Source organism: Vibrio sp. A2-1, assembly GCF_021728355.1.
In the GTDB taxonomy this organism is placed as follows: Bacteria; Pseudomonadota; Gammaproteobacteria; order Enterobacterales; family Vibrionaceae; genus Vibrio; species Vibrio splendidus_K.
On sequence record NZ_JAKKCO010000013.1, the window covers coordinates 1 to 57,671 of the forward strand.

The window sequence follows — 57,671 nt, forward strand, 5'->3', positions numbered from 1 at the left end:
AGTCTGGACCGTGTCTCAGTTCCAGTGTGGCTGATCATCCTCTCAGACCAGCTAGGGATCGTCGCCTTGGTGAGCCATTACCTCACCAACTAGCTAATCCCACCTAGGCATATCTTGACGCGAGAGGCCCGAAGGTCCCCCTCTTTGGCCCGTAGGCATTATGCGGTATTAGCCATCGTTTCCAATGGTTATCCCCCACATCAAGGCAATTTCCTAGGCATTACTCACCCGTCCGCCGCTCGACGCCCATTAACGCACCCGAAGGATTGTTAGTGTCGTTTCCGCTCGACTTGCATGTGTTAGGCCTGCCGCCAGCGTTCAATCTGAGCCATGATCAAACTCTTCAATTTAAGATTTTGTGACTCAACGAATACTGACTTCAAAACTATTCTTTATAAATAAAGAGTGTAATTTTAAAGCTATTACCATTCCAACAGAATGGTAATGAATTGACTGTGCCAAAATTAAGTAAACTTAACTTTGTATTGGTCACTCAGTTCATTGAAATCAATTTTGTTACCGAAGTAACTGTCATTACCTAAGTAATAACGTTTTGATATTCATCAACGAGTGCCCACACAGATTGATAGGTTTAAATTGTTAAAGAGCTTCACTTGTTGAGCGTTCCTTTCAAGTAAGGAGCCTCTCGAAGTGGACGGCCATTCTAGCGTTTTAATTCTCAGTGTCAAACACTTATTGGGAATTAATTTCTACTTTTTAAAAGTAGGAGCGATTAAACGCTTTAAGCTAGTTGCCTTACCAACATTCTGCGCTGAAGCCTTGTGGCGTCTGCCGTGTCAGTGAGGCGGCATTATAGAGATGCAGCTCTTATTGGCAAGCATTAAATGCGTTTTTTATTGAAAAAAGAGATTAAGCGAAGACATTTCAACCAAGGGCTTATTTATACCACTTTTAACCCAAGTTTCGAACAAATTACCCACAACACCCTGTGGATAACTACTCGCCATTATCAAAAAAGTAAGATAAACGAGCCCTAGGGTTTAGATATTCTCTAACTTGTTCCGGTAACTTACTTGGATGAACTGCATTGACAATTTTTATCTCTTTACTAAAGAGGTCAATGATCGGGGCTTGGGTTCTTGGCACGCTAGGATCATAGATCAGTACATTCGGGTAAAGCATGTGTTTAGCATTAACTGAAATCACTATTCCAATTGATTCATTTGAAAGCTGCACGACAGTGCCCGGTGGGTACACTCCCATAAACTTGACTAACAGACTCAAGTTATCCTGACTATATAGGTGTTTGCAGTTCTTATATAAATGAGAGAGTGCTAAGTAAGGGATCTTCTGCTGGGATTGCGCTTTACTGTGGCAAAGGTTATCAAATGCATTTGCTACCGCGACTATTTTTGCAAACTCATCTATACCATCTTCAGTTAAGCCTTCTGGATAACCCGAACCGTCATTCATTTCGTGATGCTGACCAATAACTCTCTTCGCACTGTCAGGAAAACCCTCAATAGCCGTGACTATATCTACCCCATACTTAGTATGAAGTTTGAGATAATTCGCCTCTGGCACAGTCAAAGCTGCCTGCTTCCTTAGTATCGCTACGGGTATCTTTATTTTACCTATATCGTGAAACAACGCGGCAAATGAAAGGTCTTTCAACTGTTGCGTATTGTAGCCTTTTGCTTTACCAATCATTAACGCAACAACAGAGACATTTAATGTATGGAAGTAAATGTCTTCAAAGTCAGCTTTTGCATTCATGAGATGCAAGGTTACGTTATCGTCACTCACTAGCGTTTCAACAATATCATCAACAAGAGCTTTAACCTCCCCTACCGCATCTAATGGGCGATTACGGATTTTGGTCATCACAGAACGCATTCGGGCAAGCGAACGTTCGAACTCTTTCTCGCAATGACTCACCCTACGACGGTAAGAGCTTAGAGTTTCGATACGCTCATGCTTATCTTTCCACATTCTTTCGGCTTCAAGACTTACTTGTAAATCAGTATCAAGGTCTTGTTCGCTCACATGATTAGCGGGTAAAGGTGATGTATCGCTTTGGTTCGGATTTATATAGACGTGCTTAATCCCAAGATGTCGAATTACTTGTACTTGAGCGTCATCTTTGATTTTAAAGCTGTTAAGTAGAAATGGGTGTTCATTCCATTTTACTGGGAGTCGTACATGTAGACCGGGCTGAATGCGATCTACGGTAATCTTTATGCTGCCCATTTTTATATATAATATTGATCAATAATCTCTATTTATAATTCTAATAAAACCGAGCAGCAATTTCACTATCCAATTTCACAGGTTCAACTTAAAGAATCACAGTGCACCATCCAACGTATGCCGAACTTATCTTCCACTTTGCCAAACCGAGCTCCCCAAAACGTATCCGCTAAAGGTGTCATTATTCGCCCACCTTGCTTCAGGTTTTCAAAGATTTGCTCTTGAGTCGCGGTATCCTCAGTAACAAGGGAGAGAGCGAGGTTGTTACCTTCGAGCTCTTTCGCTTTAACACCATCAGACATCATCAGTTTCATACCAAACGCTTCAAACTCAGCATGCATAATCCAATCAGGTTGAGCTCCCTCTATTACTTGTGGCGCATCACTAAAAAGTTGTTTCGATAAAACTACACCGCCAAAACATTTATGATAAAAATCCAACGCTTCGTTACAACGGCCATCAAAAAACAAGTAAGGGGTTACTGTCAGCATATATCTCTCCTCTATTATTCCTTTAAACATAGACAATAGATGAGAGAATGGTAGGTAACATCATGATTTAAGATGATTAATTTATTAAGGAATCGAATTGCGAAGGGAAACGGTGTGGTTTAGGAATGAAACAACAAGATCTGACTGATTAAAAAAGCGTTCCTGCCGTTAAAACAAAGGTAAGCTTTTCTATTCTCCAGATACAACAAAGCCCCGACCATTTCTGATCAGAGCTTTATCTAAATATGGTACCGGTAGGCCGGCTTGACTGGGCTTGCATCCAAGCCGACACGCTGGATTTTAAATTCACAAACGCCTAAAACGACGAAAGGTCGCTATAAAAGCGACCTTTCTATGCTTGGTACCGGTAGGCGGAATGATTGGACAGGCATTCCTGCCGCCGCCGAGAAGGCAACGCTCCCTATACCCCAGATACAACAAAGCCCCGACAGAAGTCGAGGCTTTGTTGTATAGAATATGGTACCGGTAGGCGGACTTGAACCGCCACGCCCGAAGGCAACGGATTTTGAATCCGTCGTGTATACCAATTTCACCATACCGGCATTATCTTGGGGCGTTGCCCTTTCGATGTTTGGCATTATACGTATGCGAACTGATGTGGCAAGTATAAAAACTTGAATTCATGTGTGTTTGCCGATAATTTCGCCACTAAGTCATAAGCTGTGCGTCATGTCTCTTTTCACGCCAGGCCTTAGACTATATTCTGACGCCTAAATTTTTGAAGAAGTAATAACACCATGACATCAACAAACACAATGCCACCAGCAGGAGTAATGCGCCGATTTGGTGCCTTGTTCTATGACGCCCTTATCGTAATCGCTATTGAGATGCTGGCGGCTGGCGTCATTGTCGCTCTGCTGCATGCGCTCATGGCACTTGGCGTTTTTAACCATAGCGGTTATGCCGATGTTAGTGACTTCTTGAGCAACCACCCGATTTGGAGCCCTGCATATACCTTTTACTTAGTCGTAGTTTGGGTGTACTTCTTTGTGTTCTTTTGGACAAAAGCAGGTCAAACGCTAGGCATGCGAGCTTGGAAACTGCGCATTCAAAACAAAGATGGCTCCGCTATTACTGTAACCCAAGCTCTGATTCGCTTAGGTACTTCAGGATTTGGATTAGCAAACTTATGTGTTCCATTCGATCCTCAGAAGCGTGGCTTTCACGACATCTGGGCGAAGACCGAAGTAGTAGTGCTACCACAAGCACGTTAGCGCGATTAAACTTGCTACAGTCAAGATCAAAAAAGGAAGGCATTATGCCTTCCTTTTTTCTATTTACAGTTTCCGCCTCAAGAGCATTATGGCGATTCCGAGGAAAACCACGCTAGGGGCTAGCGCACCAAAGGCCGGTGGTATTTGATAAACCAAACTGACCGGACCAAAGAACTCACTGGATATATAGAAGGTAAAACCTGCAATAACCCCCGAAAGAATCCTTGCTCCCATAGTCACACTTCGTAATGGGCCAAAGATAAACGACAATGCCATCAACATCATGACCGCTATCGAAATCGGCTGAGTTATCTTCCTCCATAAAGCGAGTTCATAGCGTGATGCATCTTGCTCCGAGGCTTTAAGGTAGGAAACATAATCGTACAACCCACTTAAAGACAGCTCTTCTGGTTTAACCGTTACGATCGCAAGCTTATCCGGAGCGAGTGATGTTTCCCAAGTATAAGTTGGTAAGCTTTCTTTGGTAATCTGAAGCTCATTTTCGAAAGACGTGATCTCTACATCGTTCATAGTCCAAACGTTGTTTCCAACATAATCGACTTCTTTTGAGTATATAGCTGTTTTCAGAGCCTTGTTCTCATCAAAGCGCCACATATTCATACCATATAACTTCTCATCGTCTATTTTGACAATGAAGATAAAGTCATTGGCATCACGCGCCCAAACCCCACTTTGGGTAGAGATAATATTACCACCAGCAATCGATATAGTTCTTAAGTCACGAGCCATCTTCTGTGCTTGGGGCGCTCCCCACTGACCAAGAAGAGTCACCACTATCATTAGTGGAATAGCGGTTTTGAGTACCGATAGGCCAATATCTAATTTAGAGAAACCCGCCGCCTGCATTACCACCAGTTCGGAACTCGCAGCAAGCATACCCAGTCCAATCAACGCACCAAGTAATGCAGCCATTGGAAAGAACATTTCGATATCACGAGGGACACTCAATAAAACGAAATACAGTGCTTGTAGTAGATCATAGGTACCACGACCAACTTTTCTCAGCTGCTCTACATACTTGATAATTCCAGAAAGACCAACAAACGTCACCAATACCAGTGACGTCGTTGAGATGATGGTTCTGCCTATATATAAATCGAGAATCTTAAACACGGCTTAAGCTAACCTTTTATTCTTGAATTTTTCTTTTAAACGCCTTACTGGCACGCTATCCATAAAGTTTGCACCAATTGCGACAAATAACAATAACGCATTAATTGGCCACATGCCGACTACCGCTGGGATACTCCCTTCTTCAATCGAAGATTTGGTTGCACTGATTGCTAAGAAATAGGTTAGGTAAATAAGGATTGCTGGACCAATTTTAGCGAAACGACCCTGTCGAGGGTTTACCGCAGACAGTGGCACTACAAGCATGGTCAACAATGGGATACAAAGCACCAAAGAAATTCGCCACTGCAATTCCGCTTTCGCACTGTTTTCTGGGTGACCAATCAGTTCGAATGTAGGAATAGCTTCCCAATCTCGACCTTTTTTCTTGACTTCACGCTGTCCGATTAAACCTTCGTACTCTTCAAAGTGCGTCACCATATAATCAAGACGAGTTGGCACACCTTCATGACGAGTACCGTCATACATCACAATCACTTGGCGACCATCACTGAGCTCTTTTATGTCTCCCGACTTGGAGAACATCACACTAGGCAATACCGAATCACGTGGACGCATTTGAGCAACGAACACATTTTCCAACTTATTGCCGTTAATATCATCGATAAACACGACAGAAGAACCATCCGGTGTGCCTTCAAACTTACCTTTTGGCAGCAAATCAACACTGTTTTCTGCAGCCATCTCTTCATACATTTGTTCAACTTTATCTTGCGACCAAGGAGACAACCAAAATGAGTTGAAGGCAGCAACAGATGCAGTAATTAAAGCCAAATAAAGCGCAGATTGGATAAGGAATTTATTACCAATACCCGTTGCGTTCATTACGACTATTTCACTTTCAGCGTAAAGACGGCCAAAAGTAAGCAAAATACCAATATAGATACTGAGTGGAAGCATCAATAAACCCATCGCTGGCATATTTAGACCAACAATCGACAATATGAGGCTCGCAGGAATATCACCATCAGAGGCGTCCGCTAAAACACTGATGAATTTTTGGCTGAGAAACACGAGAAAGAGAACAAAAAAGATCGCAAATTGGCTCTTGATTGTCTCGCGGATCAAATATCTAACAATAATCACGCTCAAATTACCTATACAAAACTTGTTTTTTTGATTGAATCACTATAATTTCCCGTTGAACCTTTTATTTTTTTAAATTTTTAGCTAAGTGTTAGCGTTCTTCTTTAAGGTTAGTTCCATTATAGGATCCAACAAGTAAGAACCCATTATCTAACATTTAGTTCGATTTGTCTTCAGGATGTAGGAGTACGCATGGAGTTCAGTGTAAAAAGTGGCAGCCCAGAGAAACAGCGCAGCGCATGTATCGTTGTCGGTGTATTCGAACCGCGCCGCCTTTCTCCAGTAGCCGAGCAATTAGATAAGATTAGCGATGGCTACATTAGTTCACTGCTTCGTCGCGGTGATCTAGAGGGTAAACCTGGCCAGATGCTGCTACTGCATCAAGTACCTGGTGTACTTTCAGAACGTGTTCTACTGGTAGGCTGTGGTAAAGAACGTGAGCTAGGCGAGCGTCAATACAAAGAAATTATCCAAAAAACCATCAGCACACTAAACGAAACAGGTTCTATGGAAGCAGTATGTTTCCTTACAGAACTTCACGTTAAAGGTCGCGACACTTACTGGAAAGTTCGTCAAGCGGTAGAAGCGACTAAAGATGGTCTTTACACATTCGACCAATTTAAGAGCAACAAACCAGAGACTCGTCGTCCATTGCGTAAATTGGTATTCAACGTACCAACTCGTCGCGAGCTAAGCCTTGGCGAAAAAGCGATTTCTCATGGTCTTGCTATTGCTTCAGGTGTGAAAGCATCTAAAGATCTTGGCAACATGCCACCAAACATCGCAAACCCTGCTTACCTAGCTTCTCAAGCTCGTCGTTTAGCTGACGATTATGAGACAGTAAAGACTAAGATCATCGGTGAAGAAGAGATGGAAAAGCTGGGTATGACTTCATACTTAGCTGTAGGCCGTGGCTCTAAGAACGAATCTATGATGTCTATCATGGAATACAAAGGCGCTGCTGACCCAAATGCAAAACCTATCGTTCTAGTCGGTAAAGGTCTTACTTTCGATTCAGGCGGTATCTCGCTTAAGCCTGGTGAAGGCATGGATGAGATGAAGTACGACATGTGTGGTGCTGCATCTGTATTCGGCACAATGAAAGCACTGGCGAAACTTAACTTGCCAATCAACGTTGTAGGTATCCTTGCGGGCTGTGAAAACATGCCTGGTAGCAATGCTTACCGCCCAGGTGACATTCTAACAACCATGTCAGGCCAAACCGTTGAAGTATTAAATACTGATGCAGAAGGTCGCTTGGTTCTATGTGATGCCCTAACTTACGTTGAGCGCTTTGAACCAGATTGTGTTGTCGATGTTGCTACGCTAACTGGTGCATGTGTTATCGCTCTAGGTCACCACATCAGTGGCGTTCTATCTAACCACAACCCACTGTCTCATGAACTTGTTAATGCTTCAGAGCAAGCAAGTGACCGCGCATGGCGTCTACCTATGGCAGACGAGTACCATGAGCAGCTGAACAGTCCGTTTGCTGATATGGCAAACATCGGTGGCCGCCCTGGCGGTACTATCACCGCAGGTTGTTTCCTGTCTAAATTCACTAAGAAGTACCACTGGGCTCACATCGACAGTGCAGGTACTGCGTGGAAGTCAGGTGCAGCGAAAGGCTCGACAGGTCGTCCTGTCTCAATGCTAGTCCAATTCTTATTGAACCGCAGCGGCCAAGAGACTGAAGAGCAATCTTCAAAATAATGAAAAGGGCCTACGGGCCCTTTTTTAATAAGCGCTATTTGTTAGACCCTGTTAACCAAGTAATATTGATATCCACGATTTTCAGTTCAAGTTTTGAGTGTTAAGTATGCAGACTGCCACGTTTTACATTGTGCCTTCAGACAGCCCGCAAGCCAGCGAAGATGGTTTTGCTCGCTATGTGTTGTTTCTTGCTCAGCACTTTGCTAAACAAGGCGCTAAACTTTATCTCAACTGCAATGACAAAGAACATGCCGAACGTATCGCTGAGGTTTTCTGGCAGGTCGAACCCAATGAATTTATTGCACATAACTTAGTTGGCGAAGGCCCAAAGTATTCAACCAACATCGAAATTGGCTATCAAGGCGTAAAACATAATTGGAATCGCCAACTGGTAATAAATCTGGCCGATAATAATACAACCTTTGCGAACGCCTTTGCTCAGGTGATAGACTTCGTTCCTTGCGAAGAAAAAGCTAAGCAACTCGCTCGAGAAAGGTATAAAATTTACCGTCAGGCTGGATATCAGCTACAAACTATCGAGATTCAACATCCATAGTCAAACCTCATAGTTAAAGCTATCTTTGGATTTAGATTCAAGAAGCTTCACTTATGAAGTTTGACCACGATTAACCATTCACAGTATCCGTTATAAGAGCACTATGGAAAAGACATACAACCCAACATCAATCGAACAAGCTCTGTATAAGACTTGGGAAGAGAAAGGCTACTTTAAGCCACACGGTGACACATCAAAAGAAGCTTACAGCATCATGATCCCGCCACCGAACGTCACTGGCAGCCTGCACATGGGTCACGCGTTCCAAGATACGATCATGGATACGCTTATTCGTGCTCAACGTATGAAAGGCAAAAATACTCTTTGGCAAGTGGGTACTGACCACGCTGGTATCGCCACTCAAATGGTTGTTGAGCGTAAGATCGCCGCTGAAGAAGGCAAAACAAAACACGACTACGGCCGTGAAGCTTTCATCGACAAGATCTGGGAATGGAAAGCCGAATCAGGTGGCACGATCACTCAGCAACTTCGTCGTCTTGGCGCATCTGTAGACTGGGATCGTGAACGATTCACTATGGATGACGGCCTATCGGCTGCGACTCAAGAAGTGTTTGTTCGTCTATACGAAGAAGACCTAATCTACCGTGGTAAGCGTCTAGTAAACTGGGATCCTAAACTGCACACTGCAATTTCTGATCTTGAAGTTGAAAATAAAGACAAAAAAGGTTTCATGTGGCACTTCCGCTACCCATTAGCGAACGGTGTTAAAACGGCTGATGGCAAAGACTACATCGTCGTTGCGACTACACGTCCTGAAACCATGCTTGGCGATACAGGTGTTGCGGTTAACCCAGAAGATCCACGTTACAAAGATCTTATCGGTAAAGAAATCCTGCTTCCTATCGTAAACCGTCTTATCCCTATTGTAGGCGATGAGCACGCGGATATGGATAAAGGCACAGGTTGTGTAAAAATCACTCCAGCCCATGATTTCAACGATTACGAAGTGGGCAAGCGCCATAGCCTACCAATGATCAACATCCTAACGTTCAACGGTGATATCCGAGATGCGGCTGAAATCTTCACAACTAACGGTGAAGAAAGCGATGTGTACTCAACAGAGCTTCCAGCTAAATACCAAGGTATGGAGCGCTTTGCTGCTCGTCGTGCAACGGTTGCTGAATTTGATGAACTCGGTCTTCTTGAAGAGATCAAAGATCACGATCTAACCGTTCCTTACGGTGACCGTGGTGGTGTGGTTATCGAACCAATGCTGACTGACCAATGGTACGTGCGCACCGCTCCTCTTGCTGCGCCTGCTGTTAAAGCCGTTGAAGATGGTGAGATCCAGTTCGTTCCTAAGCAATACGAAAACATGTACTTCGCTTGGATGCGTGACGTACAAGATTGGTGTATCTCTCGTCAACTTTGGTGGGGCCACCGTATCCCAGCATGGTACGACAACGATGGTAAAGTTTACGTAGGCCGCACTGAAGAAGAAGTTCGCGAAAAGAACAACCTTTCTCCAGTGATTGTTCTTAAGCAAGACAACGATGTACTTGATACATGGTTCTCATCTGCACTTTGGACGTTCGGCACACAAGGCTGGCCTGAAGATACAGATGCACTGAAAACATTCCACCCATCCGAAGTACTAGTATCTGGTTTTGATATTATCTTCTTCTGGGTTGCTCGTATGATCATGATGACTATGCACTTCGTGAAAGACGAAGATGGCAAGGCTCAAGTACCTTTCAAAACAGTTTATATGACGGGTCTTATCCGTGATGAAAACGGCGACAAGATGTCTAAGTCGAAAGGTAACGTACTTGATCCAATCGATATGATTGACGGCATTGGCCTTGAAGAGCTGGTCGAGAAGCGTTGTGGCAACATGATGCAACCTAAACTGGCTGCTAAGATCGAAAAAGCTACGCGTAAAACTTTCGAAGATGGTATCGAACCATACGGTACTGATGCGTTACGTTTCACTCTTGCTGCTATGGCTTCAACTGGCCGTGACATCAACTGGGACATGAAGCGTCTTGAAGGTTACCGTAACTTCTGTAACAAGCTATGGAACGCAAGCCGTTACGTACTGATGAACACAGAAGAGTACGATTGTGGCATGTCACTGTCTGCTGAAGACCGTGCAAACATGGAATTCTCTCTAGCTGATAAGTGGATTGAATCTCAGTTTGAAGTTGCAGCGAAAGAGTTTAACGCTCACCTAGACAACTACCGTCTAGACATGGCGGCAAACACGCTTTACGAATTCATCTGGAACCAATTCTGTGACTGGTACCTAGAGCTAACTAAACCTGTTCTTTGGAAGGGTACTGAAGCTCAACAACAAGCGACTCGTTACACGTTGATCACGGTTCTTGAGAAGACATTACGTCTTGCTCACCCAGTTCTTCCTTACATCACTGAATCTATCTGGCAGAGCGTCAAGCCGCTAGTAGACGGTGTTGAAGGCGAGACAATCATGACTCAAGCACTTCCTCAGTTTAATGAAGCTAACTTCAATGCTGAGATCGTTGACGACATCGAATGGGTTAAGACTTTCATCACTGCTATTCGTAACCTACGTGCAGAATACGACATTGCACCAAGCCAAGGCTTAGAAGTAATGATCAAAGTAGCCGATGAAAAAGACGCTGCTCGTATCGAAGCAAACAAGATTGTTCTAAACTCTCTAGCAAAACTTGATGTACTTAAAGTGCTTGCAGACGGTGAAGCAACGCCAGCGTGCGCAACGAAACTCGTCGGCAAATCCGAGCTAATGGTGCCAATGGCTGGCATTATCGACAAAGATGCTGAACTTGCTCGTCTAAACAAAGAAAGCGCAAAGACTCAAGGTGAGATTAAACGTATCGAAGGTAAGCTAGGTAACGAAGGTTTTGTTGCTAAAGCACCAGAGGCGGTTATCGCGAAAGAGCGTGAAAAGCTTGAAGGCTACCAAGAAACTCTTGTTAAGCTTGAAGAGCAAAAAGCGACAATCGCTGCTTTGTAATTCATGCTGTAGTCTTTAGAAAATAAAAAGGGCAGATGAGTATCTGCCCTTTTTGCTATCTGTAATTCTTTACGCATCGTCTGAGTAAAGTACTCAATTGTATATACCTTAACGAGGTACTAATGTGCAGCTCTTAATGACTCAATTCGTTCACCTAATTCAGGGTGAGAGCTGAGCCATGTGGGTAGTTCAGCATGTCCATCAGAACTCTTTCCAAGCAATTCAAACATCTCAATCATCGCTTGATTAGAACCATGTAGCTTCATCATGGCATCAGAAGCAAAAACATCCGCTTCACGCTCTGCTTCTTGAGATTGTCCGTTATTAGCAACAAATACTCCTAACCCCGCGAGATTGTCGATCACACCAGAACTTTCACCCGTCAATAGCGCCACTGTCATCGAGAGCAAACTCGATCGAACTAATACTCTCATGACATGCTGATGCTGAATATGCCCTAATTCATGCAATAGAATGCTGTCTAACTGCCTATCCGTTTTAGTTAAGCGAACGAGGTCATCCAAAACAATAACTGTCCCACCACTGAGCGCAAAAGCATTCGCTCCGAGTTTTGAAGAACGAAACTCGAGCTGCACTCCATCATAAATCTCTATATCTTTCAGATGGGAGTCAAAGCGCTGGCGAATGCGAGCTTGTTCCTCAATAGGAATAGTCGAGTTATCAAAAAGCTGTTCATCCAAAGATTTTAGAACTTGTCTTTCAACGAGTTGAGGCACCGAATCAGGCAAATAAGTGACTATTTTATGAGTTAACCACGGAACCCCATGAGTGAACATAGAAATAGTAAGTAACATAAGAACAATACTACTAACTAAGATAGCCGTGATGTTCTTCTCTAATTTACCTAAGAAATTATGTTTACCTCTGTCTCTCAAATAGGTGTCCAATTCATCACTTGCCTCCGTGATAAATTGCCATCCATCGGGGAATTTGAGCTTTGTTGGAGCGGATCCAACACCTCGCATAATTTCAACACGTTCAAAATATGCAGAAACAATAGAACCATCCCCATCCACACTCAGGAGTAGTTTATCAGGGTGAGAGATATCTAAAATGGCCTCGCAGCGTTCAGAACTACGAGGCGGGTGTGCAACACCAGAGATCATTTAGCCAATACCAAGATCAACATTAAACGCTTGAGCTATCTCATCAGAAATAGCCGATTTCACATCAGACGGTTGGTCGTTTGCTATTAATAAATCTAAGTCGCCTTGAACATACGAATTCTCCGACAAGTAGTTCATCGTTCTTACCATCACCCATGGTCTAGCTAACCCGAGGGTAATCACTTGAAGCAGAAAGTTAGTTAATACTAAAAGCATGTAGCTTTTTATCGTTAATGTCGAAGCAAAATTTAACGTTGAATCGGCCTCATTTTCTTTTCCTTCAAGCACTAATTCAGAGAACGTGTAATTTCTAATTTTTACTTGAATGTAAGCAGCAATCGCAATACTCATAACAATGAAAACAAAGTAGTAAGCAACCATCATTGAAGTCAAACTTCCGTTGTTAGCGATTTCGGATAACGACTCAGGGTTGCTGATCATGTTGAAGCCAACGGCACTGAATAAAGCCAAAACGGCAACAATAGAGGCAACCAGCCATGCAATCATACTGATGAAGTATACTTTGAAATAAAAGCCATCTTGGTAATCAGCTTTAAACTGACGATCGCCATAGCGATAACCATTAGAAAAATAATTGGCGATACCGGCAAGTAGCCAGGATTGTAAATAAACATAAGAAGGTATGGATATTAAAATGGCGATGCCACCAGCAATCATGTTCATTTGCATAGTAAATATTATTGCCATGATTGCCGTAAATACGCCGACACCCACAACAAGACCGCGCCCAAGAATTGCCCAGTAGGCTCCGGAAACAGTACCATGGAAAGAGAAGTGAACATTGCGAAAGCTTGTCATTGCAGAATCAAAACGAGCATTGCTGCGAGATAACAATGGTAACAATGCAAAAAAAACCAGTAATAAAACCAATGCCACCTGAGGGGCAAACTGATTACTGACTCCCCAAGCGACTACACAAATCAACGCAATGATTCGCCCTTTCAATATTTGCATAGGCTTACCATGATATTCAAAGCTATCACTACCAATAAATGTATTCCCATAAAAGTAACGTTTATTTCGAACTTTCGCCCAAGCCGAGTAAATACCCAATGTGATGACGGATAAAAGAATATTAACGATCCAAATACCAAAATATTCGTTACCCTTTCCCTTAAAATTCACCCTAGTTTCTAACTGTTTTGTTTCCATTTCTCTATTCCATTTGACGTTTTAAAAACAACCATGTACATCTACGTGCACATCAACAGTGTAAAAATATAGAAACACATCATTCTGATCAATTGATAATTAATATAAAAAGAGAGCAAACTATCAACACTAACCCTTTGATCTCTAATTTATTCCCCCTACTTACAATATTCCTGTTGACATGGTTGCGGCGCGCAATTAAATTATAGTTGTACATCGCAACCATATTGAGAGGCAACATGACTTCAGCACAACTTAGAGAATTATCACGTCAACTCGTTCGACAACTTGGAATGCTAGACAAAGATTGTGGTGATATTGCCCTACCTCCGATTCAAGCTCATACACTTATCGAACTAGAGCAGCAGCCATTAACCGTGAATCAATTAGCGGATAAGCTCAATATTGATAAATCCAACGCCAGTAGAGCAGTCAACAATCTCGCGAAGAACTCGTTAATTCAAACCTCCCCACACCCCAACGATAAGCGCAGTGTTGTTGCTTCAGTAACAGAACAAGGGATAAACACTCTTGCCCAACTTCACAGTCAGCAGAATCAGTTTTATGACTCGGTACTTGAGCGTTTAACGGAGGCGGAAACTCAACAAGTTTCGGGGGGAATCGAGCACTACCTTAAAGCACTGCAACAAAGCCACGCTTCAATCGATGTAGTAGTTCGCCCTCTACAGCAGCAGGACAACACCGTAGTGGCCAATGTGATTCGCCAAGTCTCTTATGAAAACGGGCTAACCGAAGATAAAGGTTATGGTGTGGCTGACCCCACCTTAGAAGACATGTTCAGCGTTTATAACAATGAAAGATCTCGGTATTGGGTAATTGAACTTGATGGAAAGGTTGTCGGTGGTGGTGGGTTTGCACCATTAGCAGCGATGCCAGAGGTCTGTGAACTGCAAAAGATGTACTTCTTGCCAGAAACAAGAGGCAAAGGCTTAGCGAAGAGGTTGGTTAATATGTCGATGGAGAAAGCTAAGGAACTGGGTTATCAACATATGTATCTAGAAACGACCGAATGCCTTAATGCCGCCATTAAACTTTACGAAAAATTGGGCTTTGAACACCTTGATTCAGCTTGGGGAGAAACAGGCCATGACGCTTGTGAGGTTGTCATGGCCAAAACGCTATAATGTGTTTTGAAATAGGGTTAGCGTCGGCAGTTCATCAGATGACAAGCAAGTGAGCGAATTGATTCCTTACGTAACGGGCTAATTAAATAACCGCTAACTACGCAAAAAATTACTGACGCAAGAAGCTGGATTCAAGGCGACAAAAGAGCTCTCTTCCTGGCCATCAAGTACCACTTCTAACGAGTATAAATGTTTAGGGTTAGGATTCTCAATATCAAAAATTATCGGCGCCTCAACCTGAAAAACAACACCCGTATGTTCTGCTCGCACATCTATCGGCATCACTAATGTCATACCATTAAACTTGATTGATGCCGATATTAGCCCTGGCTTTAGCGTTTGATAGATAACATCCACTTTGAACTCACAACCACCACCGTAATGCCAGATCTGCTCTGTCACAACTTGCTCAAGCTTGACGTGACGAACGAACTGCAGATATGGCGCTTGCCAGATTCCGATACGAGAATCCGATTTAGCGACAGCCGATGAAGAGACTGACTCATCCATATCCTCTTCAAGCAATAAGCTCTCCTCTTCTTCAAGGAAAAGAATCTCAAAACGGTTGCGACCAGACTGCATGTAAGGTCCAATATCTTTACGATATTCGACTTGGCTACCATCACAATCAAACACAGCCACACCATTGAGTCGAACTTCCGCAAAGTAATCAACACCTGCCATTACTAACTCAACAAACGGGCACGCCAACATCGCATCATCCACTTCGATGTCATGCATCAGGTGCCACTCTTGCTCTGCGATTTCACTTTCACTCAAGCTATCAGGAAGCTTTGAACTTAACGGAGCCGGAAAAGTAATGTCATCTTGTGGAATAGAGAGGTCCGTCAGTGGCGATATTTGCCAAAGACCATCGAGAGGTAATCGCATAGCATTCCTTGAGCTAGATCAATTTTGACCGCATTATAATGAATGAATGCATATAAAGACATTTATTTTTCTGAGGATAAAAAAATGCCAGCTCAAGGCTGGCATTCTTTAAAACTGGGAAGAAATTACTCTTCGTCTTCCTCATCTTCGTCTGGGTAGATAGCATCTTCACCTTCGTAGTAAGTGCCCCAACCGTCGTAGATAATGTCAAACTTCTCTGCAAGATTTACAAGCTTCTCAACTTGCTCATCAATCGCTTCTGCATTCAGAGTACACTGCATCGTTGCATCACAACAAAGTAGCTTGTTGCCATCTTCGTCTTCTGTCTCTTCAGCTTCAAGCACTTCAAAGCCCATTTTGAATGCTTCAACAACGGCTTTCTCAAGTACTGCGAAATCTTCAGCAAAAAGGTGATGCTCGATATCGTATAGAGCTTCAGGATCGCTACCATCTTCGATTAGTGCTTCAATGATGTCGCGAGTCTCTCCTTTTTGAAATTCAATTAATTCCGCTACTGATAGATATTCATCTTCGTGAGACATGTGTCTGCTCCAGAGTGTTGACTATGAAAAGATCAAATTTGATTGCCACGAAATATGGCATGGATCGCCTAGAAAAGCCACCTAGATCAGGTATAGAAGAGTAAGTTTATCGCTAGATAACAGAGGGGATATCAATTAAAAAGTGAAATCAAAATCACAGAAACAAATTTTCAACATATTATTAACTAACGTGTGTTTTAGCATTTCATTTTTATTGTTACTTTTCGCCTTACTTCTCTAAAACTGAGTGGTTAGTCATATCAAATGCATACTGACGATCACTTCATTGGTGCATAAGATCTCATTTTAGAATGGATAATTGCATAAATTTTGAATGAAAAATCATGTTCACCAAGCAAAATGGATTATCGAGTTACTGAAATTTGAGCATAGAACTGCAAAAAGTTTGTTCTAGCATTGAGTCTTTCAATTGGATTTTAATATCACTAATTTTTAATTAATCAGCATTAAAAACCAACAATTGAGAAATAACACAACCTTTACACAATTTTCAAAACTTGCATATTACGAACAAGCTTGTCATAAATAGACGCTGGATTAATAGTAAGGATGCAAAATGAGTAAGCTGTACGTTGGCTCTGAAGTCGGTCAATTAAGACGAGTTCTCCTAAATCGACCTGAAAGGGCACTCACCCACCTCACCCCTTCTAACTGTCATGAGTTACTCTTTGATGATGTACTTGCAGTAGAAGCCGCAGGTGAAGAACACGATGCCTTTGCGACGACACTTCGTAACCAAGACGTTGAAGTGTTATTACTGCATGACCTACTGGTTGAGACACTCGCTGTAGCTCAAGCTCGTGAGTGGCTACTGACGACTCAAATCTCAGACTTCCGTTACGGCCCTACATTCGCACGTGATTTAAGAGAATACCTTGCTCAAATGGACAACGAGCACTTAGCCACGATCCTACTGGGTGGCTTAGCCTACTCTGAACTTCCTATTAAATCTTCTTCAATGCTACCGAAGATGCACCGCCCACTTGATTTCGTTATTGAGCCACTACCCAACCATCTATTTACCCGCGATACTTCTTGTTGGGTTTATGGAGGTGTCTCTCTTAACCCAATGATGATGCCTGCTCGTCAACGAGAAACGAATCACTTGCGAGCAATTTACCGCTGGCACCCTGTATTCGCAGGCCAAGATTTCATTAAGCACTTCGGTGATGAAGATCTTCACTATGACAATGCGAATATTGAAGGTGGAGATGTTCTGGTTATCGGTAAAGGTGCCGTGCTTATCGGTATTTCAGAGCGTACTAAGCCACAAGGTGTTGAAAACCTAGCCGCTAGTTTATTCAAATCCGGTCAAGCAACCGAAGTGATTGCGATTGATTTACCAAAGCACCGCTCTTGTATGCATCTTGATACAGTAATGACGCACATGGATATCGACACATTCTCAGTCTATCCAGAGATCGTTCGTAAAGACCTAGATACTTGGCGCTTAACGCCGAAAGAAAATGGCGAAATGCGAGTAGAGAAAGCTGAAAACTACCTAACAGCGATTGAAGGCGCACTGGACCTCGATCAACTGAAGATCATCACAACCGGTGGTGATAACTACGAAGCTGAACGTGAACAGTGGAATGACGCTAACAACGTACTGACGGTGAAACCGGGTACGGTTATCGGTTATGAGCGTAATGTTTACACCAATGAGAAATACGACAAAGCAGGTATCGAAGTTCTGACGATTCCGGGCAATGAGCTAGGTCGTGGCCGAGGTGGCGCTCGCTGTATGAGTTGTCCTATCGAAAGAGACGGTATCTAAGCCACAAAACTCGATAAAGCGAACACGCTAACTTATCTAGGCCAGTACCATTGTACTGGCCTTTTTTATCAAATTAATAAAATAAATATTCACAAATATAGCATTTTTATGTTTAACTGAGTTCTTCATTGATTCTATATACGCAAGGAGCGAGAGATGGCCTTTAATCTTCGCAATCGTAACTTTCTAAAACTTCTCGACTTTACTCCTAAAGAGATTCAGTTTTTACTCGACCTATCTGCCGACCTTAAAAAAGCTAAGTATGCAGGTACAGAGCAGAAAAAGCTTAACGGTAAAAACATCGCTTTGATCTTTGAAAAAGCATCCACTCGAACTCGATGTGCCTTTGAGGTAGCTGCTTTTGATCAAGGGGCTCAAGTCTCTTATTTAGGCCCTTCTGGTTCTCAGATTGGTCAGAAAGAATCAATGAAAGATACGGCGCGTGTATTAGGTCGCATGTACGATGGCATTGAATACCGAGGGTTTGGCCAAAGCATTGTCGAAGACTTAGGCGCTTATGCCGGTGTACCGGTTTGGAATGGCTTAACCGATGAGTTCCACCCTACTCAGATCTTGGCTGATTTCCTCACTATGCTTGAGCATGGTCGCGGTAAACATCTGCATCAAATCAGTTTTGCTTACCTAGGCGATGCACGTAACAACATGGGTAATTCTCTGCTAGTAGGTGCAGCAAAAATGGGCATGGATATTCGCCTTGTCGCGCCTAAAGCGTTCTGGCCAGAAGAGCACCTTGTCGAAGAGTGCCAAGCTATTGCACAAACTACAGGTGCAAAAATCACACTAACAGAAGACGTTGCCGAAGGCGTGAAAGGCTGTGATTTCCTTTACACCGATGTTTGGGTTTCTATGGGTGAAGCGCCAGAAGCTTGGGACGAACGTGTGGCTGTAATGACACCTTACCAAGTGAATATGGATGTCATTAAGCTCACAGGTAACCCTCAAGTGAAATTCATGCATTGCCTGCCCGCTTTCCACAACAATGAAACCGTGATCGGCCAGCAAGTTGCAGACAAATATGGAATGAACGGCTTAGAAGTCACTGACGAAGTCTTTGAATCGGATTACTCAATTGTATTTGATGAAGCAGAGAATCGCATGCACACCATCAAAGCGGTAATGGTTGCAACACTGGGCCAATAACGAATATTGAAAGTAAACAAAAGCTTGATGTAATCGCTTGCGCTCACAAATTGAAAGCGTATAATTCTCGGCAATTTGTCTGAGAGTAGTGAAAATGACGCCAAGCAATGTTGTGATAAAACATAATGATATTGTGAAAACACATAATAAAATTGTGAAAACACCAAATATTGCTCGCAAGCTATCATGCTTGCCAGGCCGTCTATTCTGCTTTTCAGCATTTTTTTAAAGCCTCCCATTATGGGGGGCTTTTTTATGGCCAATACATTATTGTGGGGAAGAAGATCATGGCGAATTCGCTCTATCAAAAGCACATCATCTCAATTCCAGAGCTTTCTCGTGAAGAGCTAGAATTAATTGTTCAAACGGCAGGTCAGCTAAAGGCTGAACCAAACCCAGAACTCATCAAGAACAAAGTTGTTGCCAGCTGCTTCTTCGAACCTTCAACGCGAACTCGTCTCTCTTTTGAAACGGCTATTCAACGCATCGGTGGTGATGTGATTGGTTTCGACAGTGGTGGTAACACTTCACTGGCGAAGAAAGGCGAAACGCTAGCGGACTCGGTACAGGTTATCTCTTCATACGTTGATGCTTACGTAATGCGTCATCCTCAAGAAGGTGCTGCGCGTCTGGCTTCTGAGTTTTCTAACGGTGTACCGGTTATTAACGCAGGTGACGGCGCAAACCAACACCCAACACAAACGTTATTAGACCTCTTCTCTATCGCCGAAACTCAAGGCCGCCTCGACAACCTTAACGTTGCATTCGTTGGTGACCTTAAGTACGGCCGTACGGTTCACTCGTTGACTCAAGCACTCGCGAAGTTCGACAACATCTGTTTCTACTTCGTTGCTCCAGAAGCACTGGCGATGCCAGACTACATTTGCGAAGAACTTGATGAGGCGGGTATCAAGTATCAACTGCTGACAGACATGGAAGATGTCATCCCAGAGCTTGATGTCTTGTACATGACTCGAGTTCAAAAAGAGCGCTTCGATGAATCGGAATACGCGCACATCAAATCAGCGTACATCCTGACGGCTCCAATGCTGGAAAATGCACGTGATAACCTAAAGGTTCTTCACCCTCTTCCTCGTGTTGATGAAATTACTGTCGATGTCGATAAAACACCTTACGCTTACTACTTCCAGCAAGCAGAGAATGGTGTTTACGCACGTGAAGCACTGCTAGCCCTTGTTCTTAACGAAACGCTGTAGAGGAGAGATATCATGTCTAAAGAGACTCAATTAAAAGTTGAAGCAATCAAGAACGGAACGGTTATCGACCATATCCCAGCCAACATCGGGATCAAGGTACTCAAACTGTTCGACATGCATAACTCAAATCAGCGAGTAACGATTGGCCTAAACCTTCCATCTTCTGCTCTAGGCGGTAAAGACTTACTCAAAATAGAGAATGTTTTTATCACGGAAGAACAGGCGAGCAAGTTAGCACTTTACGCACCTCACGCGACGGTAAACCAAATCGAAGATTACGAAGTGGTTAAGAAGCTACCACTAGAACTTCCTGAGCAAATCAACGATGTGTTTGAGTGTCCAAACACCAACTGTATTACTCACAATGAGCCCGTAGAAAGCAGCTTTAAGATCTTTGAAAAGAAAGAAGATATTCGATTGAAGTGTAAGTACTGCGAAAAAGTATTCTCTCGTGAGATCGTGACAGAAAGATAACGTCATACGGCAACGCCGATCGAACGCAAAAACTATTCAATACCTCGCCTATGCGGGGTATTTTGCTCTTTACCTATCCTGAGTTTGAAGGCACACTAAAAATTGCTTTTTATCCAATAACTGACGGAATAACCAATGACTAAAGTACTTCACACAGAATCTGCTCCAGCTGCAATCGGCCCATACGTACAAGGTGTTGACCTTGGCAATATGGTTCTGACTTCTGGTCAAATCCCAGTAAACCCAGCAACTGGTGAAGTATCTGCTGATATCGCAGAGCAAGCTCGCCAATCTCTAGACAACGTTCAAGCGGTTGTTGAAGCTTCTGGCCTGACTGTAAAAGACATCGTAAAACTAACGGTATTCGTTAAAGACCTAAACGACTTCGGCACAGTAAACGAAGTTTACGGTAAGTTCTTTGATGAGCACGGTGTTGCAAACTACCCTGCACGTTCATGTGTTGAAGTAGCTCGTCTACCAAAAGATGTAGGTATCGAGATCGAAGCTATTGCGGTTCGCAAATAGGTTTTTACCTATAGAATAAACGGTTTCTAGTAAACAAGTTGGCATAACGCTGAACGTTTATCAGATACAAAAAAGGTTGCCCAATTGGCAACCTTTTTTATTGTTCATCGTTTCACTTAGATGATTACTTCTTATTAAGCTCAACCACTTCTTTGTCTAACTCTTCAAGCTTAGCAGCCATCTGCTCACGGGCTAAGTTAGCCAGTTGACGAACATTAGACTTATCGTAATCTTCAGTGCTGATTGGTGGTAGCATTTCCACAATCACATGACCATTGTTCCAACGGTTCAGCTTCACGCCACCAGTTGAGCTACACACGATAGGGATAATAGGTAAGCCAGCGCCAATTGCAGCATGGAAAGCACCCGTTTTGAATGGCAACAAACCACGACCACGAGAACGAGTCCCCTCAGGGAACATCCATACTGAAACATCACTATCTTTAAGGCTAGTAACCACTTGGTCAATCGTACCTACCGCTTTGCTGCGGTTAGCTCGGTCGATTAGAATATTACCCGTCAGCCAATACAGCTGACCAAAAAGAGGCATCCACGCTAAGCTCTTCTTACCAACAGTCACAACCTTAGGCGTTACCGCTGATGAAATCGTGAATAGATCCCAGCTATTTTGGTGGTTTGCAACGTAAACATGTTGGCCACGAGAGTAAGCATCTTCCGGGATACGAAGCTCTAACTTCATGCCAAAGATTTTCGACATGCGACCGAAATAACGACCAAAGGTAAATACGTGTTTCGGGTTGCGTGGGCTTAGTAAACAGTAACCACACCCAAATACAAACATAAGAATCGCAAATATCGCCACTGCGAAAATACGTAATATTGCTATCATTTTGTTCCTCACAACCGCCAAGTTGATTCATCTATTTGCACAAAATAGGCAACAGATTCACTGGCGGTAAATACAACTATAAAAAAGCCGAAACCAAGGTTCCGACTTTTATGTTTTCATCTGACTGATTCATGAATCCACTAACCTAAGTTAGTTCGACTCGCTAAATCGTGTAATGTTTGCGCCTAAAGCTGAAAGTTTATCTTCAATCTTATCGTAGCCACGATCGATGTGATAAATACGGTCAACAATGGTTTCACCTTGAGCAATACAGCCTGCAATAACAAGACTCGCAGATGCGCGAAGATCCGTTGCCATTACTTGAGCGCCGCTTAACTTCTCAGTTTCACCACAGATAGCCGTGTTGCCTTCGATTTCCGCTTTTGCACCCATTCGCTGTAACTCAGGAATGTGCATAAAGCGGTTTTCAAAGATAGTCTCAGTGATAACACCACTGCCCTTCGCCATCATGTTGAGCAGAGTAAACTGTGCTTGCATGTCGGTTGGGAAACCTGGGTGAGGTGCTGTTACGATTTTCACCGCTTTCAGCTCACGATCTGTCATATCAAGGCTGATCCAGTCTTCGCCCGTTTCAACCTTCGCACCCGCTTCTTCAAGCTTCGCTAATGCAGCTTCAAGAAGATGAGCGTTGGTGTTGCGACAAACCACTTTACCGCCAGAAACAGCAGCAGCAACAAGGAACGTACCCGTTTCGATACGGTCAGCAACCACAGAGTGATGACCACCACCAAGACGTTCAACGCCTTCAATAGTAATCGTATCTGTACCTGCGCCAGAAATCTTAGCACCTAGTTTGTTTAGGAAGTCAGCCGTATCAACAATCTCAGGCTCACGCGCTGAGTTATCTAATACAGTTGTACCTTCCGCTAGCGTTGCTGCACACATGATAGTAATGGTGGCACCCACACTTACTTTATCCATCACGATGTGCGCGCCTTTCAAACGGCCGTCAACACTTGCTTTTACATAACCATCTTCCAACTTAATGGTCGCACCTAGTTGCTCTAGGCCATGGATATGTAAATCAACAGGTCGAGCGCCAATTGCACAACCACCAGGAAGTGACACTTGGCCTTCACCAAAACGAGCGACTAGAGGACCTAAAGCCCAAATAGAAGCACGCATTGTTTTTACTAAATCGTAAGGCGCACAAAATTCATTAATTTCGCTGCCATCAACATGAACACTACCGTTACGTGATACTTTTGCGCCTAAACGCTTAAGCAATTCCATCGTAGTATCGATGTCACGTAGATGAGGAACATTACTCACTTCAACCGGCTCTTCAGCAAGGATTGATGCGAATAAAATAGGTAGCGCTGCATTTTTTGCGCCTGAGATCGTCACTTCACCGCTTAACGGCTTATCCGATCCAATAACTCGAAACTTTTCCATCATAAACCTTAAAGTGACATCAGTTTCTTATCACGTTCCCACTCTTCTGGCGTGAAAGCCTTAATAGAAAGAGCATGGATGTCATTGCGTTGAATGTATTCCATTAGTGGGCCGTAGATTAGTTGCTGCTTCTTAACTCGATTCATGCCGTCAAAACATGCATCAACCGCAACAACTTCGTAATGACTGCCTTCACCCTTCACGAAAATCTCCTGAAGGTTCAGTGCCGCTGCTAATAATTCTTGTACTTTTGTGCTGTCCACAAATAGCTCCTGCCTAATTTTTTATGTGTTCTGCCATCATTGGCTGGATATTGCTCAATTGGAACAACGTTCGTAATTGTTCTGGCACGAAACTGAGCATTATATGACAGTTTTGATTTTTTGCATGCTCTAATAAGTGAATTAGCATCACCATTCCTGCTGAATCGACTCGATTTATATGGCTAAGGTCAATTTCAACGCTCGATTCCGTCGTTTGCCACTTTTCCAATATACGCCAGATTGCAGGGACACTGTCTCGGTCTATGTCACCGAGCAGCTGATACTCTTTAGAGCTTAGTGCTTGCCATTGAGAGTGGCTCATTATTTATTACTCTCAAAACGAATCGGTTGTGCTGCAAGTTTCTCTAATTCATCGGCAACTTGTAAAATGCCTTCTTGACGAATTTTAGTATTCCACTCTGATTGCTTGCTCGATAACAGGCTAATACCTTCAGCAACCATATCAAACGCCTTCCACTCGCCTGACTTCTTGTCTTTGCGTAGCTTAAATTCAAGCTTAATGTTTGGTCGCGGCGTATCTATGATACTAACCTTAATACTGGTAATACGGCTATCTGCTTTGATTTTTGGTTCTGGACCAAATTCAATCGTCTGATCCGAGTACTGAGTCAGTACTTGAGCGTAAGAAGAAACGAGGTATTTACGGAACGCATCGATAAATACACGTACGTCTTTTCTGTCCGCCCCTTTTAGGTTAGGTCCTAACAACTTAAGTGCCGCATATTGCGCGTTCACATAAGGCATCAATTCATCTTCCACAATGACCTTCAATAACTCAGGATCTTGCTGGATATTCTCTTGCTCGCTCTTTAAACGATCAAATGCCACTTCAGCAACTTGCGTCATCATCTGATAAGGCTGAGTGCGATCAATCGATTCTGCAGCAAAAACTTGAGCAGAAATAAGTGAAGCCATTGCTACCATAAACATTGATTTCAAGTAACCGATAACTTTGAAGTGACTAATAGTTTTCAACATCATCTTATTCCTTAACTTCGCTGTCATCAGAGCCACCAACGCTATACAGCACTTGGCCAATCAAATCTTCTAGTACTAATGCTGACTTGGTGTCTTCAATAGAATCACCATCAACCAACATCTCTTCATCATCAAAAATGAAGCCAGGAACCAGACTGATGTACTGCTCACCGATTAAGCCAGAAGTTAAGATTTGAGCACTAGAGGTATCTGGAAATTGTGAGTACTTCGCATCAATAGATAATTCAACGACAGGAAGGTAACTCTCGGTATCAAGCTCAATACTTTTAACTCGACCGACAACGACGCCACCCACCTTCACTGGAGAACGAACTTTTAAGCTACCAATGTTGTCAAAGGTCGCTTTTAGATTGTAAGTATGGTTCGAACCTAAGCCTTTTACGTCAGCGACTTGAAAGATCATGATTAAGATTGCGCAAATTCCGACAATAACAAAGGTGCCGACCCATAATTCTAATTTTCGAGTTTGTTGCATGATTAATTCCCAAACATCAATGCGGTAAGAACAAAATCTAGCCCTAATACCGCTAGAGAAGAGTGCACTACAGTGCGTGTGGTTGCCTGACTAATACCTTCTGAGGTCGGTACCGCATCATAACCATTAAAAAGTGCGATCCAAGTTACTGTGATAGCAAAGACCATACATTTGATAGTGCTGTTACCAATATCTCGGCCTAGCTCAACGGAAGACTGCATCGCAGACCAGAAACTACCGTGGTCAATGCCCTTCCAATCGACACCAACCAATTGAGCACCCCAAATCCCGACCGCCATAAAGATCATCGCGAGCAGTGGCATTGAAATAAGCCCGGCCCAAAGGCGTGGCGCAATAATGCGTTTAAGAGGATCGACGGCCATCATCTCAAGGCTAGAGATCTGTTCGGTTGCTTTCATTAAGCCGATCTCAGCCGTTAATGCTGAACCTGCGCGGCCTGCAAACAATAACGCAGTCACCACTGGGCCCAACTCACGTAACAGTGAAAGCGCGACCATTTGACCAAGGTTACCTTCAGCACCGTAGTCGATTAACACGACATAGCCTTGCAGGCTGAGCACCATGCCAATAAACAAACCCGAAACTAAAATGATAGCTAATGACTGAACACCAACGCTATAAAGTTGTTTAACGAATAAAGGGAAATTCTTTAGTCTCGGGATGCCAAACAAAGCCCCGAATAACATCAGGCTTGCTCGACCAAATGACTCACAGATCGCAAGTGTTCGCTTACCGACACCCGCAATAGCTTTAACAATCATATTAAAACAAATCCTCTTTTAAGCTCTTCGCAGGAAATCTAAACGGCACAGGGCCATCCGCGTCACCTTGCAAGAATTGCTGCACTCTCGGATCGCTGTTGTTGTACAACTCATCAGGTGCACCAGCAGCAATGATTTTTCCATCAGCCATCAGATAAACCCAATCGGCAATACTCATCACCTCAGGCACATCATGAGAAACGACAATAGAGGTTAAGCCCAAAGCTTGATTGAGATTACGGATCAGCTCAACCAAGACGCCCATGGTGATCGGGTCTTGGCCAACAAACGGCTCATCGTACATGATAAGTTCAGGATCCAATGCGATCGCACGAGCCAACGCAGCACGTCTCGCCATCCCACCAGACAATTCACTCGGCATCAATTGCGCAGCACCTCGTAACCCTACAGCTTCAAGCTTAAGTAACACGATGGTACGAATGAATTTTTCGTTAAGTTCAGTGTGCTCTCGCAGCGGAAACGCCACATTATCAAAGACATTAAGATCAGTAAAAAGTGCACCTGATTGGAAAAGCATGCTCATTTTCTTGCGGGCTTGATATAGCTTACGACGTGATAATGCAGGGATATTGTCGCCATCAAACCAAATGTCGCCCTCATCTGGCGGTAATTGTCCGCCAATCAAACGCAGCAAGGTCGTTTTACCGATCCCTGACGGGCCCATGATTGCGGTTATTTTTCCTTGAGGCACCTCTAAACTGATGTCATCAAAGATAACGCGCTCACCGCGTGAGAAGCTGAGGTTCTTAACTTTCACAAGCTCAGTGTTCAACATGTTTTTGTTGTTTCCTTGCTTTAAAATACGCCAATTATGGCTGCAATAATAATGAGTCTACTTTAGAATTAAAAGCACTGTTCAATTAATTCATATTAAACAGGAATCTATGCAGGGATTTGAAAGCCTTAGAAAATTATCTATTGAGCTCTCTTTCTTGCCTGCTAACTGGTAATTAATTTGCCGAGTGACTTCCCTTTTATCTAGCAACAGGTCAAAATTAGCGGTTAATTCTCCGTTTTTTATTAATTTTTTAGGAATCATCATGCTTGAAGCGATTGCGTTTCTTATTATCGGTCTAGGTTTTTTGGTGTGGAGTGCAGATAAGCTGGTTTACGGCGCCGCTGCTCTTGCTCGCAACTTTGGTATCTCACCATTAGTTATCGGTATGACGATTCTAGCAATGGGGTCTTCGGCTCCTGAAATGATGGTTTCAGCAACAGCTGCTCTTGATGGAAAAACAGATACGGCTGTAGGTAACGTTCTCGGTTCAAACATCGCCAACATCGCACTGATTTTGGGTATTACAGCGCTTATCAAACCGCTATCAATTAGCTCTGGTGTGATTCGCCGTGAACTACCATTGATGATTGGTGTCACTCTACTAGCGGGGGCTTTGTTGTGGGACAACCATTTAGGGTTCTACGAAGGCGTATTGTTGTTTGTTCTTTTTGCCGCATTCTTATTCGCAATGCTGCAAATCAGCCGCAGTGAGAAAAAGAACGGCGATGCCTTCCTTGAAGAACAAGAATCTGAAGTTCCTGAAGGCGTGAGCAACCCTAAAGCCGCAATGTGGGTGGTAGTTGGTCTGATAATTCTGCCTCTAGCTGCCAACATGTTGGTTGATAACGCCGTTGTTATCGCGAAATTCTTTGGCATGAGCGACCTTGTGATTGGTTTAACCATTATTGCCGTTGGTACAAGTCTGCCTGAGCTAGCAGCATCACTTGCTGGCGTAATGAAGGGTGAGGATGATATGGCCGTGGGTAATATCATTGGCTCGAACGTATTCAACATCCTTGCTGTTATGGGTATCCCTGGCATCCTCAACCCTTCAGTCTTGAGCGAGTTTGCGATGGGTCGTGATTTCTGGGTAATGCTAGGCGTATCGCTACTGCTTGTCGTCATGGCGCTAGGTAAATCACGTAGTGTGAATCGTATTGAAGGCGGTGTGTTAATTGTGACATTCGTGGCCTACCAAGCTTACCTACTTATGAACATGTCAGCTTAATTATTGATTTAACTTCCCGTACTTGGAGTATTTAATGTCTCAGTCATTCGATTATCGCAGTGTTGCAAAGCAAGTTTTGGAAACCGAAGTTGCAGGTCTTACTCAATTGGACCAATATTTTAATGATGACTTTTGCAAAGCTTGCGACCTTATCCTGAACAACAAAGGAAAAGTGGTTGTGATGGGCATGGGGAAATCTGGCCACATCGGCAAAAAAATCGCAGCAACACTAGCAAGTACTGGGACATCCGCCTTCTTCGTACACCCAGGGGAAGCTGCGCACGGTGACTTAGGAATGATCGGGGCTGGCGATGTTGTTATAGCAATATCCAACTCTGGCGAATCAGGTGAAATCCTCAGCTTATTCCCGGTATTGAAGCGTTTGAACATCAAGATTATCAGCATGACAGGTAAGCCAGCGTCAAACATGGCGACTTTGTCTGATATTCATTTACAAATATCAGTACCAGAAGAAGCGTGTCCACTTGGTCTTGCGCCAACAACCAGTACAACGGCTACCTTGGTGATGGGGGATGCATTAGCCGTCGCACTTTTACAAGCCAGAGGCTTTACTGCGCAAGATTTTGCTTTGTCCCACCCTGGCGGCGCTTTGGGTCGACAACTATTATTAAAGCTTGAAGATATCATGCATACGGGCGATGCACTCCCAGTGGTAGCACCGGAAGCGTTGGTACGAGACGCTCTTTTGGAGATATCTCAAAAAGGCTTGGGGATGACGGCAGTCGTGAGTGAAGACGGTCTAATGGCCGGTATTTTTACTGATGGTGATTTGCGCCGTATCCTAGACAAGCGCATCGATATCCATGACACGCAGATCGGCGACGTGATGACGCTAAATCCGACGGTAGCAGAACCAAACATGCTCGCGGTTGAGGGTTTGAACTTGATGCAAGCTAAGAGCATCAATGGCCTAATGCTGTGCCATGAAGGCAAACTAGTCGGAGCGTTAAACATGCATGACTTACTGAAAGCAGGAGTAATGTAATGACACAGACAGTCGAAACTCTATACGGCACGGTAGATTCAAAAGTGTTTGCCGTAGCAAAAGAGATCAAATTGCTTATTTGCGATGTCGATGGCGTATTCTCAGATGGTCGCATCTACATGGGCAACAACGGTGAAGAACTGAAAACCTTCCACACTCGTGATGGCTATGGCATTAAGTCACTGATGAGCGCCGGTATCGAAATTGCAATCATCACTGGCCGTAAATCTCAAATTGTAGAGAATCGAATGACCGCTCTCGGTATTAAGCTTATTTACCAAGGTCAGGATGATAAAGTTAAGGCCTATCAAGATATTTGCGATAAACTTTCAGTGAACCCTGAAAATACGGGCTACATCGGAGACGATCTGATCGACTGGCCTGTGATGGAAAAAGTTGGCTTGAAGGTATGTGTAGCAGATGGTCATCCACTACTTGCAAAGCGTGCAAATTACGTGACAACCATTAACGGTGGTCACGGCGCGGTACGTGAAGTTTGCGACCTTATTTTACAAGCAAGAAATGAACTCGACGTGCATAAAGGTTTAAGCATATGAGTTTTACTCGTATTATCTATTTAATACTCATATTTATTGCCTCTTGGTCGACCTATTACTTGTACGACAAAGAGCAAACATCAACGATACAAGTGGCTCCAAATTTGGAGCTGCCCGCGTTTAGTGGCAAAAGTCTAAACAACATTAGCTATGACGAAAGCGGTATTCGTAGCTATCAGGTTGAATCGACGTATTTAGAGCACTACTCAGTGGTTGGCGATACGCACTTTCAAAACCCGGTTCTTTCGGTATTCCGAGAAGGGCACACGATTGAATGGCAAGTCACCGCTGATCGCGCGATTATGGATGAGAATCAAGTTGTCACGTTTTATGACAACGTCGTGGCAAAGAACCTGTTGCCAGAAGCTAGCTTCGATACTATGACCACAGATAAAATGGTTGTTGAGCTGCCTAGCCGAGATTTTTATTCAGAGACTCCGGTCCATATGATCGGTACATTGTTTGAAACTGAGGGACAAGCAATGAAAGGTAACTTCGGTACCAACAATGCAACCCTCTTTAATTCTGTTCAAGGTAGATATGAAACTCTTACACCTTAGTTTATTCGCTTTGACCCTTGCGGCGCCTAATGTCTATGCCCTTTCTTCGGATAGCGAGCAACCTGTCTACATTGACTCAGACAGCCAGCAATTGGATATGAAAAGTAACCAAGTGACTTTCCTTGGTGATGTAAACCTTAAGCAAGGCAGCATCAATATCAATGCCGATAAGGTTATTGTTACCCGCAACGCCGTAAACGGTGAGATTGAAGAAATTCAAGGCTTCGGTAAGCCAGCGACCTTCTCTCAACTGACTGACGACGGGAAGACACTCTACGGTGAAGCTGACGACTTACATTACCAGCTTGTTGCCGACAAATTGATCATGACTAAGAATGCAATGCTATCTCAAGATGGCAGCATCATTCGTGGCTCTAAGATCACCTACCAGATCGGCTCTCAAAAATTAGTCGCTGACAGTGGTGAAAACAAACGAGTGTCAACGGTTTTACAACCAACGGAAGTGAATAAGTAACGATGGCTGTTCTTAAAGCAAAAAACCTAGCGAAAACCTACAGCAAGCGCAAAGTTGTTACCGATGTAAGCTTGCAGGTAGAGTCAGGCCAGATCGTTGGTCTGCTTGGCCCTAACGGTGCGGGGAAAACGACCTCTTTCTATATGATAGTTGGCCTGGTTGCGCGTGATGAAGGTACTATCAGCATTGACGACCGTGACATCAGTATCTTGCCAATGCACAGTCGTTCTCGTCTTGGTATCGGTTACCTACCGCAAGAAGCATCGATTTTCCGTAAGTTGTCTGTTGAGAACAACATCATGGCCGTTTTACAAACCCGTGATGAAATGACTAACGAACAGCGCCAAGATAAGCTGGAAGACCTTCTAGAAGAGTTCCACATCCAACATATCCGCACCAGTAATGGTATGGCTCTGTCAGGTGGTGAGCGTCGTCGTGTGGAGATTGCTCGAGCTCTAGCAGCAAACCCGCAATTCATTCTGCTGGATGAACCGTTTGCCGGTGTTGACCCGATCTCAGTTATCGATATCAAGAAAATCATTGTTCACCTACGTGATCGCGGATTGGGCGTTTTGATTACCGATCACAACGTTCGTGAAACATTAGATGTGTGTGAAAAAGCTTACATCGTAAGCCAAGGGCACCTGATCGCTGAGGGTACTCCTGAAGATGTTCTCAATAACGAACAAGTTAAACAAGTTTATCTAGGCGAACAATTCCGTCTATGATTATATAGAGAGTATCGAGAGTTCTAAGAATAATAACTAGGTAAGTCACACTGAATGAAACCCTCATTACAACTTAAGCTAGGCCAACAGTTAGCAATGACTCCTCAATTGCAGCAAGCGATTCGTTTGTTGCAACTGTCTACTTTAGATTTGCAGCAAGAGATTCAAGAAGCACTTGAATCTAATCCACTACTCGATGTCGAAGAAGGCAATGAAGATACGCCTACATCGGAAGAGAAACCTAGCAGTGACGAGAAAGAAACAGTTGAAGCCACAGAGCAAGATTTACCTGATAGCTCAGATTTAATCGAAAAATCAGAAATTGGCAACGAACTAGAGATCGACACAACTTGGGAAGATGTCTACAGCGCAAACACAGGTAACACTGGTATTGCGATTGATGACGACATGCCTGTTTATCAAGGCGAAACGACTCAAAGCCTACACGACTACCTACTTTGGCAACTCGACCTAACACCATTCTCTGAAACTGACCGAAGCATTGCTTTCGCGCTGATTGATGCCATTGATGACTATGGCTACCTCACCGTATCTTGTGAAGATATCCTTGAAAACTTCGATAGCGAAGAAGTAGAGCTTGATGAGATTGAAGCCGTCCGCAAACGAGTTCAGCAGTTTGACCCGCTGGGTGTCGGTTCAGTGAACCTACAAGATTGCTTGTTACTGCAACTGGCAACCTTTCCCCAGGATACCCCTTGGCTTAACGAAGCTAAGTTAGTACTTACTAGCCACATCGACCAACTCGGTAACCGCGATTACAAATTAGTCATCAAAGAAACCAAGCTAAAAGAAGCGGAACTACGTGAGGTTCTGCAACTGATTCAGCAACTGGATCCTCGACCTGGCAGTAAGATTACACCGGACGAAACTGAATATGTAGTTCCAGACGTAACGGTGTTCAAAGATCTTGGAAAGTGGTTAGTCACCATTAACCCTGATAGTGTCCCTAAGCTGAAAGTAAATCAGCAATATGCCGCTCTTGGTAGCAAGGGCAGCAGTGCAGACAACCAATTCATTCGCTCAAATTTGCAAGAAGCAAAATGGCTAATCAAAAGCTTAGAAAGCCGAAATGAGACGCTACTCAAAGTTGCGCGATGCATTGTTGAACATCAGCGTGATTTCTTCGAACATGGCGAAGAAGCGATGAAGCCAATGGTTCTGAATGATGTTGCGTTAGCCGTTGATATGCACGAATCCACGATCTCTCGTGTGACGACTCAAAAATTCATGCACACGCCACGTGGCATCTTCGAACTCAAATACTTTTTCTCAAGCCATGTCAGCACTGACAATGGCGGTGAATGTTCATCTACAGCAATTCGCGCACTGATTAAGAAGCTTGTCGCAGCGGAAAATACCGCGAAGCCTCTAAGTGATAGTAAGATTGCTGCTTTACTGGCTGACCAAGGAATTCAGGTAGCTAGACGTACCATAGCGAAATACCGTGAGTCTCTGGGCATTGCCCCATCGAGTCAGCGTAAACGCCTGCTATAAGCTAATTTAGTTAGCTATTTAGTTAACTATTAATTTGGTTATAACCTGGCAACCAACTGAAAAGGAAAGTCTATGCAAATCAATATTCAAGGCCATCACGTTGATCTTACCGATTCAATGCAAGACTATGTTCGCACTAAATTCGACAAACTTGAGCGCTTCTTTGATCATATCAATAGCGTTCAGGTTGTTTTAAAAGTTGAGAAAATCAATCAAATCGCGGAAGCTACCCTGCATATAAATCAGGGGGAAATCCATGCGACAGCAACTGATGAAAGCATGTATGCCGCGATTGATTCATTGGTTGATAAACTCGTCCGCCAACTCAACAAGCACAAAGAAAAGCTAAGTAGTCACTAACATGCAATTAAGCGAAGTACTTTCATTGGACTGCACCAAAAGTGCAGTCCAATGCACAAGCAAAAAAAGAGCCCTTGAGCTCATCAGTCAGATCGCTGCAGAAAGCTGTGGTCAAGATTCAACAGAACTGTTTGAGTGCATGTTGAGCCGTGAAAAAATGGGCAGTACTGGTATTGGTAATGGCATCGCTATTCCTCATGCTCGTATGAATGTCAGTGATAAAGCGATAGCTGTATTACTGCAATGCCAAGACCCAATCGAATTTGATGCGATTGATAATCGTCCTGTCGACCTACTATTTGCCCTGCTTGTTCCAAGTGAACAGTGCAAGGAGCATCTAAAAACCCTTTCATGTATGGCAGAACGACTTAACGACAAGCAGACTCTTAAACAGTTGCGTAATGCTCAAAGCGATCAAGAGCTTTACGACATCATGATCCAAGTGCCAACTTGCGAGCAATAACATGCGATTAATCGTTGTGAGTGGCCAATCTGGGGCCGGTAAAAGTGTTGCGTTACGAGTCCTTGAAGACTTGGGGTATTACTGTGTTGATAATCTTCCAGTAAACCTGCTAAGCGACTTCGTCGAATCGGTACGCGAGATCAATCAAAATGTCGCTGTTAGCATTGATATTCGCAACCTACCGAAAGAACCGCAGTTAGTTACAGAGACACTAGAACAACTAGAAGCCGCCACTGATATTGATGTGAACGTTTTGTTCCTAGACGCAAGTAAGCAAACGCTACTCAAACGCTACAGCGAAACACGCAGAATCCACCCTTTATCGATCGGCCAAGAAAAGTTATCTCTTGAGCAAGCGATTGATTTAGAAAAGACACTCCTAACACCTCTCGCAGAACAAGCCAGCATTGTGATTGACAGCAGTGACTGCAACCTCTACGAATTGAGCGAAAAGGTTCGATTTAAAGTTGAAGGCAAAGAGAAGCAAGAGCTGATCATTGTCTTTCAATCTTTCGGTTTCAAATACGGACTACCAAGTGATGCTGACTATGTGTTTGATGTTCGCTTTTTGCCAAACCCTCACTGGGAACCAGCACTACGACCATTAACGGGTCTTGACGCACCCATTCACTCTTTTCTTGAAAAACACTCAGAAGTTCTTGAACTCAAGCAGCAAATTCAAGGCTTTGTTGAGCAGTGGTTGCCAATGTTAGAGAAGAATAATCGCAGTTATCTAACGGTCGCGATTGGTTGTACTGGCGGTAAACACCGCTCGGTTTACCTAACTCAGAAAATTGGTGAATACTTCGAACAACTTGGCCATCAAGTTCAAATCAGACACGCCTCCCTAGAGAAGCACCAACAGGGCTAACCATGGAATTAACTCGAACTGTACTGATCCAAAATCGCTTGGGTCTTCACGCTAGAGCAGCCGTAAAATTGGTTGAGCTTGCACAAAGCTTTGATGCAACCATCACTATCCATAGTGAAGAAGATAAAACGGCAACAGCAGACAGTGTAATGGGGCTACTTATGCTGGAGTCGGCGCAAGGGCAACACATCACCATCCAAGCCGCAGGCACCGATTCTCAGCAAGCGCTTGATGCCGTTTGTCACCTAATTGAAGACCGGTTTGATGAGGGCGAGTAGCAAAAACGCTTCACTCACAACATCTAAAACTCAAACCACGCATCAACCAATATTAATTCTTAGTTCTACCTAAGTTAATGATTTAAATAAGCCCCAGAATTAAGTTACTATTCCAAGCATTGTTAGAATAATGAGATAGGAGGAAAATATGGCAGAGCAATTAGAATTCGACCAAGCTCACCAAACCCTCCAAGAAGTCAGCGAAGCCCTAGAAAACGGCCGATTTGTTCACGTACGCCGACAACTTCAGGATATGGAACCTGAGGATATTGCACACCTTTTAGAAGCCTCCCCTCGCAAAAGTCGTGACGTACTCTGGCAACTCACCGATCCAGAAGACTACGGTGAAATTCTTGATGAGCTAAACGAAGACGTCAAAGATGCTCTTGTGTCAAAAATGGCACCAGAAACCTTGGCAGAAGCAACCGAAGGTATGGAAACCGATGACGTCGCGTACGTACTTCGAAGCCTGCCCGACGATGTTTCTCGAGAAGTCCTTTCCCAAATGGACTCTGTCGATCGTGCATTAGTAGAAACCGCCCTTTCGTACCCAGAAGATTCAGCGGGTGCGTTAATGAACACCGACGTAATCACGATCCGCGGTGATGTCGATGTTGAGGTCGTACTGCGTTATTTACGTATGCGTGGTGAATTACCTGACGCTACCGATGCGTTATATGTTATCGATGACGACGAACGCCTCATTGGTAACCTATCGCTCAGCACACTGATTACAACCCAGCCTGATGTGTCTGTTTCAGAAGTGATGGAAGATGCCGACGAAGCGATCGCCGTTGAAACCAGTGCCTCTGATATCGCCAGCCTGTTCGAACGTCGTAACTGGGTGTCAGCTCCTGTTGTCGATGTAAATCAACACCTTGTAGGTCGTATCACGATCGATGATGTGGTTGATGTCATTCGTGAAGATGCTGAACACTCGATGATGAGTATGGCGGGTATGGATGATGATGAAGATACCTTCGCGCCGGTCGTAAAATCCGCTCGTCGTCGTAGTGTATGGCTAGGCGCAAACGTTTTGGCAGCACTCGCGGCAGCGTCTGTGTCTAATATGTTTGAGGCGACACTGAATGAGATGGCCGCGATTGCCGTTTTGATGACTATCGTACCTTCCATGGGTGGTGTTGCAGGTAACCAAACCGTCGCTCTAGTGATTCGTGGTTTAGCGCTTGGTCACATTGGTGACAGTAACAAACGCGAACTACTACTCAAAGAAGCCTCTATCGGCTTCCTTAACGGCATTCTATGGGCCGTTATCATTGGCGGTATAGTGGTTGCTTGGAAAGGCAATTGGATCTTAGGAGGTATCATCTCAGCAGCGATGATGACAAACTTGATTGTCGCGGGTATTGCCGGTGTAACCATTCCTGTGATGCTGAAGAAGATGAATATCGACCCTGCCCTTGCAGGCGGTATGGCTCTGACCACGGTGACTGATGTGATTGGCCTATCGGTGTTCTTAGGCTTAGCCACGATACTTATCTAACTCATACTTATCTCGTGTGAATAAACAGATAGCCTATTCTAAGACGAGATGCTGAATACAAAAAGGGAGCCAGAGGCTCCCTTTTTAATATGTCAGATTTACGCTTCAGGTTTGAGCTTCAGATTTAAACTAAAGCCAATTAAGCAAATTACTCACCCGCGACTTTCATCGATTCAAGCAGGATAGAACCGGTTTGAATTTGTGAACGAGTTTCAACGTCGTTACCTACAGCTACAATCTGAGTGAACATATCTTTTAGATTGCCCGCGATCGTCACTTCCGATACTGGGTATTGGATCTCTCCGTTCTCAACCCAGAAACCTGCAGCACCACGAGAGTAATCACCTGTCACGGTATTCACGCCTTGCCCCATCACTTCAGTCACAAGGAAGCCTGTGCCTAACTCTTTTAGCATTTGCTCAAAGTTTTGACCGGTCGATTTAACGAACCAGTTATGAATACCACCCGCATGACCTGTTGGTGTCATATCCATTTTACGTGCGGCGTAGCTCGTTAGCAGGTAAGTTGCTAACACACCATCGGTGATAATTTCACGATCTTGAGTGAACACACCTTCGCTATCGAATGGGCTTGAAGCCAAACCACGTAAGATATGGGGACGCTCAGAGATATTGAACCAATCTGGCAAAATTTTCTGACCTAGATGATCCAGTAAAAACGAAGACTTACGGTAAAGGTTACCACCGCTAATTGCCATCACAAGGTGGCCAATTAGACCTGTAGCGACATCGTTCGCGAACATAATTGGATATTGGCCTGTTGGTAGCTTTTTAGCATCCAAACGGCTGATGGTTTTTTCTGCCGCTTCTTGACCAACACGCTCAGGCGCCCATAGCTCATCACGATGACGTGCAACGGTGTAGCTGTAGTCACGTTCCATTTCACCATTAGCGCCTTGTCCAATCACACAGCAGCTCGTGCTATGGCGACTTGAGGCGTAGCTTGCTAGTAAGCCATGGCTGTTACCATAAACCTTAACACCATAGTGACTGTCGTAGCTTGCACCATCACTTTGCTTGATCTTGTCGCTATAAGCTAGCGCTTGCTTCTCAGCAGCAATCGCAATCTCAGCAGCATAGTCAGGGTTTGGTTCATCAGGGTGGAAAAGGTCCAAATCTGGAATTTCTTTTACCATGTATTCTTTTGCGGCAGGACCTGCAAATGGGTCTTCAGAAGTGTACTGAGCGATATCAAGCGCAGCCGCTACTGTTTGAGCAATTGCCTTTTCACTCAGATCAGATGTAGATGCGCTGCCTTTTTTCTGGCCGCGGTAAACAGTAATACCTAGAGCACCATCACTATTAAATTCAACGTTCTCCACTTCACACATACGTGTTGAAACACTTAAACCCGTTGACTTAGTAATAGCGACCTCAGCTGCGTCTGCACTCACTGATGCCATATCCAACGCTTTAGCTACTGCGGCTTCTAGCTCAACTCTTTGCTGGGCGACTTGCTGTTTTACATCCATATCTATTCTAATTTTTTAGGTCAATATTAGGTAGGATAACAAGAATTTCGCTTTCTCCCCAAGATTCTTGCTAAAATAGGCAATATATTCGTTTGAGATAGTGATATAGGCAGAAAAGATGGCTCGCAAAAACCAAAAAGCCCCATGGGAACCAGAAGAAGAAATCATCTGGGTAAGTAAGACAGAAATGAAAACGGACATGGATGCCCTGCAAAAGCTGGGAGAAGAGCTTGTTGAACTAAAGCCTTCTATTCTTGATAAGTTCCCTTTGTCTGAAGACCTGGCACAAGCGATTAAAGATGCACAACGCTTTAAAAATGAAGCAAAGCGCCGTCAGCTTCAATACATTGGTAAAGTAATGCGCAATGTAGATCCAGAGCCAATTCAAGCGGCTTTAGATAAAATTCGCAACAAACACTCTCAAGCAACAGTTGAACTACACAAACTAGAACAACTGCGTGACCGCGTTGTTGCAGAAGGCGATGCTGCCATTTCTGACGTTATGGAAATGTACCCTGAAGCAGACCGTCAACGTCTTCGTCAGCTAGCTCGCCAAGCTAACAAAGAGAAATCAGCGAACAAGCCAGCGAAGTCTTCTCGCGAGATCTTCCAAATCTTAAAAGAGCTAAAGCAAGGCGACTAATCTTAGTCTCCCTTTGCTCAGAAAGATAATAAAAGACCTAGCACATGCTAGGTCTTTTTTTTTCGACTTACTCAATGTCAAAGCCCACAAGACCAATACTCAGTCGTCACTCACCCGCTTTAACAAACGAACTTAATTCTTGCTGTGGATGAGTAGCGGTCAGTACCTCTATCGAGTCTTCAACCAACACCTTACCTAGCGCCACAAAAATAAACTTATTCGCGATACTGCGTGCATCACCTAAATGGTGCGTCACCATCAATACCGTAATATTTCGTTCTGCCGCTAATCGCTTCACTAAGCTAAGCATCTCCTCGCGCAGCAAAGGATCAAGCGCAGAGAAAGGTTCATCAAGCAACCAGATATCATGAGGCTGAACAAAACAGCGGGCTAACGCGACACGCTGGCGCTGGCCACCCGATAAATGCTCAGGCAATCTATCTAAATACTCTGCAACACCTACTTGTGCGGCTGCTTGCTCAACTTTGAGCTTTTGGGTTGCTGTAAGCTTTAATCCTGGATGCAGCCCTAAACCAATATTTTCACGTACGGTGAGATGGGCAAAAAGATTGTGTTCTTGGAACAACATCGCCAATGGACGTTGGTGCGCTTCTTTACCAATAAGCGATTGTCCTGCCACTGATATCTCACCCGATGTAGGCTCTATGAATCCCGCAACTAGCGCCAACAACGTTGATTTACCAGCGCCACTCGGCCCCATCAACGCGACAATGTCGCCCTGCTCAGCTTGGAAATCAAAGCGAAACAACTCTCGGTGATAGTGGTAGTCCACCTCTTTCATCACTAACATCATCGGTTCCTTAACTCTTTAGCATTAGGGTTTGAGCTTCGAGTAAATAAAAATTCTATTAAGCTAAAACTGCCCACACTCAGCAGCAGTAAACTCACAGAAACCACCGCGGCGGCTTCCATTTGATAGCTGCCTAACAATTGGAATAGATACAAAGGCAGCGTTCTAAAATCTTGGCTACCAAACAAGGCAATGGCACTCAAGTCCCCCATCGCCAGCATAAAGCTAATAGAAAAGGCTTGCGCCATTGGTTTACGTAGTGCGCGCCACTCCACCAGCCTAAAACGTGTGAAACCTGTCATTCCCAAGCTTGCACACACGTATTGATACTGTTGAGATAAATGCAACATAGGTTGGGCTAAGGTTTTGATCACATAAGGCAGTGCCATTAAGCTATTTACTGCAATCACAATAAAGAAAGCTAAGCTAAATACATCGGTAAATGAACGCAGTAATAAGAAGAGTCCCGTACTGATCACTAACCCTGGTGTCACTAAGATAATGGTACCAATCAGCTCGATTTTATCGGCTCTAAAGTTCTTGTTCTGCAAACGCCATGCACGACTGGTCAGCAGTATCGCAATACCAATACCGACGGCAATAACACTTGCTAAGGACGCAACTTTAACTGAGGTCATTAGCGCAGCCCAAAACGGTTCGCTGCTGAGCACAGTTAGTGCTTGTGAGTTAATACCACTGACGATAACCATGGCTAATGGCGGCAATACCAGCATTGAGACTACTATGATCCAAAAGCTATCCCAAGCTTTTGACCACCAGCAGTCCTTAACCAAATATTTCTCTTCCGACAACTGACTGGCCGTCACTGAAATAGGTTTCGACAGGCGCTGAATACTCACCGCGAGCACTCCACACAGCAGCATTTGCCATATCGCGAGCAAGGCACCAACCTGTAAGTCAAAGTCGAATTTAATCGCTTGATAAATAGCGAGTTCGATAGTGGTCGATTTCGGACCTCCACCTAGCGCCATCACGGTAGCAAAGCTAGTAAAGCACAACATGAAGACTAAGCCACATACATGAGGCAGTTGTTGTCTCAATCGCGGCCATTCGACCCATTTAAATTTATTCCAATGACTCATACCCAAATGAGCACACAGCTTGTGCTGCTCGGCAGGCACGGTATCTAAAGCTTGTAAAAGTAAACGGCTGGCATAGGGCAGATTAAAAAAGACATGTGCGAGCAAAATGCCATTCAATCCATAGATGGAGAATGGTAATTCAATATCGAAGTTCGCCAGAAATTTAGCTAACCAACCACTGTTGCCATAAATTGCAAGCAAACCAAACACACCGACTAACACAGGCAAAACCAAGGTCGACGCGAACAGCCTTAACAACAGAGCTCGCCCAAAAAATTGCCTGCGACACAAAGCATGAGCAATAGGTATAGCAAAGCCAACACTCAGCACAGTTGAGAGTGTCGCTTGATAAAAACTGAATTTCGTTACGTGCCAATAGTAAGGATCGGACCATACTTGGCTGATATCAAGAGAAGGGGCATTGCTAAGCAATGCCCCAACTGCTGAAACCACAAAGGCGGTAATGAGTATCGCAACCCAGATCCCGACCTTAGGTGTTTTCTTTATCATAAATTGATTTTTTACCGTAAGTGGTTCACTCAGTTAATATCGAACGAACCTTTAAATACAGAAAGTTAGAAAGCTGAGCTTTAGGAAACTCATCTTTAGAAAGTTAAGCTAGAAAGCTAATCCTTTAAAAAGTAAGTGCACTCTGCCATTCACGAATCCATGGCTTACGCTTAGCAGCGATTTCTTCAGGCGTAAAACTCAGAGCTTTCTGCGGTACTGTTAACTGCTCGAACCCTTTGGGTAGCTCGATACCCGTCACTGGGTACATCCAGTTGCCAGTTGGCATCGCCGATTGGAATTCATCACTTAAGATAAACGCCATAAACTCATCGGCCAGTTTTTCATTTTTGCTGCCTTTAACTTTCGCAGCCACTTCCACTTGAGTGTAATGACCTTCTTCAAAGCTTGCAGCTGCATACTTAGAATCACTTTCTGCAATGATGTGGTAAGCAGGGGATGTTGTGTAAGACAAGACTAAGTCCGACTCCCCCTTTAAGAACATAGAGTAAGCTTCAGACCAACCTTTAGTAACCGTAACCGTCTTCTGAGCAAGTTTCTTCCAAGCTGCCGTCGCTTCATCACCGTATACCGACTTCATCCATAGCATCATGCCTTGACCCGGCGTTGATGTACGTGGGTCTTGGTAGATAACCTTAAGGTCGTCACGCTGCTCAACCAGTTCTTTCAAGCTCTTAGGTGGGTTTGCTAGTTTCTCTTTGTTATAGATAAACGCAAAGTAACCAAAATCATAAGGAACAAAGGTGCTGTCGTCCCAGCCGTTAGGAAGTGTCACTGAAGACGTATCAACATTGTGCTCAGCCAATAAGCCCGTCGCTTTCGCTTCAGCCATCAGATTGTTATCTAGGCCTAACACGATATCAGCTTTGCTGTTACCACCTTCAAGACGCAAGCGGTTCAGAATAGATACGCCATCTTCTAGCGCGACAAAGTTCACATCACAGCCACACTTTTCTTCAAATGCTTTTTCAACGGCAGGACGAGGTCCCCAATCCGCAGCAAAAGAGTCATAGGTATAAACCGTTAGGGTATTGTCTGCAGCAAAGGCAGAAAAAGAGATGGCTGTAGTAACAGCAAGAGTTGTTAATGTAAATTTCACTGGACGCTCTCCATGGTCTGAGCGGCACAGGTTTGAGGGAGGAGAACGGTAGAGGTTGTTCCTAACTCAATTCCTACGCCAGCATTATCTGGTTCAGGTTTACGGGTCCCAAGCACTTGCTTGATCTCAGCTCGCATTCATTATTTGAATGGTTCGCTCCCCGATGAGTGTTCAGAATTGTAATTCGAATTTTAACAATAAGCTATCAAGTTTGGATCAATTACGTTGATCGTAACCCCAACGTGGTACTAAACCTTGCTCGATGCCAAGATGATCCAAAATGCGCGCCACCATAAAATCGACCAGATCTTCAATCGACTTAGGTTGATGATAAAAACCCGGAGCGGCAGGCATGATCGTCACGCCCATAGTCGATAGCTTATGCATGTTCTCTAAGTGCAGCGTCGAGAATGGCGTCTCACGAACCACCAACAACAGTTGGCCTCGTTCTTTCATGACCACATCTGCAGCACGCTCAATCAGATTATCCGATAAGCCATGAGCAATTGAAGCCAAGCTTCCCGCTGAACATGGACAAACGACCATCTGCTTCGGCGCTGCAGAGCCAGAGGCAACCGGTGAGAACCAATCATCTTTGCCACACACCACCAGCTTTTCGGGGTCACACCCAAGGTGTTTAACCAAAGCTTGTTTCGCTGCATCTGGTCCAGCAGATAACTTAAGTTCATGCTCGGTCGCCAACACCACTCGCGCAGCCGACGATATCAGTAAATAGACCTGATAATCCGCCGCCAAAAGGCATTCAAGTAAACGCAGGCCATAAGGCGCACCTGATGCGCCAGTGAAAGCGAGGGTTATAGCTTTATCGTGTTTTGTCATGTTCTCAATTACTTCAAAATATAAGGTCGTGGATGCCGTTAGCCTTTGAGTGCCAACGCATCCAACAGTTTCTGGTGAATACCACCAAAGCCACCATTGCTCATTACCAAGATTTGGTCGCCCGCTTGTGCCTCTGAGACAATTCTAGCAACGAATGTATCCATGTCATCACTAACATGTGCGGGTTGATGGCACGCATCGGCAGCATCTTGTACAGACCAATCAATGTTATCTGGTTGGAATAAGTAGGTAGAATCCGCCTGTTTGAGCGAATCAGCCAAGGTTTCTTTATGCACACCACGCTTCATGGTGGCAGAACGAGGCTCTAAAACGGCAATGATTTTTTTCGTATCGACCTTATTACGTAAGCCACCCAGAGTAAGTTCAATCGCTGTAGGATGATGAGCAAAATCGTCATAGACAGAAACACCTGCTACCTCACCTTTGAACTCTAAGCGACGCTTGGTATTAATGAACGCCGCCAGTGATTCACATCCTAAGTCGGGTGTCACACCAACATGTCTTGCCGCCGCAATCGCCATCAAGGCATTACTTACGTTATGATCGCCAACCAAATCCCAGTCTACGGTTCCAACACATTCGTCTTGGAAATAGACCTCAAATTTGGAGCCATCTTTAACCAGTTTCTTGGCATCCCAATCGCCAAGTTCGCCGCTCGATTCAGTCTCACTCCAACACCCACGAGAAAGAACATCTTCAATAGCCGCATCTTGCTTCGGTGAAAAAATACGACCATTACTTGGCACAGTGCGAACCAAATGATGAAACTGTCGCTTGATCGCTTCAAGATCATCAAAGATATCCGCATGATCGAACTCAAGATTATTCATGACCAAGGTTCTTGGGTGGTAATGAACGAACTTAGATCGTTTATCGAAAAAAGCACTATCGTATTCGTCGGCTTCAACCACGAAGAACATGCTTTCACCAAGGCGAGCAGAGATACCAAAGTTACCCAACACACCACCAACTAAGAAGCCCGGTGCATAGCCACAGTCTTCCAAGATCCAAGCCAACATGCTTGATGTAGTAGTCTTGCCATGCGTTCCCGAGACCGCAAGAACCCAACGGTCATGCAGTAGAAATTCTTGCAACCATTGCGGGCCTGATGTGTATCTAAGGTTATTATCCAATACATACTCAACACACGGGTTACCACGGCTCATGGCATTACCGATAACCACGAGATCAGGCCTTGGCTCTAATTGACTAGGGTCGAACCCTTCAATAATTTCAATCCCTTGCGATTCCAACAAAGTGCTCATTGGAGGGTAAACATTCGCGTCACTACCCGTAACCTTGTGACCTAATTGACGAGCCAATACCGCGGCACCACCCATGAAGGTGCCACAAATTCCTAAGATGTGAATATGCATATATTGCTTCCAAACGCTTGGCTAAATGAGCCATGTCTAAATCAAACTACTTGCACTCATTATCATTAAATGGCGATTAAAAGCGAGCAGCAATGCAAAACAAATTTAGTCGACATAGTAAGTGAGATCTGTGTCGCTTAGTTCATTACCATTAAAAAGATCTAACCTTTAGAATTTAGGTAAGCGTCTAGATGAATAAAGCCCACTCAAGAGGCCTAATCTACAGTGCTCAAATCCCCCCTAATATTGAGAGAAGTTTAAGGAAATAACATGTCTGAGATGCGCACCCTTGGTGAGTTCATTGTTGCAAAACAAAATGATTTCCCCCATGCAAGTGGTGATCTATCATCCCTTTTGTCATCAATTCGTCTTGCTGCAAAAATTGTTAACCGTGAAATCAACAAAGCAGGTCTTGTCGACATTACTGGCGCTGTTGGTACAGACAACGTTCAAGGTGAAGAGCAACAAAAGCTAGACCTTTACGCGAACGACAAATTTAAAGCGGCTCTAGAAGCTCGTGACCAAGTTTGTGGCGTTGCAAGTGAAGAAGAAGACGAAGCTGTTGCCTTCAATAAAGAGCTCAACAAAAACGCAAAATACGTTGTTCTGATGGATCCACTTGATGGTTCTTCAAACATCGATGTGAATGTATCGGTTGGTACGATTTTCTCTATCTACCGCCGAGTGTCACCGATTGGTACCCCACCAACACAAGAAGATTTCCTACAACCTGGACACAAACAAGTCGCAGCTGGTTACGTAATTTACGGTTCTTCAACCATGCTTGTTTACACAACAGGTGCTGGCGTAAATGGTTTCACCTACGACCCATCACTGGGTACCTTCTGTCTATCTCATGAAAACATGATGATCCCTGATGAAGGTAAGATCTACTCGATCAACGAAGGTAACTACTTCCGCTTCCCTACCGGTGTTAAAAAGTACATCAAGTACTGCCAAGAAGATGAGCCGAGTGATAACCGCCCTTACACCTCTCGTTACATCGGTTCTCTAGTATCAGATTTCCACCGTAACCTGCTGAAAGGCGGCATCTACTTATACCCAAGCACACAAAGCCACCCTCAAGGTAAACTGCGTTTGCTTTACGAGTGCAACCCAATTGCTTTCCTTATGGAACAAGCGGGTGGTATCGCATCAGACGGTGTTCAACGTATCATGGACATCAAACCAACTGAGTTACACCAACGTGTACCTTTCTTTGTTGGCTCAACAGACATGGTTCGCAAAGTAGAAGAGTTTCTTGAGCTTAACCGAGACTAATTCTCTCGCTTATTTCTCAAAATAACGTCACTAAAAAAGCCAGCATTTATATGCTGGCTTTTTAGTGCTCACTGTCCCGTCCTGAAATGTGTTTACACATTGAGGACTAATGATGACCATTCCAAATAAACACTACGTTAAGCGCACTCAGCGTGATTACACACTAGGCTTTAAATTACAGGTTGTAGACGCTATCGAAAAAGGCGACATGACCTATAAACAAGCCCAATCAATTTACGGCATACAAGGTCGTTCGACCGTTCTTACTTGGTTAAGAAAGCATGGGAAATTGGATTGGACAAACAATCCAAGGAAGAGCGCGATGCCTAAATTACCGAGAGCGAATGAAACGCCTGTCCAAAAAATAAAACGACTAGAACAAGAGCTTGAAGATGAACGCCTCAGATGCCTTCTTCTCAATAGGGTTGTTGATATTCTTGATGCTGAGCACGGGATGTCGCTAAGAAAAAAGTATATAGCGAAGGAGCAAGAAGCCTTCAAAAAGAGAAGAAAGTAAGCTTAAGTAAAGCTTGCTCATTGCTCAATATATCTCGTCAGTGTGTCTATAAGAGAGAAAAGCGTGAGACCACTCGTCAGGCTGAGCTTGCTCCTGTGAAAGGAATGGTGCTTGAACTAAGGCGGTTTATGCCTCGGTTGGGAGCTCGTAAGCTCTATTTCTTACTGAAGCCTAAGTTGATAGCTAAGGGAATAAAACTTGGCCGTGATGCTTTGTTTAATTACCTCAGGGAAGAGCGCCTACTAGTTAAGCCGAAACGAAGTTATACCAAAACAACGAACAGCAGGCACTGGATGAAAAAACATCCGAACTTGCTAAAAGAAGTCGTTCCGTCAAAACCAGAAGAAGTTCTGGTGAGCGACATTACTTATGTTCAGTCAAATGAGGGCGTTCACTACTTGTCATTGGTTACCGATGCCTTCAGCCGTAAAATCATGGGGTATGAAGTCAGCAATGAAATGAAAGCGAGCGATGTTGTGAAGGCTTTAGATATGACGGTAAAAACTCGATGTTATTGTCATGCGACAATCCATCACTCAGATAGAGGGCTTCAGTATTGCTCAAACCTCTATCAAGAGAAACTTAAAAAGTATGGCATAACACCATCAATGACAGATGGTTATGACTGTTACCAAAACGCTTTAGCTGAGCGGGTCAATGGTATCCTCAAGCAAGAGTTCTTGCTTACTCAATGCAAAGATCTTCGCGAGTTGAAAACACTTGTTGAAGAGTCGATTTATACGTACAACGAAATGAGGCCACATCTCAGCCTAGGTATGAATACGCCAAATAAGATGCATGAAAAAAGCCAGCAACTTGCGTTACTGGCTTACTAAAATCGTCAACGTATTTTAGGACGAGACACACTAAGTGATTGTTTACCGGATTATCGAACCTGATACTTCGATTCAGCCCCCCGTTCAAAGTTGAAACGGAACCATTTATCAACGTCATCGCAAATCCCAAGGTAAGTCTCACCTCGACGCCCTAACGCTCTTGGGTTTTGAGAACAATACTGAGTTTTTCCGACTTCATAACCTTGCCCATAAGCGGCATACAAATCGGCATCAATTGATGGTGAAGACGCAGCTTCAGCCAAGCTTGCTTCAGTCTGCTTCGTTTTGCCTTTCATCGCCATTTCTTCGCCAAAGCTCTGCCAATCAGTAGCATTCGATGATGTTGGTGGTGGAATTTGCGCACAACCGAATAACATTACTGATAGCACCAATAATAGATATTTCATGATTTCCTCCTGATGGAAAAAAGACTAGCCTGTACATTGAGACTGTTAGCTATTACGTCAGAATGCTTTCATTAGTTCACTCACTAGAGCGGGTTATTCCGCTTACACCAGTCACCCGAAAGTATTTCTTGATTAGCTGTTAGATCAAGCTGATACAAATATACCCATGCTAATCCAAATATAGTCTCTATTTGCTCGCGACGATACTCAACAGGAACATCTTCTAGCCGATCGAGCGACTCCAAAATTTCGTCGTTAATGATATAGACCTCGCCAGCGACACTTTTCTTTCCGAAAATCATCGCCGGATACGCAACTAAATCAAAAAGTGCGTATTCCTCAGGTGTGTCAAACCTTCCTAAACACTCACACGGTTTTAAATAGTGGTGGTTCGATTGGTCTTTTCTCAATGTTCCATAAACAAAAACGAGGTGCTGCATGCTCACTCCCTAGCATTCGTCATCCGCTAATCAATCACCGCTTAAAGTGTTACTCGAATTCAAACTGATAGAGAAGATCCACAGCACTGTCTAGACCCGATACAGCCTCAACGTAGAGATCCTGCATCAATCGATAACGAACGGTAAACTCGCCTAACGAGTTAAAGATACCCACACCATACTTCACCTGTAAACCAGGCAGAATGTAGCCACTTACCGTTACTTGTGAGTCATCCCCAGAGCCTGCTGTATCCAGTTGTAAATCTTGTACACCAAAGGCTTCACCGATTTCGCCAACAACCTTACCACTCTTCGCCAAACTCAAACCGATCAAGGTTGTTGTCATCGAACCGCTCGACTCGCCATCAATATCTTGGCCACGCAAAATATAAGACAGCGCATTGGCTTGCGGCATCGCTGGATCAGAGTAAATCTCGATGGTCGGCTCAGTCGCTGGGCCCGTCACTCGAATGCCGGCGGTCACATCGTCCTGAGTATTGTCAGGATTACGAATCGCGTTGATGGCTACATATGGCTGATCCGGTGGACCATTCATTAGAATTTTACCCTCTTCGATCAAGAGGTCTTGCCCGAATGATTGGTAAGTACCATCGACGATATTCACTTCACCAGTGATGAATGGGCCTTGGTCTTTTTGAGCTACATTGAGCTTACCAACCAAGTCGCCTTCAAGACCGAAGGCAGACAATTTAAAGTCATCACCAATGGAGATATTAATATTGGTCATCACATTGAATGGGATCGTATCTTCACTTTCAGGCTCAAGATCTTTGTTCAATATAACCTGATCGGAAGACACACCAACCGCTGACGGTGGTAAGTCTTCTACCACAATTCGTCCCCATGGTAGTGCTATGTCACCCGTAATTTTTGCCAGCTCGGGCGTGACATCAATAGTCATATCAGGTACGACCTTAACCTTGACCATCGGCGGGATATCAACCATCAACTCATCGGCAAAAACTCTAACGTTAGAGTGCCATGCTTTAAGATCTTGCCAATCCCCGGTTCCCTCAATATCAAGATGACCGTCAGGCGTTTCTACATTCGCATCCAGTTTTGCACTATAACCATCAAAATCGAGGTCGATGCGGCCATCTTTCACATCAACAGGCGTAACGTCGCCTTTGACTTGAATACCATCAACCGAGAACTGACCAAAAACTTGAGGGTGCATCAAAGATCCTTTAACTTGAAGATCACTCTCAAGGTCGGCTTTCAATAGGCTGTACTCACCTAGGATTGGTTGCAAGAAATCGAGGTGGAACGTAGTCAGCTTAATTGCGGCATCGACCATTTTGTCTTCGGCAAGAATATCCGGTAACGACACCGTACCAGACAGGTCACCATTATCAGACACATCCAACTTAAAATCGGCATCCAGTTTGTTATCTTTCAGCTGGGCATTCAATGCAATACTTTCCCAACCCAGTGTGATTGGCTCGCCAACTTGTTGAACAACCTGACCTTTCGGCATATCAACGCTTACCGTAACCTCCGGCTCACCTTGTTCAGACCACTTAGCATGGGCAGTCGCATTGACTAAGCCCTGTAATTGCGTCTCTTTTGGCACAAAGGCTTTAATCTGCTCGAAATCAAATTGATTGATGGCCACCTTGGCCTCACCCGATTTTCCGACACGAACGTCTTCGTCCAAACACACACTCGAACCAGATTGTTTCCAACAGTGCGCTTGAACATCGGCAAACTGTTTATCGACATCCGCCTTTATCGCGACAGGTTGATCTAATACCCAAGGGCCTTGCTGAGTGGTTATTTTGACGCGGTCTAACGACCCATCCCAAATAATAGAAGGCTTTTGAATCAACTCACCAGAGATGGCCAAACTTGTCGACACGATGTCGGATATCACATCAAGTGTCACTGTGTGTTTCTTCTCGCCACCACTGACCGTGAGATCAATGCTTTCCACGCTTTGATCTTGATAGGTTAAGTTCTTAGCTTTGAGTACAAGATCGGCTTGAGCCTCAGGTAATGGAAGAGGGATCACAGAGCCATTAAGCGACAAGGATTCTAGTGTTGCTTCGTTATTCCAATCGACCTTATCAACATTTAAAGCGAGATCAACTTCAGGCTCTTTCGTTGGGCCGCTAAGTTGGATGCTACCAATCACTCTACCTTTCAGCTCAGGACTACTTTTTGCAAGCTCAGGGAAGAAGATCTCAACGCCCATGTCCCATTGCTTATCAAGTTGCCCCTGTGCCTTAATCGAGTTAACACCATGAGCCAAGCTCAAACCGCTGGTTTTCAGCTTTGGTTCACCGCTCGCGCTGCGATCCGACGCTGACAACTGACCTTCGATATCCAGAGGGTACTCTCGCAAGATCCCTTCAATATCCAGTTTAGGCAATTCAATCGCCCAACCGCCCGCTTCCGTCAACTCACCCGAGGTGACGATGCTTCCGCTAATGTTACCCTCGGCTTCTGGCCATTGCAGGCCCGGCTGAATGTCTTTAAGTGTTACATCAGCTTGCCAGTTAACGAGACTCTTCCAGTTAGCTTTGACCACACCATTCAACTCACCACCTAATGTATTCAGCTTTAGACGCTCGAACTCAATCTGTTCCGTCGTGCCTTTACCCTGCAGATCGATGGCTAACTCAGGGATTTCCTTACCATCGGCCTCACCTTTAAGTAGAACATTGAAACCATCTAGTGAGCCATTAGCTTTGAATTGCTCAATTGTCGCTTGGTAATCGCTTTTTCCGGTAAGAGGCCACTGCGCTTGTCCGCCCTCTAAAAGAAGGTCAAATGGTAGAGTAGGCTCTAAGGGTTGAATATCCCCAGATAGCTTTGCCTCAATCAGCTCAGAAAACTGAGAATCTAAGTGCAGCTTAGCCACGCTTCCTTGTGCTTTTAGTGATAATTTCTGACCAGCAAGGTCGGTTTCTTTCACTAACGCATCCAAAGAAAGTTCTAGCGGATATCCCCCCTTTAGCTCAACCTTCGTCGCTAAATTCGCACTTGCTTGGGGCATATCAAGCTCTAGAGTGGAAACATCTACCGTGTGCTTACCCGCCGTAGCTTCAAGGCCAAGGTGGTTGACAATAATTGGCGCTTCTTGTTCTAAGGTGAAACGGTTTAGGTCAAAACGCTCAAGTACAACCTGCAAAGGAATTAAGACTTCAGGTAACTCGATAGCCGTTTTAGTGGCAGCCTCTGGTTCTACAATTTCTGTTTGCGGTTCTTCTGTCGATTCAGCAAGCTTAATTTTTAGGTCATTGAACAAGGTTGGCGAAACCGTCAGCGTTTCACCCTGCATGCTCAGAGCGGTTGAGAACAAACCCCATTCGATTTCATGACCCAAGATATTCAGTTTGATATCAGATAAAGCGATGCGATTGATCACTATTGGTAATGGTGTTTTCACTGATGTTAGGGGCGGAGTCGGTTCTACTTCTTCTGTAGAGGGTGGAGGCAGTTCAGTAAATGCGAAGTCCAACCCTTGAATCGCTAAACGATCAACACACAGCTTAGGATCAAGCAAACAACGAGGGTTAATAGCCAAGTTCAGCTTTTGAACCTTGGTGTCGATATGCAGGCTGTCATCTTTAAACTGAACCTTATTAAGCGTAAAGCTTGGGAACAGGGCTCCTTTAGTACTTTCCACTTTAAGTTGTGGTAATGCTTTTTCAGCGCCCCACAGCACAGTGTTCAACCCCGGGTTAGTGAACAAAACAAAACCGAGCAGGGCTATCAACAACAGCAAAATAGACGTCAATGAGATCGACGTCCACTTGATGAATTTGCCCATCACTTTGATCATAATTCTGGCCCTAAACTAAAGTGTAACTGGAACTCATCACCTTTTGCTGCATCTAGGCCCCAAGCAAAATCTAGACTCACTGGACCAACGGGGGACGCCCAACGCACCCCAACACCGGTGCCGTGCTTCCACTCTGGTTTGTCATTAAATGCATCACCAATATCGTAGAATGCTGCGCCCCACCAGTTTCCAACCAAGCGGTATTGGTATTCAAACGAGCTGGTTGCCATGAATTTCGCACCCGTTAATGCACCACTTTTATCGCGAGGAGAGATCGACTCATAACCGTAACCACGAATGCTGTTATCACCACCGGCAAAGAATCTTAGGGAAGGAGACAGCTTCTCAAACTCGTCGGCAAAGTTACCGCCAAATTGAAGCCGAGTTAGGCCTCGGTGGTTATCGCCAATGCTTCGAATCCAAGCGGTTTGGCCTTGAAAACGAACAACCTTAGTTTCGGATAACAAGGTATCATCGGCCGCTTCAAACATAATGGTTTGTTTATCGCCCCACATCGGCATCGAACCACCTCGCGTTCGAGTTCGTGAGAAAGAGAAACCCGGCAAAACAAACTGTGCCAAGTCATCTTGTAAACCTTGTTCATAGTTTTCGACCAAGTATCGAATGAACACCGTGCGTTGCCAGCCGTTATCTAGGCGCCAGTACCTTTCTAAGGCGAGGTTTGACTCCAAACTTTTGGTATCTCGGTTATCCAAGTTCTTCATACCGTACTTAATTTGATAGTAGTCATTAAGCACGTCATCCAATGGGATTTTATAAGCCGCGGTAATCGTCTGCTCGGGCTTGGAGATCGACAAACTACTATTGAAGCTATGACCTTTCTCGTTAACCCAAGGTTTTTTCCATTTGAGAGTGCCTTTCACGCCCAAGTCTGTTGATACACCGATACCTGTTTCGATTTGGTTACGCGCTTGCGGAGCAAGGCTAACCTTCATCGGGATTTCTCGGCCTTCGCCTAACTGACTTAAATCTGGTTCAACAAATACCGAGGAGAACCAATCCGTATTGGACAGGTTTTGGTTGTACTCGCCGACTTTGGTAATTGAGTAAGGTTCACCATCTTCAAACAGCTTGAGAGATTGCACTTTGTCATCTTCAATTTGACTGCCCGTCACAGTGGTTGTGCCAAAGTGATAGCGGATGCCACTGTTATAATGAAGGCGGACATAAGCGCGGTTTAATTCAGGAGCGACTTCTAGCTTGCTAAGATCATACGCCCCATCGAAGTAGCCTTTCGCTAATCCAAGGTTGCGGATCGATGATTTCAAAGAATCATAATTGCCATGATTCAGAATCGAACCTTTAGACAGCTTACTCCTAGCTATTAAAACCAAAAAGTCAGGATCATCTTTGGCTTCACCAGTCAGAACGATATCTGAGGTATAAATAACAACAGGCTCTCCCGGCTCAACCGTAACGGTCATTTCGGTATCATCTTCGGGGTGAGAAAATGTGATATTAGGGTGGTAGTAACCTAACGCATTCAGGGCTTCTTTTATCATAGACTCCAAGCGAGATTGGAACCTTAATGAAACCGAGTACTCTTCTTCAGGAATCGCACTCAGATAAGCATCAACATTATCCTCAAGCGCTCCATTAAGCCCTTTAATTTCAAGGGAAACATCAGCGAAAGCGAGCGTCGATGACAATAGAGTGCCAATCAGAACTGGTAAAGTTTTTCTTATCATGCTTAATTGGTGAAGAAGTTATCAATACGTTAATAAATGAAAAGAAATAATACCGCTAAAAAGACATTGAGTCTGTAATAAATCTTGGAATAACACGGTCTAATTTAAAGACTTAATCAATATGAACCAGCCGTTAATATGAACCTGGATCTAATGTTAACTTAAGCGGTAAACGTATGCGAAAAGGAATATAACATGCTAAACAAACAACAACTGGTTTCCGCAGCAACCGCATTACCGGGAAATGCAGACCCAATCCGAATCACTGAGCGCCATTTTGTCAATCAAACTGACTTGCTCGATGCTCCTATGGGTTCCCAACAAGAAGTCCTACTTGGTATGGGATGCTTTTGGGGAGCTGAGCGTTTGTTTTGGCAACTTGATGGTGTTATTTCCACATCCGTTGGCTACGCTGGTGGATACACAGTCAATCCCACTTATGAGCAGGTATGCAGCGGACAAACCGGTCATACCGAAGTCGTTCGTGTCATTTTTGATAGCGAACAAACATCTTTAGCTCGAATACTTGAGACCTTTTGGGAGCGCCATAACCCTACCCAAGGTATGCGCCAAGGCAACGACTTAGGGACTCAGTACCGCTCCGCGATATACACATTCAGCGAACAGCAACAAGCCGTCGCCGAGCACTCTAAACGTGAATATCAACGAGCAATGACTGAATCATTAGGCAACGAGATCACGACGGAAGTTCTGCCTGCTGGAAAATATTTTTTCGCAGAAACCTACCACCAACAATACCTAGCCAAAAATCCTAACGGTTACTGTGGGTTGGGTGGTACGGGTGTGTGCTTCCCTCCGCAATAATGTGTGTTAGGCATACAAACTAGAACAACATCCATTAAAAAAGGGCTCCGCTAGGAAGCCCTTTTTCATTGGAAATCTATTTTACGCAATGCCAATCTATAACAGTCAGTTACACCGGCAGCGCAGCAATCGTGCCGTTAACTTCTTTAAAAATAGTGAGCTTTTGTTTGTCTGAAACTTCAGGAAGAAGCACTTTGCCTTGGTCGAAGCGAAACTCTCCGATACCCTCAATAGCAAACTGGCCTTTGAATAGGACTTTAACGAAACGTGCCACCTGATGTGGACGGTAAGTAGAAAATTTTCTTAACATAATACAACCTCAATTCCATTTGAGTACTACAGTCACGTACCTAAACACTAACGTATTCAAAGCACATTCAATCGCTAATTCCTTTAGCAAACAGCAAGATAATCTATTGTTCATCTCGATATTGATGCATTATACCTTTTGGTAACAAGCCTGCAACTTATTTCTACGTCGTACGATAAAAAAGTTAAAGAGGCATTTTTCAAATTTCATATTATACTTCCAGAGCAAACCAATAAGCGGAACAAAAATATAATGAAAAACAAAACTCTACTGGCTTTTTTAGCCGCAGCCTCTCCACTCTTCGCCAATGCTCACAACCTATCTGTAGGTACAACTCTACCTGCTGTCGATGTTAGCAACTATGGTGAAATCGTACTAAACGACGGAAATACCGGATATCAAGCTTGGGCAACCAATGATCTTCTAGGTAAAGTTCGCGTCGTTCAAGCTATTGCAGGCCGTAGCAGCTCGAAAGAGCTCAACGCACCACTGATGGCAGCCATTACAGCATCTAAATTCTCAGAAGACAGCTACCAAACCACGACCATCATCAACCAAGATGATGCGATTTGGGGTACTGGGTCTTTTGTTAAATCGTCAGCAGAAAGTAGCAAAGAAGAATTTCCATGGTCTTCTATGGTGCTAGATGAAGACGGCACGGTAGCGTCATCATGGGCTTTAAAAGAAGAAAGCTCTGCGATTATCGTTCAAGACAAGCAAGGTAAAATCTTGTTTGTTAAAGAAGGGGCATTAAACGAATCAGAAGTCACTCAAGTCATTGAGTTGATTAAAGCGAGCCTTTAATAAGATATTCGCGTCTTTTTCGAGACCTGACCAAAGGATATTGTTATATTATAACAGTATCCTTTTTTAATTCTGTGGTTAATCATACTCATGTGGCAAAACACACCTAACAATGTGAAACGCAAAACAGGCTTCTTGCTTGGGCTGATGCTCATGTTAAGCGTGTTAGCGGCAACACATATGGTGGATATTGACCCCGATCACCACACTTCGCATCACTGTGAGCTGTTTTCGATAAATCAGTTCATTACTGCGCACTCACTGCCACAAGTTCCAGAGTTCCATTCAGAATTTACAGCCACTATTACAGAGTCAGTAATTTCGTTACAGCGCCTGTATTTCGCTTATTTAGCACGTTCACCTCCTGTAAATATCGCTTAATTACCACTACTTTTTAATTAACCTTTATTCAGGAAAAAAACATGAAACCTACTATTTTAGCCGTTGTTATCGGCATGACTGTCTCAACGAATGTTCTAGCTAACGAAGAATTCCGCTCTCACGAAGCACACGTGCACGGTAAAGTTGAAGTGAACATCGCTCAAGATGGGCAAGAGCTGCTTGTTGAAGTAACAGCTCCCGGCGCTGATGTGGTTGGCTTTGAACATGCTCCAGAAACTGCCGAGCAAAAGAAAGTGTTTGAACAAGCTATCGCGCAACTGAACAAGCCAGAAGAACTATTTGGTTTCAACAATGCAAGCTGTACTTTGAAGTTCAAGTCAGTGACGAACACCCTAGAAGACGATCATGATGACCATGAAGGCCATGACCACGCTGAAGGCGAACATGACGACCACGAAGGCCATGACCACGCGGAAGGCGAACATGACGACCACGAAGGCCATGACCATTCAGAAGGTGGCCACGGTGAATTCACGGTTGAGTATCACTACCAATGTTCAGACATTGCGAAGCTAGATACGGTGAGCACTCAATGGTTCTCTAAGTTCAGCAACACAAAATCAATGACGGTAAACCTGCTAACTGACAGCGCTCAAATTCAAGAAGTGCTTAACGCAGATCGTATTAGTTTTCGATTCTAATCAGTATTAGATTGAATTAAACGTAGATAAGCAGCCAAGTAAGTATTCACTTACTTGGCTGTACAAATCGGTGTGCTCTGGGAATTTATTATTCGAATAACTGTCCAGTAGATACACCGCTTTAATTATTGGAGCTAATATGTCTTCTGACAGTTCATCACTTGTCGTCAAACTCGAAAATATCAGCTTTCGTTGGAGGCCTGAGTTGCCCCCAACGCTAGAGATCCCCTCACTGCATATCCAAGCCCAAGAGCACCTTTTCATCAAAGGGCCTAGTGGTTGCGGGAAATCAACATTGTTAGGGTTACTGACCGGAATCAACCAAGCTGAACAAGGCGAAGTATCTATCCTTGGCCAAGATCTCACACAGCTAACACCTCGCCAGAGAGACAAATTCAGAGCCGATCATATTGGTTATATATTCCAACAATTTAACCTGCTTCCTTACTTGTCAGTCATCGACAACGTGACGCTTCCTTGTCAGTTTTCTAAGATTCGTAAGCAGCAAGTCACTGAAAGTCAGAACAGCCTGCAAGCAACCGCTCAAGAGTTGTTGCTCAGATTAAAGCTACCTCAAGCTCTAATGGACAAGCCCGTTACCGAGTTGAGTATTGGTCAACAACAACGTGTTGCTGCCGCTCGTGCTTTGATCGGCCAACCCAAAATCATTATTGCCGACGAACCGACATCGGCTCTGGATCATGACAACCGAGAAGCCTTTATCGAACTGTTGCTAGAACAAGCGAATCAGGCGGGTTCTACCCTGATCTTTGTTAGTCACGATCCAACATTAGAAAAACTGTTCACTCGAACCATAGATTTAAAAACCGTTAACCAAGCTAAGGTTGTCGTATGAAAGTAATTACTCACTTAGCCTTAAAAAGCGTACTCAACCGTAAAGCCACAGCCATTCTAACTATTCTCACTGTGGCGGTGTCAGTCATTCTATTACTCGGTGTGGAACGTGTAAGAACCGAAGCTAAGAGCAGCTTTGCGAATACGATTTCAGGTACTGACCTTATCGTCGGTGGCCGCTCTGGTCAGGTAAACCTGCTGCTTTATTCCGTATTTAGAATCGGTAATGCGACCAACAACATCGACTGGAAAAGCTATGAAGAATTTAGCCAGCACAACGCTGTAAAGTGGGCGATCCC

General features: G+C 44.1%; 58 protein-coding genes, 1 tRNA gene, 1 rRNA gene and 1 riboswitch (1 of these 61 running past the window's edge). Of the genes, 31 read left to right on the top strand and 29 right to left on the bottom strand.

Features of this window, described 5'->3' with window-relative positions; translation table 11 throughout:
- From L3V33_RS21945 to L3V33_RS21960, 4 genes are all read right to left on the bottom strand, one after another.
- Positions 1-350: ribosomal RNA gene (locus L3V33_RS21945) — 16S ribosomal RNA — on the bottom strand; the annotation flags it as partial.
- Between the two features lie 607 nt (positions 351-957).
- A complete protein-coding gene (locus L3V33_RS21950) occupies positions 958-2,211 on the bottom strand; it encodes an HD-GYP domain-containing protein (RefSeq protein WP_054548294.1) in 1,254 nt (417 codons plus the stop codon).
- An 83-nt stretch (positions 2,212-2,294) separates the two neighbouring features.
- The gene (locus L3V33_RS21955) at positions 2,295-2,702 is read right to left on the bottom strand and encodes a VOC family protein (RefSeq protein ID WP_004735357.1); all 408 of its coding nucleotides are present in this window, start codon (positions 2,700-2,702) and stop codon (positions 2,295-2,297) included.
- A 478-nt stretch (positions 2,703-3,180) separates the two neighbouring features.
- Positions 3,181-3,265 (bottom strand) — tRNA-Leu (locus tag L3V33_RS21960).
- Positions 3,266-3,460: 195 nt separating this feature from the next.
- Here L3V33_RS21960 and L3V33_RS21965 point away from each other — a divergent pair.
- Positions 3,461-3,937, top strand: a complete 477-nt coding sequence (locus L3V33_RS21965) for an RDD family protein (RefSeq protein ID WP_054548293.1) — start codon at positions 3,461-3,463, stop codon at positions 3,935-3,937.
- A gap of 63 nt (positions 3,938-4,000) precedes the next feature.
- Here the strand turns inward: L3V33_RS21965 and lptG are convergent, their stop codons facing one another.
- Together lptG and lptF are read right to left on the bottom strand one after the other, a co-directional pair.
- A complete protein-coding gene (gene lptG, locus L3V33_RS21970; protein WP_171330778.1) occupies positions 4,001-5,071 on the bottom strand; it encodes an LPS export ABC transporter permease LptG in 1,071 nt (356 codons plus the stop codon).
- Positions 5,072-5,074: 3 nt separating this feature from the next.
- Complete coding sequence (gene lptF / locus L3V33_RS21975; protein ID WP_171312971.1) at positions 5,075-6,175, bottom strand: LPS export ABC transporter permease LptF; 1,101 nt, start codon at positions 6,173-6,175, stop codon at positions 5,075-5,077.
- 192 nt (positions 6,176-6,367) lie between these two features.
- On the opposite strand from lptF, the gene pepA reads away from it, so the two are divergent.
- From pepA to L3V33_RS21990, 3 genes are all read left to right on the top strand, one after another.
- On the top strand, positions 6,368-7,888 hold the full coding sequence (pepA, locus tag L3V33_RS21980; protein WP_004735335.1) for a leucyl aminopeptidase: 1,521 nt from the start codon (positions 6,368-6,370) through the stop codon (positions 7,886-7,888).
- A gap of 106 nt (positions 7,889-7,994) precedes the next feature.
- Positions 7,995-8,444 (top strand): DNA polymerase III subunit chi, encoded by a 450-nt coding sequence (locus tag L3V33_RS21985; RefSeq protein ID WP_054548291.1) that lies wholly within the window; start codon positions 7,995-7,997, stop codon positions 8,442-8,444.
- A gap of 103 nt (positions 8,445-8,547) precedes the next feature.
- Positions 8,548-11,421 (top strand): valine--tRNA ligase, encoded by a 2,874-nt coding sequence (locus tag L3V33_RS21990; protein ID WP_237291196.1) that lies wholly within the window; start codon positions 8,548-8,550, stop codon positions 11,419-11,421.
- A 119-nt stretch (positions 11,422-11,540) separates the two neighbouring features.
- Here L3V33_RS21990 and L3V33_RS21995 read toward each other — a convergent pair whose 3' ends face one another.
- Positions 11,541-12,548: a M48 family metallopeptidase gene (locus L3V33_RS21995; RefSeq protein WP_237291197.1), complete on the bottom strand. Its 1,008-nt coding sequence runs from the start codon at positions 12,546-12,548 to the stop codon at positions 11,541-11,543.
- On the bottom strand, positions 12,549-13,721 hold the full coding sequence (locus L3V33_RS22000; RefSeq protein WP_135458598.1) for a YjgN family protein: 1,173 nt from the start codon (positions 13,719-13,721) through the stop codon (positions 12,549-12,551).
- 239 nt (positions 13,722-13,960) lie between these two features.
- Between L3V33_RS22000 and L3V33_RS22005 the strand changes: the two genes are divergently transcribed.
- Positions 13,961-14,866: a bifunctional helix-turn-helix transcriptional regulator/GNAT family N-acetyltransferase gene (locus L3V33_RS22005; protein WP_237291198.1), complete on the top strand. Its 906-nt coding sequence runs from the start codon at positions 13,961-13,963 to the stop codon at positions 14,864-14,866.
- A 93-nt stretch (positions 14,867-14,959) separates the two neighbouring features.
- On the opposite strand, the gene L3V33_RS22010 is transcribed toward L3V33_RS22005, so the two are convergent.
- Entirely contained in the window at positions 14,960-15,757 is a 798-nt protein-coding gene (locus L3V33_RS22010) for a hypothetical protein (protein WP_237291199.1), read from the bottom strand.
- A 125-nt stretch (positions 15,758-15,882) separates the two neighbouring features.
- Complete coding sequence (gene rraB / locus L3V33_RS22015; protein WP_237291200.1) at positions 15,883-16,299, bottom strand: ribonuclease E inhibitor RraB; 417 nt, start codon at positions 16,297-16,299, stop codon at positions 15,883-15,885.
- Between the two features lie 577 nt (positions 16,300-16,876).
- On the opposite strand from rraB, the gene arcA reads away from it, so the two are divergent.
- From arcA to L3V33_RS22040, 5 genes are all read left to right on the top strand, one after another.
- The gene (gene arcA / locus L3V33_RS22020) at positions 16,877-18,097 is read left to right on the top strand and encodes an arginine deiminase (protein ID WP_017110564.1); all 1,221 of its coding nucleotides are present in this window, start codon (positions 16,877-16,879) and stop codon (positions 18,095-18,097) included.
- Between the two features lie 156 nt (positions 18,098-18,253).
- Complete coding sequence (locus L3V33_RS22025; protein WP_054548287.1) at positions 18,254-19,258, top strand: ornithine carbamoyltransferase; 1,005 nt, start codon at positions 18,254-18,256, stop codon at positions 19,256-19,258.
- 287 nt (positions 19,259-19,545) lie between these two features.
- Complete coding sequence (gene pyrB / locus L3V33_RS22030) at positions 19,546-20,475, top strand: aspartate carbamoyltransferase (protein WP_004735321.1); 930 nt, start codon at positions 19,546-19,548, stop codon at positions 20,473-20,475.
- Between the two features lie 12 nt (positions 20,476-20,487).
- Positions 20,488-20,949: an aspartate carbamoyltransferase regulatory subunit gene (pyrI, locus tag L3V33_RS22035; protein WP_004735320.1), complete on the top strand. Its 462-nt coding sequence runs from the start codon at positions 20,488-20,490 to the stop codon at positions 20,947-20,949.
- Positions 20,950-21,084: 135 nt separating this feature from the next.
- Entirely contained in the window at positions 21,085-21,474 is a 390-nt protein-coding gene (locus L3V33_RS22040) for a RidA family protein (RefSeq protein WP_004735319.1), read from the top strand.
- Between the two features lie 124 nt (positions 21,475-21,598).
- Here the strand turns inward: L3V33_RS22040 and L3V33_RS22045 are convergent, their stop codons facing one another.
- The 8 genes from L3V33_RS22045 to mlaF form a co-directional block, all read right to left on the bottom strand.
- Positions 21,599-22,324, bottom strand: a complete 726-nt coding sequence (locus L3V33_RS22045; RefSeq protein ID WP_171330768.1) for a 1-acylglycerol-3-phosphate O-acyltransferase — start codon at positions 22,322-22,324, stop codon at positions 21,599-21,601.
- Positions 22,325-22,474: 150 nt separating this feature from the next.
- Entirely contained in the window at positions 22,475-23,740 is a 1,266-nt protein-coding gene (murA, locus tag L3V33_RS22050; protein WP_004735317.1) for a UDP-N-acetylglucosamine 1-carboxyvinyltransferase, read from the bottom strand.
- An 8-nt stretch (positions 23,741-23,748) separates the two neighbouring features.
- Positions 23,749-24,003, bottom strand: coding sequence for a BolA family iron metabolism protein IbaG (gene ibaG, locus L3V33_RS22055; protein WP_004735316.1), 255 nt, complete (start codon positions 24,001-24,003; stop codon positions 23,749-23,751).
- Between the two features lie 13 nt (positions 24,004-24,016).
- Entirely contained in the window at positions 24,017-24,325 is a 309-nt protein-coding gene (locus L3V33_RS22060; protein ID WP_004735315.1) for a lipid asymmetry maintenance protein MlaB, read from the bottom strand.
- Complete coding sequence (locus tag L3V33_RS22065; protein WP_237291209.1) at positions 24,325-24,954, bottom strand: phospholipid-binding protein MlaC; 630 nt, start codon at positions 24,952-24,954, stop codon at positions 24,325-24,327. The genes L3V33_RS22060 and L3V33_RS22065 overlap by 1 nt, the downstream gene beginning before the upstream one ends.
- Before the next feature lie 52 nt (positions 24,955-25,006).
- Positions 25,007-25,498: an outer membrane lipid asymmetry maintenance protein MlaD gene (gene mlaD, locus L3V33_RS22070; RefSeq protein ID WP_054548285.1), complete on the bottom strand. Its 492-nt coding sequence runs from the start codon at positions 25,496-25,498 to the stop codon at positions 25,007-25,009.
- 2 nt (positions 25,499-25,500) lie between these two features.
- A complete protein-coding gene (gene mlaE / locus L3V33_RS22075; RefSeq protein WP_004735312.1) occupies positions 25,501-26,280 on the bottom strand; it encodes a lipid asymmetry maintenance ABC transporter permease subunit MlaE in 780 nt (259 codons plus the stop codon).
- A gap of 1 nt (position 26,281) precedes the next feature.
- Entirely contained in the window at positions 26,282-27,076 is a 795-nt protein-coding gene (mlaF, locus tag L3V33_RS22080; protein ID WP_146456656.1) for a phospholipid ABC transporter ATP-binding protein MlaF, read from the bottom strand.
- A gap of 265 nt (positions 27,077-27,341) precedes the next feature.
- On the opposite strand from mlaF, the gene L3V33_RS22085 reads away from it, so the two are divergent.
- The 12 genes from L3V33_RS22085 (at position 27,342) to mgtE (ending at position 36,624) form a co-directional block, all read left to right on the top strand.
- Complete coding sequence (locus L3V33_RS22085) at positions 27,342-28,307, top strand: calcium/sodium antiporter (protein ID WP_004735309.1); 966 nt, start codon at positions 27,342-27,344, stop codon at positions 28,305-28,307.
- Between the two features lie 34 nt (positions 28,308-28,341).
- The gene (locus L3V33_RS22090; protein WP_054548283.1) at positions 28,342-29,313 is read left to right on the top strand and encodes a KpsF/GutQ family sugar-phosphate isomerase; all 972 of its coding nucleotides are present in this window, start codon (positions 28,342-28,344) and stop codon (positions 29,311-29,313) included.
- On the top strand, positions 29,313-29,870 hold the full coding sequence (gene kdsC, locus L3V33_RS22095) for a 3-deoxy-manno-octulosonate-8-phosphatase KdsC (RefSeq protein ID WP_171330763.1): 558 nt from the start codon (positions 29,313-29,315) through the stop codon (positions 29,868-29,870). Before L3V33_RS22090 ends, kdsC begins: the two co-directional genes overlap by 1 nt.
- Positions 29,867-30,430 carry an LPS export ABC transporter periplasmic protein LptC gene (gene lptC, locus L3V33_RS22100; RefSeq protein WP_102442585.1) on the top strand — a complete coding sequence of 188 codons (564 nt, stop codon included), beginning with the start codon at positions 29,867-29,869 and terminating at the stop codon, positions 30,428-30,430. Before kdsC ends, lptC begins: the two co-directional genes overlap by 4 nt.
- Positions 30,411-30,905: a lipopolysaccharide transport periplasmic protein LptA gene (lptA, locus tag L3V33_RS22105; protein ID WP_004735305.1), complete on the top strand. Its 495-nt coding sequence runs from the start codon at positions 30,411-30,413 to the stop codon at positions 30,903-30,905. The genes lptC and lptA overlap by 20 nt, the downstream gene beginning before the upstream one ends.
- Positions 30,906-30,907: 2 nt before the next feature.
- The gene (lptB, locus tag L3V33_RS22110) at positions 30,908-31,633 is read left to right on the top strand and encodes an LPS export ABC transporter ATP-binding protein (RefSeq protein WP_004735304.1); all 726 of its coding nucleotides are present in this window, start codon (positions 30,908-30,910) and stop codon (positions 31,631-31,633) included.
- A gap of 54 nt (positions 31,634-31,687) precedes the next feature.
- A complete protein-coding gene (locus tag L3V33_RS22115; RefSeq protein ID WP_004735303.1) occupies positions 31,688-33,148 on the top strand; it encodes an RNA polymerase factor sigma-54 in 1,461 nt (486 codons plus the stop codon).
- A 72-nt stretch (positions 33,149-33,220) separates the two neighbouring features.
- A complete protein-coding gene (gene hpf, locus L3V33_RS22120; RefSeq protein ID WP_004735302.1) occupies positions 33,221-33,508 on the top strand; it encodes a ribosome hibernation promoting factor in 288 nt (95 codons plus the stop codon).
- Between the two features lies 1 nt (position 33,509).
- Complete coding sequence (ptsN, locus tag L3V33_RS22125; protein ID WP_004738707.1) at positions 33,510-33,971, top strand: PTS IIA-like nitrogen regulatory protein PtsN; 462 nt, start codon at positions 33,510-33,512, stop codon at positions 33,969-33,971.
- A 1-nt stretch (position 33,972) separates the two neighbouring features.
- Complete coding sequence (gene rapZ, locus L3V33_RS22130) at positions 33,973-34,842, top strand: RNase adapter RapZ (protein WP_004735300.1); 870 nt, start codon at positions 33,973-33,975, stop codon at positions 34,840-34,842.
- A 2-nt stretch (positions 34,843-34,844) separates the two neighbouring features.
- Positions 34,845-35,120 (top strand): HPr family phosphocarrier protein, encoded by a 276-nt coding sequence (locus L3V33_RS22135; RefSeq protein WP_004735299.1) that lies wholly within the window; start codon positions 34,845-34,847, stop codon positions 35,118-35,120.
- A gap of 148 nt (positions 35,121-35,268) precedes the next feature.
- Positions 35,269-36,624: a magnesium transporter gene (gene mgtE, locus L3V33_RS22140; protein ID WP_004735298.1), complete on the top strand. Its 1,356-nt coding sequence runs from the start codon at positions 35,269-35,271 to the stop codon at positions 36,622-36,624.
- 148 nt (positions 36,625-36,772) lie between these two features.
- Here mgtE and pmbA read toward each other — a convergent pair whose 3' ends face one another.
- A complete protein-coding gene (gene pmbA / locus L3V33_RS22145; RefSeq protein WP_017086694.1) occupies positions 36,773-38,116 on the bottom strand; it encodes a metalloprotease PmbA in 1,344 nt (447 codons plus the stop codon).
- 118 nt (positions 38,117-38,234) lie between these two features.
- Here pmbA and yjgA point away from each other — a divergent pair, with 118 nt between their 5' ends.
- Positions 38,235-38,759, top strand: a complete 525-nt coding sequence (gene yjgA, locus L3V33_RS22150; protein WP_017083748.1) for a ribosome biogenesis factor YjgA — start codon at positions 38,235-38,237, stop codon at positions 38,757-38,759.
- 106 nt (positions 38,760-38,865) lie between these two features.
- On the opposite strand, the gene thiQ is transcribed toward yjgA, so the two are convergent.
- The 5 genes from thiQ to mpl all read right to left on the bottom strand — a co-directional run bounded on the left by thiQ (position 38,866) and on the right by mpl (position 44,537).
- Positions 38,866-39,570: a thiamine ABC transporter ATP-binding protein gene (gene thiQ / locus L3V33_RS22155; protein ID WP_020477151.1), complete on the bottom strand. Its 705-nt coding sequence runs from the start codon at positions 39,568-39,570 to the stop codon at positions 38,866-38,868.
- Positions 39,570-41,183: a thiamine/thiamine pyrophosphate ABC transporter permease ThiP gene (gene thiP / locus L3V33_RS22160; protein ID WP_237291201.1), complete on the bottom strand. Its 1,614-nt coding sequence runs from the start codon at positions 41,181-41,183 to the stop codon at positions 39,570-39,572. The genes thiQ and thiP overlap by 1 nt, the downstream gene beginning before the upstream one ends.
- A 124-nt stretch (positions 41,184-41,307) precedes the next feature.
- Entirely contained in the window at positions 41,308-42,300 is a 993-nt protein-coding gene (gene thiB, locus L3V33_RS22165; RefSeq protein WP_146456662.1) for a thiamine ABC transporter substrate binding subunit, read from the bottom strand.
- A 53-nt stretch (positions 42,301-42,353) separates the two neighbouring features.
- A riboswitch (TPP riboswitch) is annotated at positions 42,354-42,473 on the bottom strand.
- A gap of 43 nt (positions 42,474-42,516) precedes the next feature.
- The gene (locus L3V33_RS22170) at positions 42,517-43,140 is read right to left on the bottom strand and encodes a flavin prenyltransferase UbiX (protein ID WP_237291202.1); all 624 of its coding nucleotides are present in this window, start codon (positions 43,138-43,140) and stop codon (positions 42,517-42,519) included.
- 38 nt (positions 43,141-43,178) lie between these two features.
- The gene (gene mpl, locus L3V33_RS22175) at positions 43,179-44,537 is read right to left on the bottom strand and encodes a UDP-N-acetylmuramate:L-alanyl-gamma-D-glutamyl-meso-diaminopimelate ligase (RefSeq protein ID WP_237291203.1); all 1,359 of its coding nucleotides are present in this window, start codon (positions 44,535-44,537) and stop codon (positions 43,179-43,181) included.
- Positions 44,538-44,807: 270 nt separating this feature from the next.
- On the opposite strand from mpl, the gene fbp reads away from it, so the two are divergent.
- Together fbp and L3V33_RS22185 are read left to right on the top strand one after the other, a co-directional pair.
- On the top strand, positions 44,808-45,818 hold the full coding sequence (fbp, locus tag L3V33_RS22180; protein WP_146456666.1) for a class 1 fructose-bisphosphatase: 1,011 nt from the start codon (positions 44,808-44,810) through the stop codon (positions 45,816-45,818).
- A gap of 109 nt (positions 45,819-45,927) precedes the next feature.
- Positions 45,928-47,171, top strand: a protein-coding gene (locus tag L3V33_RS22185; protein WP_237291204.1) for an IS3 family transposase whose coding sequence is annotated in 2 segments (ribosomal slippage) — positions 45,928-46,291 and positions 46,291-47,171 — 1,245 coding nt in all. Because the reading frame shifts where the segments join, the coding sequence is not laid out codon by codon here.
- Positions 47,172-47,221: 50 nt separating this feature from the next.
- Here the strand turns inward: L3V33_RS22185 and L3V33_RS22190 are convergent.
- From L3V33_RS22190 to L3V33_RS22205, 4 genes are all read right to left on the bottom strand, one after another.
- Positions 47,222-47,578, bottom strand: a complete 357-nt coding sequence (locus L3V33_RS22190; protein WP_146456668.1) for a DUF2799 domain-containing protein — start codon at positions 47,576-47,578, stop codon at positions 47,222-47,224.
- 83 nt (positions 47,579-47,661) lie between these two features.
- Positions 47,662-48,018, bottom strand: a complete 357-nt coding sequence (locus tag L3V33_RS22195; protein WP_171330753.1) for a gamma-glutamylcyclotransferase — start codon at positions 48,016-48,018, stop codon at positions 47,662-47,664.
- Between the two features lie 49 nt (positions 48,019-48,067).
- Positions 48,068-51,826: a translocation/assembly module TamB domain-containing protein gene (locus tag L3V33_RS22200; RefSeq protein ID WP_171317062.1), complete on the bottom strand. Its 3,759-nt coding sequence runs from the start codon at positions 51,824-51,826 to the stop codon at positions 48,068-48,070.
- Positions 51,823-53,535 carry an autotransporter assembly complex family protein gene (locus L3V33_RS22205; protein ID WP_237291205.1) on the bottom strand — a complete coding sequence of 571 codons (1,713 nt, stop codon included), beginning with the start codon at positions 53,533-53,535 and terminating at the stop codon, positions 51,823-51,825. The genes L3V33_RS22200 and L3V33_RS22205 overlap by 4 nt, the downstream gene beginning before the upstream one ends.
- A 195-nt stretch (positions 53,536-53,730) precedes the next feature.
- Here L3V33_RS22205 and msrA point away from each other — a divergent pair, with 195 nt between their 5' ends.
- A complete protein-coding gene (msrA, locus tag L3V33_RS22210) occupies positions 53,731-54,360 on the top strand; it encodes a peptide-methionine (S)-S-oxide reductase MsrA (RefSeq protein WP_017092969.1) in 630 nt (209 codons plus the stop codon).
- A gap of 109 nt (positions 54,361-54,469) precedes the next feature.
- Here msrA and L3V33_RS22215 read toward each other — a convergent pair whose 3' ends face one another.
- Positions 54,470-54,670: a DUF1107 family protein gene (locus L3V33_RS22215; protein WP_004735283.1), complete on the bottom strand. Its 201-nt coding sequence runs from the start codon at positions 54,668-54,670 to the stop codon at positions 54,470-54,472.
- 252 nt (positions 54,671-54,922) lie between these two features.
- Here L3V33_RS22215 and L3V33_RS22220 point away from each other — a divergent pair, with 252 nt between their 5' ends.
- The 5 genes from L3V33_RS22220 to L3V33_RS22240 form a co-directional block, all read left to right on the top strand.
- A complete protein-coding gene (locus tag L3V33_RS22220; protein ID WP_017078800.1) occupies positions 54,923-55,474 on the top strand; it encodes a YtfJ family protein in 552 nt (183 codons plus the stop codon).
- Positions 55,475-55,564: 90 nt separating this feature from the next.
- On the top strand, positions 55,565-55,855 hold the full coding sequence (locus L3V33_RS22225) for a DUF2607 family protein (protein WP_017078801.1): 291 nt from the start codon (positions 55,565-55,567) through the stop codon (positions 55,853-55,855).
- Positions 55,856-55,896: 41 nt separating this feature from the next.
- Positions 55,897-56,517: a DUF2796 domain-containing protein gene (locus L3V33_RS22230; RefSeq protein ID WP_237291206.1), complete on the top strand. Its 621-nt coding sequence runs from the start codon at positions 55,897-55,899 to the stop codon at positions 56,515-56,517.
- A 139-nt stretch (positions 56,518-56,656) separates the two neighbouring features.
- Positions 56,657-57,373, top strand: a complete 717-nt coding sequence (locus L3V33_RS22235; RefSeq protein WP_237291207.1) for an ABC transporter ATP-binding protein — start codon at positions 56,657-56,659, stop codon at positions 57,371-57,373.
- On the top strand, positions 57,370-57,671 hold the start of the coding sequence (locus L3V33_RS22240; RefSeq protein WP_054548270.1) for an ABC transporter permease. It continues 958 nt past the right edge of the window; 302 of the gene's 1,260 nt are visible here — the first part of the coding sequence; it begins with the start codon at positions 57,370-57,372; its stop codon lies off the right edge, out of view. The genes L3V33_RS22235 and L3V33_RS22240 overlap by 4 nt, the downstream gene beginning before the upstream one ends.

Coding starts and splice junctions, on each gene's coding strand:
- L3V33_RS21950 (WP_054548294.1), bottom strand. CDS start 2,211: ATGGGCAGCATAAAGATTACCGTAGATCGCATTCAGCCCGGTCTACAT.
- L3V33_RS21955 (WP_004735357.1), bottom strand. CDS start 2,702: ATGCTGACAGTAACCCCTTACTTGTTTTTTGATGGCCGTTGTAACGAA.
- L3V33_RS21965 (WP_054548293.1), top strand. CDS start 3,461: ATGACATCAACAAACACAATGCCACCAGCAGGAGTAATGCGCCGATTT.
- pepA (WP_004735335.1), top strand. CDS start 6,368: ATGGAGTTCAGTGTAAAAAGTGGCAGCCCAGAGAAACAGCGCAGCGCA.
- L3V33_RS21985 (WP_054548291.1), top strand. CDS start 7,995: ATGCAGACTGCCACGTTTTACATTGTGCCTTCAGACAGCCCGCAAGCC.
- L3V33_RS21990 (WP_237291196.1), top strand. CDS start 8,548: ATGGAAAAGACATACAACCCAACATCAATCGAACAAGCTCTGTATAAG.
- L3V33_RS21995 (WP_237291197.1), bottom strand. CDS start 12,548: ATGATCTCTGGTGTTGCACACCCGCCTCGTAGTTCTGAACGCTGCGAG.
- L3V33_RS22000 (WP_135458598.1), bottom strand. CDS start 13,721: ATGGAAACAAAACAGTTAGAAACTAGGGTGAATTTTAAGGGAAAGGGT.
- L3V33_RS22005 (WP_237291198.1), top strand. CDS start 13,961: ATGACTTCAGCACAACTTAGAGAATTATCACGTCAACTCGTTCGACAA.
- L3V33_RS22010 (WP_237291199.1), bottom strand. CDS start 15,757: ATGCGATTACCTCTCGATGGTCTTTGGCAAATATCGCCACTGACGGAC.
- rraB (WP_237291200.1), bottom strand. CDS start 16,299: ATGTCTCACGAAGATGAATATCTATCAGTAGCGGAATTAATTGAATTT.
- arcA (WP_017110564.1), top strand. CDS start 16,877: ATGAGTAAGCTGTACGTTGGCTCTGAAGTCGGTCAATTAAGACGAGTT.
- L3V33_RS22025 (WP_054548287.1), top strand. CDS start 18,254: ATGGCCTTTAATCTTCGCAATCGTAACTTTCTAAAACTTCTCGACTTT.
- pyrB (WP_004735321.1), top strand. CDS start 19,546: ATGGCGAATTCGCTCTATCAAAAGCACATCATCTCAATTCCAGAGCTT.
- pyrI (WP_004735320.1), top strand. CDS start 20,488: ATGTCTAAAGAGACTCAATTAAAAGTTGAAGCAATCAAGAACGGAACG.
- L3V33_RS22040 (WP_004735319.1), top strand. CDS start 21,085: ATGACTAAAGTACTTCACACAGAATCTGCTCCAGCTGCAATCGGCCCA.
- L3V33_RS22045 (WP_171330768.1), bottom strand. CDS start 22,324: ATGATAGCAATATTACGTATTTTCGCAGTGGCGATATTTGCGATTCTT.
- murA (WP_004735317.1), bottom strand. CDS start 23,740: ATGGAAAAGTTTCGAGTTATTGGATCGGATAAGCCGTTAAGCGGTGAA.
- L3V33_RS22060 (WP_004735315.1), bottom strand. CDS start 24,325: ATGAGCCACTCTCAATGGCAAGCACTAAGCTCTAAAGAGTATCAGCTG.
- L3V33_RS22065 (WP_237291209.1), bottom strand. CDS start 24,954: ATGTTTATGGTAGCAATGGCTTCACTTATTTCTGCTCAAGTTTTTGCT.
- mlaD (WP_054548285.1), bottom strand. CDS start 25,498: ATGCAACAAACTCGAAAATTAGAATTATGGGTCGGCACCTTTGTTATT.
- mlaE (WP_004735312.1), bottom strand. CDS start 26,280: ATGATTGTTAAAGCTATTGCGGGTGTCGGTAAGCGAACACTTGCGATC.
- mlaF (WP_146456656.1), bottom strand. CDS start 27,076: ATGTTGAACACTGAGCTTGTGAAAGTTAAGAACCTCAGCTTCTCACGC.
- L3V33_RS22085 (WP_004735309.1), top strand. CDS start 27,342: ATGCTTGAAGCGATTGCGTTTCTTATTATCGGTCTAGGTTTTTTGGTG.
- L3V33_RS22090 (WP_054548283.1), top strand. CDS start 28,342: ATGTCTCAGTCATTCGATTATCGCAGTGTTGCAAAGCAAGTTTTGGAA.
- kdsC (WP_171330763.1), top strand. CDS start 29,313: ATGACACAGACAGTCGAAACTCTATACGGCACGGTAGATTCAAAAGTG.
- lptC (WP_102442585.1), top strand. CDS start 29,867: ATGAGTTTTACTCGTATTATCTATTTAATACTCATATTTATTGCCTCT.
- lptA (WP_004735305.1), top strand. CDS start 30,411: ATGAAACTCTTACACCTTAGTTTATTCGCTTTGACCCTTGCGGCGCCT.
- lptB (WP_004735304.1), top strand. CDS start 30,908: ATGGCTGTTCTTAAAGCAAAAAACCTAGCGAAAACCTACAGCAAGCGC.
- L3V33_RS22115 (WP_004735303.1), top strand. CDS start 31,688: ATGAAACCCTCATTACAACTTAAGCTAGGCCAACAGTTAGCAATGACT.
- hpf (WP_004735302.1), top strand. CDS start 33,221: ATGCAAATCAATATTCAAGGCCATCACGTTGATCTTACCGATTCAATG.
- ptsN (WP_004738707.1), top strand. CDS start 33,510: ATGCAATTAAGCGAAGTACTTTCATTGGACTGCACCAAAAGTGCAGTC.
- rapZ (WP_004735300.1), top strand. CDS start 33,973: ATGCGATTAATCGTTGTGAGTGGCCAATCTGGGGCCGGTAAAAGTGTT.
- L3V33_RS22135 (WP_004735299.1), top strand. CDS start 34,845: ATGGAATTAACTCGAACTGTACTGATCCAAAATCGCTTGGGTCTTCAC.
- mgtE (WP_004735298.1), top strand. CDS start 35,269: ATGGCAGAGCAATTAGAATTCGACCAAGCTCACCAAACCCTCCAAGAA.
- pmbA (WP_017086694.1), bottom strand. CDS start 38,116: ATGGATGTAAAACAGCAAGTCGCCCAGCAAAGAGTTGAGCTAGAAGCC.
- yjgA (WP_017083748.1), top strand. CDS start 38,235: ATGGCTCGCAAAAACCAAAAAGCCCCATGGGAACCAGAAGAAGAAATC.
- thiQ (WP_020477151.1), bottom strand. CDS start 39,570: ATGTTAGTGATGAAAGAGGTGGACTACCACTATCACCGAGAGTTGTTT.
- thiP (WP_237291201.1), bottom strand. CDS start 41,183: ATGATAAAGAAAACACCTAAGGTCGGGATCTGGGTTGCGATACTCATT.
- L3V33_RS22170 (WP_237291202.1), bottom strand. CDS start 43,140: ATGACAAAACACGATAAAGCTATAACCCTCGCTTTCACTGGCGCATCA.
- mpl (WP_237291203.1), bottom strand. CDS start 44,537: ATGCATATTCACATCTTAGGAATTTGTGGCACCTTCATGGGTGGTGCC.
- fbp (WP_146456666.1), top strand. CDS start 44,808: ATGTCTGAGATGCGCACCCTTGGTGAGTTCATTGTTGCAAAACAAAAT.
- L3V33_RS22190 (WP_146456668.1), bottom strand. CDS start 47,578: ATGAAATATCTATTATTGGTGCTATCAGTAATGTTATTCGGTTGTGCG.
- L3V33_RS22195 (WP_171330753.1), bottom strand. CDS start 48,018: ATGCAGCACCTCGTTTTTGTTTATGGAACATTGAGAAAAGACCAATCG.
- L3V33_RS22200 (WP_171317062.1), bottom strand. CDS start 51,826: ATGATCAAAGTGATGGGCAAATTCATCAAGTGGACGTCGATCTCATTG.
- L3V33_RS22205 (WP_237291205.1), bottom strand. CDS start 53,535: ATGATAAGAAAAACTTTACCAGTTCTGATTGGCACTCTATTGTCATCG.
- msrA (WP_017092969.1), top strand. CDS start 53,731: ATGCTAAACAAACAACAACTGGTTTCCGCAGCAACCGCATTACCGGGA.
- L3V33_RS22215 (WP_004735283.1), bottom strand. CDS start 54,670: ATGTTAAGAAAATTTTCTACTTACCGTCCACATCAGGTGGCACGTTTC.
- L3V33_RS22220 (WP_017078800.1), top strand. CDS start 54,923: ATGAAAAACAAAACTCTACTGGCTTTTTTAGCCGCAGCCTCTCCACTC.
- L3V33_RS22225 (WP_017078801.1), top strand. CDS start 55,565: ATGTGGCAAAACACACCTAACAATGTGAAACGCAAAACAGGCTTCTTG.
- L3V33_RS22230 (WP_237291206.1), top strand. CDS start 55,897: ATGAAACCTACTATTTTAGCCGTTGTTATCGGCATGACTGTCTCAACG.
- L3V33_RS22235 (WP_237291207.1), top strand. CDS start 56,657: ATGTCTTCTGACAGTTCATCACTTGTCGTCAAACTCGAAAATATCAGC.